The 57,671-nt window shown below is 44.1% G+C and carries 57 protein-coding genes, 1 pseudogene and 1 riboswitch (1 of these 59 only partly in view); of the genes and pseudogenes, 26 read left to right on the top strand and 32 right to left on the bottom strand.

What is annotated here, in order from left to right; translation table 11 throughout:
* Together MED222_RS07180 and cysC are read left to right on the top strand one after the other, a co-directional pair.
* Positions 1–1,350, top strand: partial view of an SLC13 family permease gene (locus tag MED222_RS07180; RefSeq protein ID WP_009847766.1) — the 3' portion only. The gene continues 375 nt to the left of window position 1, outside the view; only the last 1,350 of its 1,725 coding nucleotides appear in the window; its start codon lies beyond the left edge, outside the window; its stop codon occupies positions 1,348–1,350.
* Between the two features lie 24 nt (positions 1,351–1,374).
* On the top strand, positions 1,375–1,995 hold the full coding sequence (cysC, locus tag MED222_RS07185) for an adenylyl-sulfate kinase (protein WP_009847765.1): 621 nt from the start codon (positions 1,375–1,377) through the stop codon (positions 1,993–1,995).
* A 167-nt stretch (positions 1,996–2,162) separates the two neighbouring features.
* Here cysC and MED222_RS07190 read toward each other — a convergent pair whose 3' ends face one another.
* From MED222_RS07190 to MED222_RS07215, 7 genes are all read right to left on the bottom strand, one after another.
* Entirely contained in the window at positions 2,163–3,071 is a 909-nt protein-coding gene (locus tag MED222_RS07190) for a TIGR03899 family protein (protein WP_009847764.1), read from the bottom strand.
* 514 nt (positions 3,072–3,585) lie between these two features.
* Positions 3,586–4,101, bottom strand: coding sequence for a DUF3299 domain-containing protein (locus MED222_RS07195; RefSeq protein ID WP_009847763.1), 516 nt, complete (start codon positions 4,099–4,101; stop codon positions 3,586–3,588).
* Positions 4,102–4,115: 14 nt separating this feature from the next.
* A complete protein-coding gene (locus MED222_RS07200; protein WP_009847762.1) occupies positions 4,116–5,375 on the bottom strand; it encodes an ABC transporter permease in 1,260 nt (419 codons plus the stop codon).
* Positions 5,372–6,088 (bottom strand): ABC transporter ATP-binding protein, encoded by a 717-nt coding sequence (locus MED222_RS07205; protein WP_009847761.1) that lies wholly within the window; start codon positions 6,086–6,088, stop codon positions 5,372–5,374. Before MED222_RS07205 ends, MED222_RS07200 begins: the two co-directional genes overlap by 4 nt.
* Before the next feature lie 139 nt (positions 6,089–6,227).
* Positions 6,228–6,935 (bottom strand): zinc uptake protein ZrgA, encoded by a 708-nt coding sequence (gene zrgA / locus MED222_RS07210; protein ID WP_009847760.1) that lies wholly within the window; start codon positions 6,933–6,935, stop codon positions 6,228–6,230.
* Between the two features lie 41 nt (positions 6,936–6,976).
* Positions 6,977–7,267, bottom strand: coding sequence for a DUF2607 domain-containing protein (locus MED222_RS22065; RefSeq protein WP_083784112.1), 291 nt, complete (start codon positions 7,265–7,267; stop codon positions 6,977–6,979).
* Positions 7,268–7,357: 90 nt separating this feature from the next.
* Positions 7,358–7,909 carry a YtfJ family protein gene (locus MED222_RS07215; protein ID WP_009847759.1) on the bottom strand — a complete coding sequence of 184 codons (552 nt, stop codon included), beginning with the start codon at positions 7,907–7,909 and terminating at the stop codon, positions 7,358–7,360.
* Positions 7,910–8,161: 252 nt separating this feature from the next.
* On the opposite strand from MED222_RS07215, the gene MED222_RS07220 reads away from it, so the two are divergent.
* Positions 8,162–8,362 (top strand): DUF1107 family protein, encoded by a 201-nt coding sequence (locus tag MED222_RS07220; protein WP_004735283.1) that lies wholly within the window; start codon positions 8,162–8,164, stop codon positions 8,360–8,362.
* Between the two features lie 271 nt (positions 8,363–8,633).
* Here MED222_RS07220 and msrA read toward each other — a convergent pair whose 3' ends face one another.
* Positions 8,634–9,263, bottom strand: a complete 630-nt coding sequence (msrA, locus tag MED222_RS07225; RefSeq protein ID WP_009847758.1) for a peptide-methionine (S)-S-oxide reductase MsrA — start codon at positions 9,261–9,263, stop codon at positions 8,634–8,636.
* A gap of 212 nt (positions 9,264–9,475) precedes the next feature.
* Between msrA and tamA the strand changes: the two genes are divergently transcribed.
* The 3 genes from tamA to MED222_RS07240 are packed head-to-tail and all read left to right on the top strand — an operon-like array spanning position 9,476 to position 15,345.
* Positions 9,476–11,188 (top strand): autotransporter assembly complex protein TamA, encoded by a 1,713-nt coding sequence (gene tamA, locus MED222_RS07230; protein ID WP_009847757.1) that lies wholly within the window; start codon positions 9,476–9,478, stop codon positions 11,186–11,188.
* Positions 11,185–14,943, top strand: coding sequence for an autotransporter assembly complex protein TamB (gene tamB / locus MED222_RS07235; protein ID WP_009847756.1), 3,759 nt, complete (start codon positions 11,185–11,187; stop codon positions 14,941–14,943). The genes tamA and tamB overlap by 4 nt, the downstream gene beginning before the upstream one ends.
* Positions 14,944–14,991: 48 nt before the next feature.
* Positions 14,992–15,345: a gamma-glutamylcyclotransferase family protein gene (locus MED222_RS07240; RefSeq protein ID WP_009847755.1), complete on the top strand. Its 354-nt coding sequence runs from the start codon at positions 14,992–14,994 to the stop codon at positions 15,343–15,345.
* 106 nt (positions 15,346–15,451) lie between these two features.
* Here the strand turns inward: MED222_RS07240 and fbp are convergent, their stop codons facing one another.
* Entirely contained in the window at positions 15,452–16,462 is a 1,011-nt protein-coding gene (fbp, locus tag MED222_RS07245) for a class 1 fructose-bisphosphatase (protein ID WP_009847754.1), read from the bottom strand.
* Positions 16,463–16,730: 268 nt separating this feature from the next.
* Between fbp and mpl the strand changes: the two genes are divergently transcribed.
* The 5 genes from mpl to thiQ all read left to right on the top strand — a co-directional run bounded on the left by mpl (position 16,731) and on the right by thiQ (position 22,390).
* Entirely contained in the window at positions 16,731–18,089 is a 1,359-nt protein-coding gene (gene mpl, locus MED222_RS07250) for a UDP-N-acetylmuramate:L-alanyl-gamma-D-glutamyl-meso-diaminopimelate ligase (protein WP_009847753.1), read from the top strand.
* Between the two features lie 37 nt (positions 18,090–18,126).
* Positions 18,127–18,750: a flavin prenyltransferase UbiX gene (locus tag MED222_RS07255; RefSeq protein WP_009847752.1), complete on the top strand. Its 624-nt coding sequence runs from the start codon at positions 18,127–18,129 to the stop codon at positions 18,748–18,750.
* A 43-nt stretch (positions 18,751–18,793) separates the two neighbouring features.
* Positions 18,794–18,913, top strand: a riboswitch (TPP riboswitch).
* Positions 18,914–18,966: 53 nt separating this feature from the next.
* Positions 18,967–19,959, top strand: coding sequence for a thiamine ABC transporter substrate binding subunit (gene thiB, locus MED222_RS07265; protein ID WP_009847751.1), 993 nt, complete (start codon positions 18,967–18,969; stop codon positions 19,957–19,959).
* A 113-nt stretch (positions 19,960–20,072) separates the two neighbouring features.
* Entirely contained in the window at positions 20,073–21,686 is a 1,614-nt protein-coding gene (gene thiP / locus MED222_RS07270; RefSeq protein WP_009847750.1) for a thiamine/thiamine pyrophosphate ABC transporter permease ThiP, read from the top strand.
* A complete protein-coding gene (gene thiQ / locus MED222_RS07275; RefSeq protein WP_009847749.1) occupies positions 21,686–22,390 on the top strand; it encodes a thiamine ABC transporter ATP-binding protein in 705 nt (234 codons plus the stop codon). The genes thiP and thiQ overlap by 1 nt, the downstream gene beginning before the upstream one ends.
* Positions 22,391–22,532: 142 nt before the next feature.
* Here the strand turns inward: thiQ and yjgA are convergent, their stop codons facing one another.
* The gene (gene yjgA / locus MED222_RS07280) at positions 22,533–23,057 is read right to left on the bottom strand and encodes a ribosome biogenesis factor YjgA (RefSeq protein ID WP_009847748.1); all 525 of its coding nucleotides are present in this window, start codon (positions 23,055–23,057) and stop codon (positions 22,533–22,535) included.
* 118 nt (positions 23,058–23,175) lie between these two features.
* Here yjgA and pmbA point away from each other — a divergent pair, with 118 nt between their 5' ends.
* A complete protein-coding gene (gene pmbA / locus MED222_RS07285) occupies positions 23,176–24,519 on the top strand; it encodes a metalloprotease PmbA (RefSeq protein ID WP_009847747.1) in 1,344 nt (447 codons plus the stop codon).
* A gap of 97 nt (positions 24,520–24,616) precedes the next feature.
* On the opposite strand, the gene mgtE is transcribed toward pmbA, so the two are convergent.
* From mgtE to MED222_RS07345, 12 genes are all read right to left on the bottom strand, one after another.
* Entirely contained in the window at positions 24,617–25,972 is a 1,356-nt protein-coding gene (mgtE, locus tag MED222_RS07290; RefSeq protein ID WP_009847746.1) for a magnesium transporter, read from the bottom strand.
* Between the two features lie 148 nt (positions 25,973–26,120).
* A complete protein-coding gene (locus MED222_RS07295; protein ID WP_009847745.1) occupies positions 26,121–26,396 on the bottom strand; it encodes an HPr family phosphocarrier protein in 276 nt (91 codons plus the stop codon).
* Positions 26,397–26,398: 2 nt separating this feature from the next.
* Positions 26,399–27,268: an RNase adapter RapZ gene (rapZ, locus tag MED222_RS07300; RefSeq protein ID WP_009847744.1), complete on the bottom strand. Its 870-nt coding sequence runs from the start codon at positions 27,266–27,268 to the stop codon at positions 26,399–26,401.
* A 4-nt stretch (positions 27,269–27,272) separates the two neighbouring features.
* Positions 27,273–27,731 carry a PTS IIA-like nitrogen regulatory protein PtsN gene (gene ptsN, locus MED222_RS07305; RefSeq protein WP_009847743.1) on the bottom strand — a complete coding sequence of 153 codons (459 nt, stop codon included), beginning with the start codon at positions 27,729–27,731 and terminating at the stop codon, positions 27,273–27,275.
* A gap of 1 nt (position 27,732) precedes the next feature.
* Positions 27,733–28,020, bottom strand: a complete 288-nt coding sequence (gene hpf, locus MED222_RS07310; RefSeq protein WP_009847742.1) for a ribosome hibernation promoting factor — start codon at positions 28,018–28,020, stop codon at positions 27,733–27,735.
* A 90-nt stretch (positions 28,021–28,110) separates the two neighbouring features.
* Positions 28,111–29,571 carry an RNA polymerase factor sigma-54 gene (locus MED222_RS07315; RefSeq protein ID WP_009847741.1) on the bottom strand — a complete coding sequence of 487 codons (1,461 nt, stop codon included), beginning with the start codon at positions 29,569–29,571 and terminating at the stop codon, positions 28,111–28,113.
* Positions 29,572–29,625: 54 nt separating this feature from the next.
* Positions 29,626–30,351, bottom strand: a complete 726-nt coding sequence (lptB, locus tag MED222_RS07320; protein WP_009847740.1) for an LPS export ABC transporter ATP-binding protein — start codon at positions 30,349–30,351, stop codon at positions 29,626–29,628.
* Positions 30,352–30,353: 2 nt separating this feature from the next.
* Complete coding sequence (lptA, locus tag MED222_RS07325) at positions 30,354–30,848, bottom strand: lipopolysaccharide transport periplasmic protein LptA (protein WP_009847739.1); 495 nt, start codon at positions 30,846–30,848, stop codon at positions 30,354–30,356.
* Complete coding sequence (gene lptC, locus MED222_RS07330; protein WP_009847738.1) at positions 30,829–31,392, bottom strand: LPS export ABC transporter periplasmic protein LptC; 564 nt, start codon at positions 31,390–31,392, stop codon at positions 30,829–30,831. The genes lptA and lptC overlap by 20 nt, the downstream gene beginning before the upstream one ends.
* Entirely contained in the window at positions 31,389–31,946 is a 558-nt protein-coding gene (gene kdsC / locus MED222_RS07335) for a 3-deoxy-manno-octulosonate-8-phosphatase KdsC (RefSeq protein ID WP_009847737.1), read from the bottom strand. The genes lptC and kdsC overlap by 4 nt, the downstream gene beginning before the upstream one ends.
* Positions 31,946–32,917: an arabinose-5-phosphate isomerase KdsD gene (kdsD, locus tag MED222_RS07340; RefSeq protein WP_009847736.1), complete on the bottom strand. Its 972-nt coding sequence runs from the start codon at positions 32,915–32,917 to the stop codon at positions 31,946–31,948. Before kdsD ends, kdsC begins: the two co-directional genes overlap by 1 nt.
* A 34-nt stretch (positions 32,918–32,951) precedes the next feature.
* Entirely contained in the window at positions 32,952–33,917 is a 966-nt protein-coding gene (locus MED222_RS07345; RefSeq protein WP_009847735.1) for a calcium/sodium antiporter, read from the bottom strand.
* 263 nt (positions 33,918–34,180) lie between these two features.
* Here MED222_RS07345 and mlaF point away from each other — a divergent pair, with 263 nt between their 5' ends.
* The 8 genes from mlaF (at position 34,181) to MED222_RS07385 (ending at position 39,658) form a co-directional block, all read left to right on the top strand.
* Entirely contained in the window at positions 34,181–34,987 is an 807-nt protein-coding gene (mlaF, locus tag MED222_RS07350; protein WP_009847734.1) for a phospholipid ABC transporter ATP-binding protein MlaF, read from the top strand.
* Positions 34,977–35,756 (top strand): lipid asymmetry maintenance ABC transporter permease subunit MlaE, encoded by a 780-nt coding sequence (mlaE, locus tag MED222_RS07355; RefSeq protein WP_009847733.1) that lies wholly within the window; start codon positions 34,977–34,979, stop codon positions 35,754–35,756. Before mlaF ends, mlaE begins: the two co-directional genes overlap by 11 nt.
* A 2-nt stretch (positions 35,757–35,758) precedes the next feature.
* Entirely contained in the window at positions 35,759–36,250 is a 492-nt protein-coding gene (mlaD, locus tag MED222_RS07360; protein ID WP_009847732.1) for an outer membrane lipid asymmetry maintenance protein MlaD, read from the top strand.
* 4 nt (positions 36,251–36,254) lie between these two features.
* A complete protein-coding gene (locus MED222_RS07365) occupies positions 36,255–36,932 on the top strand; it encodes an MlaC/ttg2D family ABC transporter substrate-binding protein (RefSeq protein ID WP_009847731.1) in 678 nt (225 codons plus the stop codon).
* Complete coding sequence (locus MED222_RS07370) at positions 36,932–37,240, top strand: STAS domain-containing protein (protein ID WP_004735315.1); 309 nt, start codon at positions 36,932–36,934, stop codon at positions 37,238–37,240. Before MED222_RS07365 ends, MED222_RS07370 begins: the two co-directional genes overlap by 1 nt.
* 13 nt (positions 37,241–37,253) lie before the next feature.
* Positions 37,254–37,508, top strand: a complete 255-nt coding sequence (gene ibaG, locus MED222_RS07375) for a BolA family iron metabolism protein IbaG (RefSeq protein ID WP_004738686.1) — start codon at positions 37,254–37,256, stop codon at positions 37,506–37,508.
* 8 nt (positions 37,509–37,516) lie between these two features.
* Positions 37,517–38,782, top strand: coding sequence for a UDP-N-acetylglucosamine 1-carboxyvinyltransferase (gene murA, locus MED222_RS07380; protein WP_009847730.1), 1,266 nt, complete (start codon positions 37,517–37,519; stop codon positions 38,780–38,782).
* Between the two features lie 150 nt (positions 38,783–38,932).
* Positions 38,933–39,658: a 1-acylglycerol-3-phosphate O-acyltransferase gene (locus MED222_RS07385; RefSeq protein ID WP_004735318.1), complete on the top strand. Its 726-nt coding sequence runs from the start codon at positions 38,933–38,935 to the stop codon at positions 39,656–39,658.
* A 125-nt stretch (positions 39,659–39,783) separates the two neighbouring features.
* Here MED222_RS07385 and MED222_RS07390 read toward each other — a convergent pair whose 3' ends face one another.
* The 5 genes from MED222_RS07390 to arcA form a co-directional block, all read right to left on the bottom strand.
* Positions 39,784–40,173 carry a RidA family protein gene (locus MED222_RS07390; RefSeq protein ID WP_009847729.1) on the bottom strand — a complete coding sequence of 130 codons (390 nt, stop codon included), beginning with the start codon at positions 40,171–40,173 and terminating at the stop codon, positions 39,784–39,786.
* A 135-nt stretch (positions 40,174–40,308) separates the two neighbouring features.
* Complete coding sequence (gene pyrI, locus MED222_RS07395; RefSeq protein ID WP_004735320.1) at positions 40,309–40,770, bottom strand: aspartate carbamoyltransferase regulatory subunit; 462 nt, start codon at positions 40,768–40,770, stop codon at positions 40,309–40,311.
* Between the two features lie 12 nt (positions 40,771–40,782).
* A complete protein-coding gene (gene pyrB, locus MED222_RS07400; RefSeq protein ID WP_009847728.1) occupies positions 40,783–41,712 on the bottom strand; it encodes an aspartate carbamoyltransferase in 930 nt (309 codons plus the stop codon).
* Positions 41,713–41,998: 286 nt separating this feature from the next.
* Positions 41,999–43,003, bottom strand: a complete 1,005-nt coding sequence (locus tag MED222_RS07405) for an ornithine carbamoyltransferase (protein WP_009847727.1) — start codon at positions 43,001–43,003, stop codon at positions 41,999–42,001.
* 155 nt (positions 43,004–43,158) lie between these two features.
* Positions 43,159–44,379: an arginine deiminase gene (arcA, locus tag MED222_RS07410; RefSeq protein ID WP_009847726.1), complete on the bottom strand. Its 1,221-nt coding sequence runs from the start codon at positions 44,377–44,379 to the stop codon at positions 43,159–43,161.
* Between the two features lie 577 nt (positions 44,380–44,956).
* Here arcA and rraB point away from each other — a divergent pair.
* Both rraB and MED222_RS07420 read left to right on the top strand, forming a co-directional pair.
* Positions 44,957–45,373, top strand: coding sequence for a ribonuclease E inhibitor RraB (rraB, locus tag MED222_RS07415; protein WP_004735324.1), 417 nt, complete (start codon positions 44,957–44,959; stop codon positions 45,371–45,373).
* A gap of 124 nt (positions 45,374–45,497) precedes the next feature.
* On the top strand, positions 45,498–46,295 hold the full coding sequence (locus MED222_RS07420; RefSeq protein ID WP_009847725.1) for a glycosyl hydrolase 2 galactose-binding domain-containing protein: 798 nt from the start codon (positions 45,498–45,500) through the stop codon (positions 46,293–46,295).
* A gap of 94 nt (positions 46,296–46,389) precedes the next feature.
* Here the strand turns inward: MED222_RS07420 and MED222_RS22060 are convergent, their stop codons facing one another.
* Both MED222_RS22060 and MED222_RS07425 read right to left on the bottom strand, forming a co-directional pair.
* Positions 46,390–47,295: a bifunctional helix-turn-helix transcriptional regulator/GNAT family N-acetyltransferase gene (locus MED222_RS22060; RefSeq protein WP_009847724.1), complete on the bottom strand. Its 906-nt coding sequence runs from the start codon at positions 47,293–47,295 to the stop codon at positions 46,390–46,392.
* A gap of 79 nt (positions 47,296–47,374) precedes the next feature.
* Positions 47,375–47,779, bottom strand: a complete 405-nt coding sequence (locus tag MED222_RS07425) for a DUF2061 domain-containing protein (protein ID WP_009847723.1) — start codon at positions 47,777–47,779, stop codon at positions 47,375–47,377.
* A gap of 331 nt (positions 47,780–48,110) precedes the next feature.
* On the opposite strand from MED222_RS07425, the gene MED222_RS07430 reads away from it, so the two are divergent.
* Together MED222_RS07430 and MED222_RS07435 are read left to right on the top strand one after the other, a co-directional pair.
* Positions 48,111–49,283 (top strand): YjgN family protein, encoded by a 1,173-nt coding sequence (locus tag MED222_RS07430; RefSeq protein ID WP_009847722.1) that lies wholly within the window; start codon positions 48,111–48,113, stop codon positions 49,281–49,283.
* A complete protein-coding gene (locus tag MED222_RS07435) occupies positions 49,283–50,284 on the top strand; it encodes a M48 family metallopeptidase (protein ID WP_009847721.1) in 1,002 nt (333 codons plus the stop codon). Before MED222_RS07430 ends, MED222_RS07435 begins: the two co-directional genes overlap by 1 nt.
* 77 nt (positions 50,285–50,361) lie before the next feature.
* Here MED222_RS07435 and MED222_RS07440 read toward each other — a convergent pair whose 3' ends face one another.
* The 3 genes and pseudogenes from MED222_RS07440 to pepA all read right to left on the bottom strand — a co-directional run bounded on the left by MED222_RS07440 (position 50,362) and on the right by pepA (position 55,407).
* Positions 50,362–53,235, bottom strand: a complete 2,874-nt coding sequence (locus MED222_RS07440) for a valine--tRNA ligase (RefSeq protein WP_009847720.1) — start codon at positions 53,233–53,235, stop codon at positions 50,362–50,364.
* 103 nt (positions 53,236–53,338) lie between these two features.
* The gene (locus MED222_RS07445; protein WP_009847719.1) at positions 53,339–53,788 is read right to left on the bottom strand and encodes a DNA polymerase III subunit chi; all 450 of its coding nucleotides are present in this window, start codon (positions 53,786–53,788) and stop codon (positions 53,339–53,341) included.
* A gap of 99 nt (positions 53,789–53,887) precedes the next feature.
* Positions 53,888–55,407: pseudogene (pepA, locus tag MED222_RS21560) on the bottom strand (leucyl aminopeptidase).
* Between the two features lie 191 nt (positions 55,408–55,598).
* Between pepA and lptF the strand changes: the two are divergent.
* The gene (gene lptF / locus MED222_RS07450) at positions 55,599–56,699 is read left to right on the top strand and encodes an LPS export ABC transporter permease LptF (protein WP_009847716.1); all 1,101 of its coding nucleotides are present in this window, start codon (positions 55,599–55,601) and stop codon (positions 56,697–56,699) included.
* A gap of 3 nt (positions 56,700–56,702) precedes the next feature.
* Positions 56,703–57,671: LPS export ABC transporter permease LptG (gene lptG, locus MED222_RS07455; RefSeq protein ID WP_009847715.1), on the top strand; the 969-nt coding region annotated here is incomplete at its 3' end.

Below are 57,671 nucleotides of genomic sequence, written 5' to 3'. Positions count from 1 at the left end.
CCATCTAAGTTACTTATCCCTTTGTCATACGCTGCCATTTTAGGCGGAACCCTGACATTGATCGGCACTTCAACCAATTTGATCATCAATAGTTTTGTTGAAGATGCGGGATTGCCAAGCTTAAACTTTTTCACACCAACCTTGATCGGTTTAGCGGTCTTGGTGGGTGGTGTTTTGATTCTTATCCCTCTGAGTTACTTCTTACCCAGCTACGATGATGGTTCCCAAGATGATTTGCCTTACTTCTTAGAAGCAAGAGTGGAGCCGGGCTCACCACTAGTTGGCCGTAGTGTCAGTGAGAATAACCTTCGAGCACTGAGAAAACTGTTCTTAGCGGAAGTGATTCGAGACGGAAAAACAACCGCGTCTATTGACCCTGATTTTATTCTTCAAGCTCGTGACCGGTTGCTGTTTTGTGGCGACGTTGAAAGCGTAGCGACACTACAAGAAATTCAAGGGTTGACCCTGTTTGGCCAGCATCACCTTAACGGCCAGAGCTTTGTTGAAGTGGTGGTGAGTTCGTCGGCAAGCTTCTGTAATAAAACCCTCAAAACAAGCCAGTTTAGAGACCGTTTCGATGCAGTTGTAGTTGCTATTCGTCGTGGCCATGAGCGCCTTGAAGGTGGGCTAGGGAATATCACATTGACCGCTGGTGATACCTTGATTTTGGTTCCCGGTAAACGCTTTGAAGAACAGCGCCAGCAACACAACAAAGAGTTTGTGTTGATGAATGACTTGGACTCGAGTGCCAAGCTTGATGCCGATAAATCGACGTTTGTATTGCTCGGTTTTGCCAGTGTGATTGGTCTAGCCCTTGCTGAAGTCGTGCCGATTATCAAAGGGCTGGCTGGTTTCTTACTGTTGCTGGTGGCCTTTGGTGTGGTGCAACTGGGTGAACTCCGTCGCCGTTTTCCGGTTGATATTGTGGTGATCGTTGGCTCCGCTCTGTCTATTGCTCAACTGATGATTTCATCTGGGCTGTCTGAGCGTATGGGGCTGATGTTTATGGAAGCCTTTAATGGCTGGGGCGTGTTTGGTGCGTTAGTCGCGACCTATTTTATGACCTTGGTTCTAACAGAACTGGTTACCAATAATGCGGCCGCAGCACTCTCTTTCCCAATCGGCTATAGCATGGCTATCGGCTATGGCGTTGACCCTATGCCATTCATTATGGCGGTTCTATTTGGTGCCAGTGCCAGTTTTATTTCGCCATACGGCTACCAAACTAATTTACTTGTTTATAGCGTAGGTAATTACCATCTCACGGATTATCTACGTATCGGCATCCCAATCTCGATTGTCTATTCGGGCTTGGTGCTGACCCTGATTCCTTACTTTTTCCCATTTTAATGCTGTTTATTTAAAGGACTAATTATGACCGCAGTACTCAAACCAAAAGATGAGAATGTTGTGTGGCATCAACATTCGATTGATAAAACATTTCGTGCGGATCTGAAATCACAGAAACCAGCTGTGCTCTGGTTCACTGGATTATCTGGTTCTGGGAAATCAACAGTTGCTGGAGCATTAGAAAACCGCTTAGCCCAACTTGGTTACCATACTTACTTATTGGATGGCGACAATGTCCGTCATGGGTTATGTAGCGACCTTGGCTTCTCAGAGCAAGACCGTCGAGAGAATATTCGTCGTATTGGTGAGCTCGCTAAATTGATGGCGGATGCGGGTTTGATCGTGTTGTCAGCGTTTATCTCTCCACATCAAGCGGAGAGACAGTTGGTACGTGATTTATTACCGGAAGGGGAGTTTCTTGAGGTGTTTGTGAACACACCACTTGAGGTGTGTGAGCAGCGTGACCCGAAAGGCCTGTATAAGAAAGCACGAGCGGGAGAAATCCCGAACTTCACGGGTATTAGCTCAGTGTACGAAGCGCCTCAGAGCCCTGAGATAGATCTACCCGCGGGCGAAAAGACACTCGATGAACTGGTCGAATTGTGTATTGAGGCTTTAGAGATGCGTAATATTTTATCCAATTGAGATCGATGGTATGACTAAGGCTACTCTCCTGTTTATCTGCTTAATTCACTGCGGATAAATAGTGCAGCCTTGGTTTTCCGAGACAAGAACCTTATCCTCTAGATTCTCTTCACTCTTATCAATACTCTTCACAGCGTACACCGTCTATTTTTTACAGTATCGATTGTCTAGACGGTGTAGTTCACACTGCTTTTAACTTCTGTTTGAACCGTAAATTTTTGGCTCAATAGCGCAATCAGCTGGTCGTAATACTGCGTGTTAGGCTTGTTGCCAAGTAAGTTGCAAAGCTCATTGCCTGTTGGACTGAATCGGTAGTAAATCAGCTTTACCCCTTTTGATAATGGTGCCAGTGACATGCCCTTACCTTGATAAGTTAAGTGCAGAGCAGGATCGAAATCAATCTCTCCAGATTCTAGTTCTGTGCCCAGAATAATCCCGAGTTCAATCAAGTGGAGCAAGCTAGAGTAGGGAAGGTTGTGTCCACCAAGATTGATGGTGTTGGTGGTGTCCCTTTTACCAAAGCTGAAGATTCCAGCATGGGATTTAAAGCCGAGTAACAGTTTTCTGCTGTTATCACTACCAAAGCTACAACCAAGTGACGCTGCTCTTTGCAGGGTGAGCGCTTCTTTTGGTGTCATGTCTTTTAAGATCTGCAGCGCTTTCATCGAAGTCGAGCCTGGGTTGGTGACTTCTCGTTTCAGTACTTGAGCCCATAGCCTCTGCATCGATGTATTGTGGATCTCTTGTGCCATATCGAAGAAACGGTATAGCCAGTCCTGATCAGGATCTCCAGCCGCTTCATCCTTACATGAAGAGTGTGCCAACTTTAGAATCTGTTCTAGGTTCTTTTGGCGAAGTTCTCTACGTTTTTTCTCTCGTAATAGTGCCCGTTCGATAAGCGTACTCTCAGCTTTATCGTTTGGCTTTGCACTATGACTAATTAAGGAATCGAGGCCGAAGCTTTGTGCGATGTGCCGCATTCTGCTTGCACTATCGGCAATATGAGGCTTTTTCTCATGCTTGTGCTGTGTATCGCTAGCATGCTCAATGATCACTGGCTGTTTGGTTTCTGACATAAGAGTACCGTTAGGAGACGACTCAATACCAATCGTAGTAAATAATTGCTCGCTCTAGCTTGTTAAAACGCTCGATAACAGCGTTAGAATTTTTGATTGTAGAATAACTACTTATCAAAAAGCTCCGCCTTGTTCTCAAGCCTTTTTCCTACGCTATTTCTGAACACTTACTTATTGTGATTGGTATAACTGTCTAAAATGTAACTCTTTATCTTATTGGTGGCTAGATTTTGCGTGCAGAGTTGAAGGTTTCAACAAAATTTTACTTTTGCTAATGATAATAAAATGTTAAATTTGTTGTAATTCTCAAGGAGGAGTTATGAATCAAGTCAATGATAACAAGCTGAAGAAACAGCTTAGTATAGGGTTATTACTCGCTACTTACGTCGCTGTTCTAGCGTACTTATCTAATTATATCGCGTAATTTAGAATAAAATTATCGTTATTAAACTGTTATTGAATGATCTCACTCGTTCAGTGACGGCAGCTCATCCGTGAGCCACCCTTCTAATGACTACATGTCGTCATATTCTTCAATCGCAGTACCTTCAATAAGATAACCGGTTTGAGCTAAGTCGTGGCTTATTGACTCGGTTTTTAGTGTACCTACTAAATAAATCACATCCCATAGCTGCTGGATTGGAGCGCCTTGTGGGAACTTCACGTAGATGATTTGGTTCGGCGGCGGTGGCGGTACGTGGATACATGCGCCAAAGTACGGTACTAACAGAAACTCAGTGATCATGTTCTCATCGCCTTCCAATGGAATCACAAAGCCAGGAATCTTGACTGTGCTGCCATTCAGCTCTGGGCGAACAGCGCCAAGTGTCGATTGTTGAGGTTTGTCCATACTGTCGTGGTTAACCATAGGCATACCAAATGAGTCGAGTTGTGCTCGCTCTGACTCTGGAATCAAGTCAATCCAATCGAGTGTTAATACCGATTCGTCAGTCTGAGTGGTTTCAGCGTGAGCTGTGCTGATAAATGGGAACATAAGTAACCCAAGTATCAGTAGGAATTTGCGTTGCATCGTAGGTTCCTATTTTAGATTCGGATAGTCATGCCATCAGACAATGACTGACGGTAAGCTCTGAAAGCGGGAATAAAGCCAATAATGATTCCGGCAACTTGCACCAACATAAGCAGTTTCCACTCATGGGGTGTGATTGCGGATACCGATATGTTGATACCATAACTTTGTTGCACAATAGGAGCAACTACTGCGATTAGCGCAAACAACACGGCAACACCCAATGTGATACCGAGGAAGGTTAGGGCACTTGCTTCACTGATCAGTAAACCGAACACATGACGAGGCCTTGCTCCCATCGCGCGCAGAATGGCCATCTCTCGACGTCTTTCTTGCAAGCTAGTGAGTAGACTACTCAGCATCCCTAACAGTCCCGCGATTACCACAAACCCTGAAACAATCAGTAGTGCTTGCTCTGCTACGGCCATCATTCCCCACAATTCGTGAAGCGCAATACCTGGCATAATGGCGCTCAAAGGTTCTTGGCGGTAGTTATTGATTTCTCGTTGCAGTGCAAAGGTTTGGATCTTCGATTTAAGGCCAACCATCATCGCGGTAATCTGCTTTGGTTGGAAGTCACGTTGCTTTAGCGCTTCAGCATTCGGTGTGTGGCCTAGGTTAGCCCCCGATTCCCAACCAACGTGAATCGCTTCAATGGCCTCTAACGAAACATGCACCGTTTTATCTACTGGTGTGCCGGTTGGCGCGAGTATTCCGACAATGGTGAAGGGCAGGTTGTCGTGGCGACTGAAGGCGACATCACTGATACCGTGCGCCAGAATGATGTGATCGCCAATCTTGTAATCTAACTTCTTCGCGACATCGGCACCAATCACGACATCAAATAGCTGATTGAACTCTTTGCCTTGTTGAAAAGTAAGTGGTTGCTTACTTCCATAGCGATAATTATCAAAGTAACTATGGTTCGTGCCCATTACACGAAAGCCTTTATGTGAATCTCCCAATGAGATGGGTATCGCCCACTTTACAGCATTATGTTGGCTAAATTCTTGATAGCTTTTCCAGTCGATGTTGTTGGTTGCATTACCAATCCTAAATACTGAATAAAGCAGTAGGTTTACCTGACCAGAGCGGCCACCAACAATAAGGTCGGTACCTGAAATCGTATTAGCAAAACTGCTCTTTGCTTCGGTTCTTACACGTTCAACACCGAGTAATAGAATCACTGATACTGCCACGGTGAGAATCGTCAGAATAGCGGTGGCTTTACGGTTGAGTACGCTTTTTAGGGCTAAGTGAGTAATTACTTTCATACGACAACCTTAGCTTGGTTAACGGTTTTTAAATCTATGGTTCGAGTGAACAGCTTTTCTAATGTTGGATCGTGACTGACAAATATCAGAGTAGACCCGGCTTGATTTGCTTGCTCTAGTAACAATTCGATGAAGGCTTCTCGGTTGTCATGATCCAAAGCCGAGGTTGGCTCGTCGGCAATAATGATTTTCGGTCGGCCGATCAAAGCGCGAGCGGCAGCAACACGTTGTTGTTGACCAATGCTCAACTCGGTAACAGGCTTGTCCATTAGAGCTTGAGGTAGCTTTAATCTGAGCAACAACTCTTGAGCGGTTGCTTGCAGGCTGTTCTGACTTTCAGTGACTTGCTGCTTACGAATCTTAGAAAACTGGCAAGGAAGCGTCACATTGTCGAACACTGACAAGTAAGGAAGCAGATTAAATTGTTGGAATATATAGCCAATATGATCGGCTCTGAACTTGTCCCTCTGACGAGGTGTTAGCTGTGTGAGGTCTTGGCCAAGGATTGAAACTTCACCTTGTTCAGCTTGGTTGATTCCGGTCAGTAACCCTAGCAATGTTGACTTTCCACAACCACTAGGCCCTTTGATGAAAAGGTGCTCTTGGGCTTGGATATGCAGTGAGGGGATCTCTAGCGTTGGGGGTAATTCAGGCTTCCAACGAAAGCTGATATTTTCGAGTTTGACCACAAGTGATGAACTGTCAAAAGACATATTAGCTCCAATGATTAAAGCGGTGTATTTACTGGACAGCTACTAGAAAAATAAATTCCCAGAACACACCGATTTGCACAACCAAGTAAGTGACTACTTACTTGGCTGCGTATCTACGTTTAATTCAATCTAATACTGATTAGAATCGAAAACTAATACGATCTGCGTTAAGCACTTCTTGAATTTGAGCGCTGTCAGTTAGAAGGTTTACCGTCATTGATTTTGTGTTGCTGAACTTAGAGAACCATTGAGTGCTCACGGTATCTAGCTTCGCAATATCTGAACATTGGTAATGGTACTCGACAGTGAATTCGCCGTGCCCACCTTCTGAATGGTCATGGCCTTCATGGTCATCATGATCGTGTTCAGCATGGTCATGGCCTTTGTGGTCATCATGGTCGTGTTCTGCGTGATCATGACCGTTGTGGTCGTCATGGTCGTGTTCAGCATGGTCATGGCCTTTGTGGTCATCATGGTCGTGTTCAGCGTGTTCAGCGTGGTCATGGCCTTCATGGTCATCATGATCGCCTTCCAAGGTGTTCGTCACCGACTTGAACTTCAGAGTACAGCTTGCATTTTTGAAACCAAATAGCTCATCTGGCTTGTTTAATTGCGCAATCGCTTGTTCAAATACTTTCTTTTGCTCAGCAGTTTCTGGAGCATGTTCAAAGCCAACCACATCAGCGCCGGGAGCTGTTACTTCAACAAGTAGTTCTTGCCCATCTTGAGCGATGTTCACCTCAACTTTACCGTGCACGTGTGCTTCGTGAGAGCGGAATTCTTCGTTAGCTAGAACATTAGTAGAGACAGTCATACCGATAACAACGGCTAGAATAGTAGGTTTCATGTTTTTTTCCTGAATAAAGGTTAATTAAAAAGTAGTGGTAATTAAGAAATCTTTACAGGAGGTGAACGTGCTAAATAAGCGAAATACAGGCGCTGTAACGAAATGACTGACTCTGTGATAGCGACAGTAAATTCCGAATGGAACTCTGGGATCTGTGGAAGTGAATGCGCCGTTATGAACTGATTTATCGAAAACAGCTCACAGTGATGTGAAGAGTGATGATGTGGGTCGATATCTACAATATGTGTCGCTGCTAACACGCTCAACATGAGCATCAGCCCAAGCAAGAAGCCTGTTTTACGTTTCACATTATTAGGTGTGTTTTTCCACATCAGGATGATTAACCACAGAATTAAAAAAGGATACTGTTATAATATAACAATATCCTTTGGTCAGGTCTCGAAAAAGACGCGAATATCTTATTAAAGGCTCGCTTTAATCAACTCAATAACTTGAGTGACTTCTGAGTCGTTTAATGCCCCTTCTTTAACAAACAATATTTTACCTTGCTTGTCTTGAACGATAATCGCTGAGCTCTCTTCTTTTAAAGCCCATGATGACGCTACGGTTCCGTCTTCATCTAGCACCATAGAAGACCATGGAAATTCTTCTTTGCTACTTTCTGCTGACGATTTAACAAAAGACCCAGTTCCCCAAATCGCATCATCTTGGTTGATGATGGTAGTGGTTTGGTAGCTGTCTTCTGCGAATTTCGATGCTGTAATTGCTGCCATCAGTTGTGCGTTGAGCTCTTTCGAGCTGCTACGGCCAGCAATAGCTTGAACGACGCGAACTTTACCTAGAAGATCATTGGTTGCCCAAGCTTGATATCCAGTATTTCCGTCGTTTAGTACGATTTCACCATAGTTGCTAACATCGACAGCAGGCAGAGTTGCACCGACTGATAGATTATGAGCATTGGCGAAAAGTGGAGAGGCTGCGGCTAAAAAAGCCAGTAGAGTTTTGTTTTTCATTATATTTTTGTTCCGCTTATTGGTTTGCTCTGGAAGTATAATATGAAATTTGAAAAATGCCTCTTTAACTTTTTTATCGTACGGTGTAGAAATAAGTTGCAGGCTTGTTACCAAAAGGTATAATGCATCAATATCGAGATGAACAATAGATTATCTTGCTGTTTGCTAAAGGAATTAGCGATTTAATGTGCTTTGAATACGTTGGTGTTCAGGTACGTGGCTGTAGTACTCAAATGGAATTGAGGTTGTATTATGTTAAGAAAATTTTCTACTTACCGTCCACATCAGGTGGCGCGTTTCGTTAAAGTCCTGTTCAAAGGCCAGTTTGCTATAGAGGGTATCGGAGAGTTTCGCTTCGACCAAGGCAAGGTGCTTCTTCCTGAAGTTTCAGACAAACAAAAGCTAACGATTTTTAAAGAAGTTAACGGCACCATTGCTGCGCTGCCGGTGTAACTGACTGTTATAGATTTGCATTTCGTCAAATAGATTTCCAATGAAAAAGGGCTTCCTAGCGGAAGCCCTTTTTTAATGGATGTTGTTCTAGTTTGTATGCCTAATACCAATCGTAGTAAATAACTGTTCATCTTAGCTGGTTAAAACACTCGATAACATCGTTAGAAATTTTGATTGTAGAATAACTACTTATCGAAAATTTCTGCCTTGTTCTCAAGCATTTTTCCTGCGCTATTTATGATCACTTACTTACTGTGATTGGTATAACACATTATTGCGGAGGGAAGCACACACCTGTTCCACCCAATCCACAATAACCATTCGGATTTTTAGCTAAGTATTGCTGGTGGTAGGTTTCTGCGAAAAAATATTTTCCAGCAGGCAGAACTTCCGTTGTGATTTCGTTGCCCAATGATTCAGTCATTGCTCGTTGGTATTCACGTTTAGAGTGCTCAGCGATAGTCTGTTGTTCTTCGCTGAAGGTGTATATCGCAGAACGGTATTGAGTCCCTAAATCGTTGCCTTGGCGCATCCCTTGAGTTGGGTCATGACGCTCCCAAAAGGTTTCAAGTACTTGAGCGAGAGATGTTTGTTCGCTATCAAAAATGACACGAACGACTTCGGTATGGCCAGTTTGTCCGCTACATACCTGCTCATAAGTGGGGTTAATCGTGTATCCACCAGCGTAGCCAACAGATGTTGAAATAACGCCGTTCAACTGCCAGAACAAACGCTCAGCTCCCCAGAAGCATCCCATACCAAGTAGGACTTCTTGTTGAGAACCCGTAGGTGTATTGAGCAAGTCAGTTTGATTGACGAAATGGCGCTCAGTGATTCGGATTGGGTCAGCATTTCCCGGTAATGCGGTTGCTGCGGAAACCAGTTGTTGTTTGTTTAGCATATTATATTCCTTTTCGCATACGTTTACCGCGTTAGTTAACATTAGATCTAGGTTTATATTAACTGGAGGCTCATATTAACGGCTGGTTAATATTGATTAAGTCTTTACATTAGACCGTGTTATTACCAGATTTGTTACAGACTCAATGCCTTTTTAGCGGTATGATTTCTTTTCACTTATTAACGTATTGATAACTTCTTCACCAATTAAACATGATAAGAAAAACTTTACCAGTTCTGATTGGCACTCTACTGTCATCGACATTCGCTTTCGCTGACGTTTCCCTTGATATTAAAGGGTTGGATGGCGCGCTTGCAGATAATGTGGATGCTTATCTGAGTGCGATTCCTGAAGAAGAGTATTCGGTCTCATTAAGATTTCAATCTCGCTTGGAGTCGATGATCAACGAAGCGTTGAATGCATTAGGCTACTACCAACCTAATATCACATTTACTCATTCTGAAGATGATACCGAATTGACTGTTACGGTTGAGCCGGGAGAGCCGGTTGTTATTTATGCTTCAGATATTGTTCTGACTGGTGAAGCCAAAGATGATCCTGATTTTTTGGCCTTAATAGCTAAGAGCAAGTTGTCTAAAGGTTCGATTTTGAATCATGGTAATTATGACTCTTTAAAATCATCGATCCGCAATCTTGGATTAGCGAAAGGTTACTTCGATGGGGCGTATGATCTTAGCAAACTAGAAGTCGCTCCTGAATTAAACCGCGCTTATGTCCGCCTTCATTATAACAGTGGTATTCGTTATCACTTTGGCTCTACTCAGGTTACTGGTAGCCAAATAGAAGAAGAGAAGGTGCAGTCACTTAAACCATTTGAAGATGGCGAACCTTACTCGATAACCAAAGTTGGTGAATACAACCAAAACCTTTCCAATACGGATTGGTTCTCTTCAGTCTTTGTTGAGCCTGATTTAAGTCAATTGGGTGAAGGTCGAGAAATTCCGATGAAGGTAAGCCTTGCTCCGCAAGCGCGGAACCAAATTGAAACGGGTATCGGTGTATCAACAGACTTGGGTGTAAAAGGTACCCTTAAATGGAAGAAACCTTGGGTTAATGAGAAAGGTCATAGTTTTAATAGTAGTTTATCGATCTCCAAGCCTGAGCAGACGATTACGGCGGCTTATAAAATCCCATTGGATGACGTGCTTAATGACTACTATCAAATTAAGTATGGAATGAAGAATCTGGATAACCGTGATACCAAGAGTTTGGAGTCAAACTTAGCCTTAGAAAGGTACTGGCGTCTAGATAATGGTTGGCAACGCACGGTATTCATTCGATACCTAGTCGAAAACTATAAACAAGGTTTACAAGACGATTTGGCGCAGTTTGTGTTGCCAGGTGTCTCTTTCTCACGCACTCGAACCCGAGGCGGTTCAATGCCGATGTGGGGCGATAAACAAACCATCATGGTTGAAGCGGCTGATGATACCTTGTTATCTGAAACCCAAGTCGTACGTTTTCAAGGGCAAACCGCATGGATTCGAAGCATTGGTAATAACCACCGAGGTTTAACCCGCCTTCAATTCGGCGGAAACTTTGCGGACGAATTTGATAAGTTATCTCCTTCTTTAAGATTTTTTGCGGGTGGTGATAATAGCATCCGTGGTTATGGCTATGAGTCTATCTCTCCTCGAGATGAAAGTGGCGCACTAACGGGGGCGAAATTCATTGCAACCAGTTCGTTTGAATACCAATATCGCTTAGTTGGGAATTGGTGGGGAGCGGCTTTCTACGATATTGGTGATGCATTCAATGACACGCCAGAGTGGAAACATGGTACTGGTGTCGGGATTCGTTGGGCGTCCCCCGTCGGTCCTGTGAGTTTAGATTTTGCTTGGGGTCTAGATGCGAAAAAAGGTGATGAGTTCCAACTGCACTTTAGTTTAGGGCCAGAATTATGATCAAAGTGGTGGGTAAGTGTATCAAGTGGGCGTCGATTTCATTGACGTCGATTTTGCTATTGTTAATCGCCCTACTAGGTTTTGTTTTGTTCACCAATTCGGGGTTGAATACTGTGTTGTGGGGCGCCGAAAAAGCATTGCCACAACTGAAAGTGGAAAGTACTAAAGGCGCTCTTTTCCCAAGCTTTACGCTTAACAATGTTCAGTTTAAAGATGATAGCCTACATATCGATACCAAGGTTGAAAATTTGGCATTGGCTATCAATCCGCGCTGTCTGCTCGACCCTCAAGTGTGTGTTGACCGCTTAGCGATTCAAGGGCTGGATTTCGCACTTACTGAATTGCCACTAGCTTCTACAGAAGAGGCAGAACCTACTCCGCCCGTAACATCGGTAAAAACACCACTACCAATCGTCATTAATCGAATCGCTTTATCTGATATCAAACTGAATATCTTAGGTCATGAAATTGAATGGGGTTTGTTCTCTACTGCCCTGAGTATGCAGGGGGAAAAGCTGACAGTATCGCCAACTTTATTCAATGATCTTAAGGTTAAACTTGCAGAGTCTACTGAAGATCCACAATCAGAAATAGTCGAGCCAGATACTGCAACTAAGACAGCTATCGAGTTGCCTGAAGTTTGGATTCCTTTGCAGGTTGTACTTGAGCGTTTTGATCTCAACCGTTTCACTCTAGAACAAGAAGCACCAATTGTTGTGAATCACCTCGGGTTAGAAGCTCGCGCGGGTAAACACACGGTTGACGTTTCCAGTCTCGAACTCGATATGCCACAAGCAAGCGCGAACCTAACGACGAAGGTTGAGCTCAAGGGCGGCTATCCGCTAGAGCTTTCTTTGGGTGCGTTGGTGAAAGAAACCGATCTTGCTGGTCAGAAACTGTCTCTGAAAGCACAAGGCAGCGTGGCTAAGTTAAGCCTAGAGTCTCAGTTCTCCGAATTGATTGAGGCAAAGTTGTCTGGGGATATTCAACCCTTAGAACCGACTCTGCCATTTGACCTTCTTTTAGAGGGAGGTAAAGCGCAATGGCCTTTGACAGGTAAAAGTGACTACCAAGCTGCAATTGAGAAATTCAAAGCCGATGGTTCATTAGATGGTTTTAATGTGCAGCTTAAAGCTGAAGCCGATGGTAAGGAGATACCTGCCTTAACAATAGATCTACAAGGTAAAGGCACCACGGAACAGATTGAACTTGAACGCTTGAAACTGAATACCTTGGGTGGCGAACTAAATGGTGTAGTTAAAGCTAACTGGAAGAAGCTCGTTAATTGGCAAGCCGATGTGACGCTCAAAGACATACAACCGGGTCTGCAGTGGCCAGAAGCCGAGGGTAACATTAGCGGAAGCATCGTAACTTCGGGTGAACTGACACAAGCGGGTGGTTGGGCGATTGAACTACCTAAGCTCGATATCGAGGGGATCCTACGAGAATACCCTCTGGATATCAAAGGGCAGTTGTCAGCGTCAGATCGCAGCGCGAGCGGTGAACCTAAACTGAAAACCAGTGGTTTGAGCTTGGCTCACGGTGTTAATTCGATTAAGGCTCAAGGGCAACTGGATAAGCAATGGGGTATGGGCGTTGCGATTAATTTTCCACAGTTAGATAAGAGTGTTCCAGAGCTGACGGGTAAAGTGATGGGTAATATCCAGCTTAGTGGCCCAACGAAAGAGCCAAAGGTCGATCTCGCACTTAATGTTGATAAGGTCGATTGGAATAACGAAGCAACACTAGAATCCTTATCGCTTAATGGCTCAGTGGTTCCTCTGCCATTGCCTGAAGCTCAAGCCGATCTTGTATTGAAAGCTAAGAACTTAACCTATCAAGAACAAAATGTGGAAAGCATTGATTTAACCGTGAATGGCGGTGAGAAGCAGCATACCGTAACACTTGATGTGATATCCGATATAGTGTCGACCAGTTTGGCTATCTCTGGAGAATTGATTCAGAAGCCTTCTCTTATTTGGGATGGGTCGTTAGACAGAGTCAGAATTACCACTCAACAGGGGCCTTGGGTATTAGACCAACCCGTTGCGATTAAGGCGGATGTCGATAAGCAGTATGCCGACGTTCAAGCGCACTGTTGGAAGCAATCGGGTTCGAGCGTGTGTCTGGATGAGGATATCCGCGCTGGAAAGTCAGGTGAGGCCAAACTGGGCGTTAACCAATTCGACTTTGAGCAGATCCAAGCCCTCATGCCTAAAGAAACGCAATTACAGGGCTTAGTCAATGCGACCGCTTATGCCAAATGGTCGGAACAAGGTGAACCTGAGGTGACGGTAAGCGTCGATATGCCGAAAGGTCAGGCTGTTCAACAAGTTGGTGAGCCAATCACACTCGGTTGGGAAAGCGTTGCATTGAATGCCCAACTAAAAGACAACCAACTGAACGCCGACTTTAAGTTGGATGTGTCTGATAATGGTGACCTGTCTGGCACGGTGTCGTTACCAGACATTCTCGCAGAAGACAAAATGGTCGATGCGGCAATTAAGCTGACAACTTTCCATTTGGACTTCTTACAGCCAATCCTCGGCGAATACAGCCTGTTGAAGGCCGATCTTGAGAGTGACCTACAGGTAAAAGGCTCTTTGATGCATCCTCAAGTCTTTGGTCAATTCTCTGTTGATGGTATTCAAGTCAAAGGCGATGTCACACCAGTCGATATTAAAGATGGTCGTATTGACCTCGATTTTGACGGCTACAGCGCGAAGTTAGAGGCCAATGTTGAAACACCCGATGGTCACCTTGATATCGAAGGCTCCGGGGACTGGCAGGATCTTAAAGCATGGCACTCTAACGTTAGAGTGTTTGCTGATGAGTTGATGGTTGATATTCCACCTATGGTTAAGGTGAAGGTCGTGCCTGATATGACCATTGATGTCACGCCAGAGCTTGCAAAAATTACGGGTGATATCGCATTACCGTGGGGACGTATCGTTGTCGAAGACTTACCACCGTCAGCGGTCGGCGTCTCTTCTGATCAAGTTATCTTGAATAAAGATCTTGAGCCAGAGAGCGAAGACACGATTCCATTCAATGTGATGACCAATATTAATATCTCCATTGGCGATGACTTTAAACTGTCTGCTTTTGGTCTTGAAGGTGATTTGGTCGGCAAGCTCAACGTGGCTCAAAAAGACCAAGGTCCTTTTATCACAGGTGAGGTAAATATCGTCGATGGTACTTACCAATCCTTTGGACAAGATCTCTTGATCAAAGAAGGTAAGATTCTAATGAATGGGCCTCCGGATCAGCCATATGTAGCGATCAATGCGATACGTAACCCTGATAATACTCAGGATGATGTGACTGCTGGTATTCGAGTGACAGGCCCGGCGACAGAGCCGACCATCGAAATTTATTCTGATCCTGCGATGCCGCAAGCCAACGCGTTGTCTTATATTTTGCGTGGTCAAGATATTGATGGTGAGTCGAATGGTTCAATGACAACGACCTTAATTGGCTTAAGCTTGGCGAAGAGCGGCAAGGTTGTCGGCGAAATTGGTGAGGCTTTTGGCGTACAGGACTTGCAATTGGATACTGCAGGCTCTGGAGATGACTCCCAGGTTACGGTCAGCGGCTACATTCTCCCTGGTTTACAGGTGAAGTATGGCGTAGGTATCTTTAACTCGTTAGGTGAGTTTACTGTTCGTTATCGATTGATGCAGGATCTCTATGTTGAAGCCGTATCGGGGCTAGACAGTGCCGTGGATCTTCTCTATCAATTTGAATTCGAGTAACACTTGAGTCGTGAATGATTAGCGGATTACGAATGCTGAGGAGGGGTTATGCAGCAACTTGTTTTTGTTTATGGAACCTTGAGGCAAGGTCAGTCCAACCACCACTATTTGCAGCAGTGTGAGTGCTTAGGAAGATTTGACACCCCTGAGGAATACGCTCTTTTTGATTTAGGTGCCTATCCAGCGATGATTTCTGGAAAGAAAAATGTCGTTGGCGAGGTCTATACCATTAACGACGAAGTTTTGGCTTCGCTCGATCGGCTAGAAGATGTTCCTGTTGAGTATCGTCGCGAACAAATAGAAACTATATTTGGATTAGCATGGGTATATTTGTATCAGCTTGATCTAACGGCTAATAAAGAAATACTTTCGGGTGACTGGTGTAAGCGGGACAATCCGTAATAGTTATCTATCCGTAACATCTATGTATTCTGAGTTGTCGAACAAAAAGCCAGCATGTAAATGCTGGCTTTTTTAATGGCGTTAACTTGAAAAATAAGCGAGACGGTTAGTCTCGGTTAAGTTCAAGGAACTCTTCTACTTTTTTCACCATGTTCTTAGAACCGACAAAGAAAGGCACACGTTGGTGCAGTTCTGTTGGTTTTATATCCATGATGCGTTGGGCGCCATCGGAGGCAATACCGCCAGCTTGCTCCATGATGAAGGCTATTGGGTTGCACTCGTACAGCAGACGTAGTTTACCCTGAGGGTGGCTTTGCGTACTCGGGTATAAGTAGATACCGCCTTTCAGAAGATTACGGTGGAAATCTGATACTAGAGAACCGATGTAACGTGATGTGTAAGGGCGGTTGTCGCTTGGCTCATTTTCTTGGCAGTACTTGATGTACTTTTTAACACCCGTAGGGAAGCGAATGTAGTTACCTTCGTTGATGGAATAAATCTTACCTTCATCAGGGATCATCATGTTTTCATGAGACAGACAGAAGGTGCCCAGAGATGGGTCGTAGGTGAAGCCATTTACACCTGCACCAGTTGTGTAAACAAGCATAGTTGAAGAGCCGTAAATTACGTACCCCGCGGCTACTTGCTTGTGTCCTGGCTGTAGGAAGTCTTCTTGTGTTGGTGGGGTACCAACAGGTGATACTCGACGGTAGATAGAGAAGATTGTCCCAACAGATACATTGACATCGATGTTTGAAGAACCATCAAGTGGGTCCATCAGAACGACGTATTTTGCGTTTTTGTTGAGCTCTTTATTGAAGGCGACAGCTTCGTCTTCTTCTTCACTTGCAACACCACAAACTTGATCACGAGCTTCTAGAGCCGCTTTAAACTTGTCGTTCGCGTAAAGGTCTAGCTTTTGCTGTTCTTCACCTTGAACGTTGTCTGTACCAACAGCGCCAGTGATGTCGACTAGACCAGCCTTGTTGATCTCACGGTTAACAATTTTTGCAGCAAGTCGAATAGACGACAAAAGGGATGATAGATCACCGCTTGCATGGGGGAAGTCACTCTGTTTCTCAACAATGAACTCACCAAGGGTGCGCATCTCAGACATGTTATTTCCTTAAACTTCTCTCAATATTAGGGGGATTTGAGCACTATAGAATTTGCCTCTTACTCGGACATTATTCACCTAGACGCCTACTTAAATTCTAAAGGTTAGATCTTTTTAATGGTAATGAACTAAGCGACGCAGATCTCACTTACTATGTCGACTAAATTTGTTTTGCATTGCTACTCGCTTTTAATCGCCATTTAATGATAATGAGTGCAGTAGTTTGATTTAGACATGGTTCATTTAGCCAAGCGTTTGGAAGCAATTTATGCATATTCATATCTTAGGAATTTGTGGCACCTTCATGGGAGGTGCTGCGGTATTGGCTCGTCAATTAGGTCACAAGGTTACCGGTAGTGACGCGAATGTTTACCCACCAATGAGCACTTTGTTGGAGTCTCAAGGGATTGAAATTATTGAAGGGTTTAACCCAAGCCAGTTAGAACCAAGGCCTGATCTCGTGGTGATTGGTAATGCGATGAGTCGTGGCAACCCGTGTGTTGAGTATGTATTGGATAACAACCTTAGATACACCTCAGGCCCGCAATGGTTGCAAGAGTTCTTGTTGCATGATCGTTGGGTATTAGCGGTATCGGGAACGCATGGCAAGACAACAACATCGAGCATGCTGGCTTGGATTTTAGAAGACTGTGGCTATGCGCCTGGCTTCTTAGTGGGCGGCGTGTTAGGTAACTTTGGTATCTCTGCTCGCCTTGGTGAAAGCATGTTCTTCGTGGTCGAAGCTGACGAATACGACAGTGCTTTTTTTGATAAACGATCTAAGTTCGTTCACTACCACCCAAGAACCTTGGTAATGAATAACCTCGAGTTCGATCATGCTGACATCTTCGATGATCTTGAGGCGATTAAGCGTCAGTTCCACCACTTAGTGCGCACTGTGCCAGGTAATGGCCGAATTTTCTCTCCTAAAGAAGATACGGCGATTCAAGATGTTTTATCTCGCGGATGCTGGAGTGAGACAGAATCGAGTGGTGAACAAGGTGATTGGGATGCCAAGAAGCTGGTTAAAGACGGGTCTCAATTTGGAGTGTACTTCCAAGGCGAATGCGTAGGAACTGTCGACTGGAATTTGGTTGGCGACCATAACGTCAATAATGCTTTGATGGCGATTGCAGCTGCGCGACATGTAGGGGTGACACCTGATTTAGCGTGTGAATCGTTGGCGAAGTTCATCAACACCAAACGTCGTCTAGAGTTTAAAGGCGAAGTGGCAGGCGTTTCTGTCTATGACGATTTTGCTCATCACCCAACGGCAATTGAACTTACGCTGAGCGGTTTACGTAATAAGGTCGACACGAAAAAAATAATTGCCGTTTTAGAGCCTCGTTCTGCCACAATGAAACGTGGAGTGCACAAAGAAACGCTGGCTGATTCGTTGAAGCAAGCGGATTCTACTTACTTATTCCAACCCGATAACATTGATTGGTCAGTACAAGACGTCGCCGATGCGTGTCACCAACCCGCGCACGTGAGTGATAACATGGATGCATTCGTTGCTAAAATTGTCTCTGAGGCACAAGCGGGTGACCAAATCTTGGTAATGAGTAATGGTGGCTTTGGTGGTATTCACCAGAAACTGTTGGATGGATTGGCACTCAAAGGCTAACGCATCCTCGACCTTATAATTTGAAGTAATTGAGAACATGACAAAACACGATAAAGCGATAACTCTGGCTTTCACTGGCGCATCCGGTGCGCCTTATGGCCTGCGTTTACTTGAATGCCTTTTGGCCGCCGATTATCAGGTCTACTTGCTGATATCATCGGCAGCGCGAGTAGTGTTGGCGACCGAGCATGAACTTAAGTTACCTGCTGGGCCAGATGCTGCGAAACAAGCTTTGGTTAAGCATTTAGATTGCGACCCAGAAAAGCTGGTGGTGTGTGGCAAAGATGATTGGTTCTCACCGGTTGCCTCTGGTTCAGCAGCACCGAAGCAGATGGTGGTGTGTCCATGCTCTGCGGGAAGCTTGGCATCGATTGCTCATGGCCTATCAGATAACTTGATCGAGCGTGCAGCAGACGTGGTTATGAAAGAACGAGGACAGTTGTTGTTGGTGGTTCGTGAGACGCCATTTTCTACGTTGCATTTAGAGAATATGCACAAACTCTCGACCATGGGCGTGACGATTATGCCTGCAGCTCCGGGTTTTTATCATCAACCTAAGTCGATTGAAGACCTGGTCGACTTTATGGTGGCACGTATTCTTGATCACCTTGGTATCGAGCAAGGTTTAGTGCCACGTTGGGGTTACGATCAACGTAATTGATCCAAACTTGATGGCTTATTGTTAAAAATCAAATTACAATCCTGAACACTCATCGGGGAGCGAACCATTCAAATAATGAATGCGAGCTGAGATCAAGCAAGTGCTTGGGACCCGTAAACCTGAACCAGATAATGCTGGCGTAGGAATTGAGTTAGGAACAACCTCTACCGTTCTCCTCCCTCAAACCTGTGCCGCTCAGACCATGGAGAGCGTCCAGTGAAATTAACATTAACAACTCTTGCTGTTACTACAGCCATCTCTTTTTCTGCCTTCGCAGCAGACAACACCTTAACGGTTTACACTTACGACTCTTTTGCTGCGGATTGGGGCCCTCGTCCTGCCGTTGAAAAAGCATTCGAAGAAAAGTGTGGTTGTGATGTGAATTTTGTCGCGTTAGAAGATGGAGTGTCTATTCTAAACCGCTTACGTCTTGAAGGTGGCAACAGCAAAGCTGACATCATTTTAGGCCTAGATAATAATCTCATGGCTGAAGCGAAATCTACAGGCTTATTGGCTGAGCACAGTGTTGATACATCATCTGTGACGCTTCCTAACGGTTGGAACGACAGTACCTTTGTTCCTTATGATTTTGGTTACTTTGCGTTTATCTATAACAAAGAGAAGCTAGCAAACCCGCCAAAGAGCCTGAAAGAACTGGTTGAGCAACGTGACGATCTTAAGGTTATCTATCAAGATCCACGTACATCAACACCAGGCCAAGGCATGATGCTATGGATGAAGTCGGTTTACGGTGATGAAGCAACTGCAGCATGGAAGAAGCTTGCTCAGAAAACTGTGACTGTGACTAAAGGTTGGTCTGAAGCTTACTCTATGTTCCTAGAGGGCGAGTCTGATTTAGTGTTGTCTTACACAACTTCCCCGGCTTATCACATCATTGCAGAAAGTGATTCTAAGTACGCAGCTGCAAGCTTTGAAGAAGGTCATTACACTCAAGTGGAAGTGGCAGCGAAGGTTAAAGGTAGCAAGAACGAAAAGCTTGCCGATGAGTTTATGGCATTTATCTTAAGTGATGAGTTCCAATCGGCGATGCCTACTGGCAACTGGATGTACCCAGTGACCGATGTTGAGCTACCAAAAGGGTTCGAGCAACTTACGGTTCCTCAGAAAGCGCTAAGCTTCACACCAGAAGAGATCGCCGAGAAGCGTAAGCCTTGGATTCGTGAATGGCAGAGTGCACTTACTTTTTAACTTATTATTTAAGAAAATGAGTTTTCTAACGTACTTTTAAAAAACTAGCTTTCTGTATTTAAAGGTTCATTCGTTATGTTTGGAGTGAACCATTTACGGTAAAAAATCGATTTATGATAAAGAAAACACCTAAGGTCGGGGTTTGGGTTGCGATACTCATTACCGCCTTCGTGGTTTCAGCAGTTGGGGCATTGCTTAGCAATGCCCCTTCTCTTGATATCAGCCAAGTATGGTCCGATCCTTACTATTGGCATGTAACGAAATTCAGTTTCTATCAAGCGACACTCTCAACGATGCTGAGTGTTGGCTTTGCTATACCTATTGCTCATGCTCTATGTCGCAGACAATTTTTTGGACGGGCCTTGTTGTTAAGGCTGTTTGCTTCGACCTTGGTTTTACCCGTATTAGTTGGCGTATTTGGTTTGCTAGCTATTTATGGTAACAGTGGTTGGTTAGCTAAATTTCTGGCGAACTTCGATATTGAATTGCCATTCTCGATCTATGGGTTGAATGGTATTTTGCTCGCACATGTCTTCTTTAACCTGCCTTATGCTAGCCGTTTACTTTTACAAGCTTTAGATACCGTACCTGCCGAGCAGCATAAGCTTTGTGCTCATTTGGGTATGAGCCATTGGAATAAATTCAGATGGGTTGAATGGCCTCGTTTAAGACAGCAACTGCCACATGTGTGTGGTTTGGTCTTCATGCTGTGTTTTACCAGCTTTGCTACCGTGATGGCACTAGGCGGAGGACCTAAATCAACCACTATCGAACTCGCTATTTATCAGGCGATTAAATTCGACTTTGACCTGCAGGCTGGTGCCTTGCTCGCGATATGGCAAATGCTGCTGTGTGGTGTGCTAGCTGTGAGCATTCAACGCCTATCGAAACCTATTTCAGTGACAGCCAGTCAATTGTCGGAAGAGAAATATTTGGTTAAGGATAGCTGGTGGTCAAAAGCTTGGGATAGCTTTTGGATCATCACCGTCTCAATGCTGGTATTGCCGCCATTAGCTATGGTTATCGTCAGTGGCATTAACTCGCAGGCATTAATCGTACTGAGCAGCGAGCCGTTTTGGGCTGCGTTAATGACCTCGGTTAAAGTCGCGTCATTAGCAAGTGTTATCGCGGTTGGTATTGGTATCGCCATACTGCTGACTAGTCGAGCATGGCGCTTACAGAATAAGAATTTTCGAGCCGATAAAATCGAGCTGATTGGCACTATTATCTTAGTTACTCCCGGGCTTGTGATCAGTACGGGGCTCTTCTTATTACTGCGTTCATTCACCGATGTTTTCAGCTTAGCTTTCTTTATCGTGATTGCAGTAAACAGTTTAATGGCGCTTCCTTACGTAATTAAAACCTTGGCTCAACCTATGCTGCATTTGTCTCAGCAGTATCAGTATGTGTGCGCAAGTTTGGGAATGACTGGTTTCACGCGTTTTAGGCTAGTGGAGTGGCGTGCATTGCGAAAACCGATGGCACAAGCTTTCTCGATCAGCTTTATGTTAGCAATGGGTGACTTAAGTGCGATTGCTTTGTTTGGTAGCCAAGATTTTAGAACTCTGCCTTTGTACCTATTCCAATTATTAGGCAGCTATCAAATGGAAGCCGCAGCTGTGGTTTCCGTGAGCTTACTGTTACTGAGTGTTGGCAGCTTTAGCCTGATTGAATTTTTATTTACTCGAAGATCTAAGCTCGATGCTAAAGAGTTGAGGAACCGATGATGTTAGTGATGAAAGATGTGGACTACCACTATCACAGAGAGTTGTTTTGCTTTGATTTTCAAGCTGAGCAGGGCGATATTGTTGCGCTGATGGGGCCAAGTGGCGCAGGTAAATCAACGCTGTTGGCATTGGTTGCTGGGTTTATTGAGCCCACTTCGGGTGAGATCTCTGTAGCGGGACAATCACTGATTGGCAAAGAAGCACATCAGCGTCCATTAGCGATGTTGTTTCAAGAGCACAATTTGTTTGCCCATCTCACCGTACGTGAAAATATTGGCTTAGGCTTGCATCCAGGGTTAAAGCTTACGGCAACTCAAAAGCACGAAGTCGAACAGGCCGCTGCACAAGTGGGTGTCGCGGAGTATTTAGATAGATTGCCTGAGCACTTATCGGGCGGTCAACGTCAGCGTGTCGCGTTAGCTAGATGCTTTGTTCAGCCTCATGATATTTGGCTGCTTGATGAACCTTTCTCTGCGCTTGACCCTTTGCTTCGTGAGGAAATGCTTAACCTTGTTAGGCGATTAGCCGCCGAGCGAAACATTACGGTATTGATGGTTACTCACCACTTAGGTGATGCACGCAGTATCGCAAATAAGTTCGTTTTTGTAGCGCTAGGTAAGGTGTTGGTTGCAGACTCGATAGAGACACTGACGGCTGAACATCCACAGCAAGAGCTAAGCTCGTTTGTTAAAGCGGGTGAATGATAATTTTTCACTCCTGTGAGTACTTCTTAATATTGAGTACTTATTGATATTGAGAGCTTCTTGATATCGAGTGCGTCAAAAACAAAAAGACCTAGCATGCGCTAGGTCTTTTATTATCTTTCTGATTAAAGGGCGGCGAAGATTAGTCGCCTAGCTTTAGCTCTTTTAAGATTTGGAATATTTCACGAGAAGACTTAGCCGGTTTGTTTGCCGCTTTCTCTTTGTTAGCTTGACGAGCGAGCTGACGAAGACGTTGACGGTCTGCTTCAGGGTACATTTCCATAACGTCTGAAATGGCCGCATCGCCTTCTGCAACAACACGATCACGCAGTTGTTCTAGTTTGTGCAGTTCAACTGTTGCTTGAGAGTGTTTGTTGCGAATCTTATCTAAAGCCGCTTGAATTGGCTCTGGATCGACACTGCGCATTACTTTACCAATGTATTGAAGTTGACGGCGTTTCGCTTCATTTTTAAAGCGTTGTGCATCTTTAATCGCTTGTGCCAAATCTTCAGACAGCGGAAATTTGTCTAATACAGAAGGCTTTAGGTCAACAAGCTCTTCTCCCAGCTTTTGCAGGGCGTCCATGTCCGTTTTCATTTCTGTCTTACTTACCCAGATGATTTCTTCTTCTGGTTCCCATGGGGCTTTTTGGTTTTTGCGAGCCATCTTTTCTGCCTATGTCACTATCTCAAACGAATATATTGCCTATTTTAGCAAGAATCTTGGGGAGAAAGCGAAATTCTTGTTATCCTACGTAATATTGACCTAAAAAATTAGAATAGATATGGATGTAAAACAGCAAGTCGCCCAACAACGAGTTGAGCTAGAAGCCGCAGTAGCTAAAGCGTTGGATATGGCATCAGTGAGTGCAGACGCCGCTGAGGTTGCTATTACTAAGTCAACGGGTTTAAGTGTTTCAACACGTATGTGTGAAGTGGAAAACGTTGAATTTAATAGTGATGGTGCTCTAGGTATTACTGTTTACCGCGGTCAGAAAAAAGGCAGCGCATCTACATCTGATCTGAGTGAGAAGGCAATTGCTCAAACAGTCGCGGCTGCGCTTGATATCGCTCAGTACACTTCTGAAGACCCGTTTGCTGGTCCTGCCGCAAAAGAATACATGGTAAAAGAAATTCCAGATTTGGATCTTTTCCACCCTGATGAACCAAACCCTGACTATGCCGCTGAGATTGCAATTGCTGCTGAGAAGCAAGCGCTAGCTTATAGCGACAAGATCAAACAGAGTGATGGCGCAAGCTACGACAGCCATTATGGCGTTAAGGTTTATGGTAACAGCCATGGCTTACTAGCCAGCTACGCTTCAAGTCGCCATAGCACGAGCTGCTGTGTGATTGGACAAGGCGCTAACGGTGAGATGGAGCGAGACTACAGCTACACCGTTGCACGTCACCGTGATGAGCTATGGACGCCTGAGCGCGTAGGTCAAGAAGCAGCTGAAAAGACAATTAGCCGTTTGGATGCGAAAAAGCTACCAACAGGCCAATACCCAATCATGTTTGCTAACGATGTCGCGACTGGCTTGATTGGCCACCTTGTGATGGCGATCAGTGGTGGTAACCTATACCGTAAGTCATCGTTCTTATTGGATCACCTAGGTCAGAAAATTCTACCTGATTGGTTTAACATTTCTGAGCGTCCTCATATCTTACGTGGTTTGGCTTCAAGCCCATTCGATAGCGAAGGTGTGTTCACTCAAGATCGTGAAATCATCACTGATGGTGTGTTAGCAACTTACCTGCTAACTAGTTATGCCGCACGTAAAATGGATATGACACCAACAGGCCATGCTGGTGGTATTCATAACTGGTTCGTTAAATCAACGGGTCAAAACTTTGAGCAGATGCTAAAAGAACTAGGCACCGGCTTCCTTGTGACTGAAGTAATGGGTCAAGGCGTTAATACCGTGACCGGTGATTATTCACGTGGCGCAGCAGGTTTCTGGGTTGAGAATGGAGAAATCCAATACCCAGTATCTGAAGTGACGATCGCGGGTAACCTAAAAGACATGTTCACTCAGATTGTTGCGGTTGGTAACGATGTTGAAACGCGTTCACAAATTCAAACGGGTTCTATCTTGCTTGAGTCGATGAAAGTCGCGGGTGACTAATGAAGTTAGCGCCAATATGATGAATTAAAAAAGGGAGCCGATGGCTCCCTTTTGGTTTTCTGTATTTCGCCAAAAATAGGCTAGCTGCTTATGATAACTAGATCAGTATGGTTGCTAAGCCTAAGAACACCGATAGGCCAATAACATCGGTTACTGTGGTCAGTGCCATACCGCCTGCCAATGCCGGGTCGATATTCATCTTTTTCAGCATTACCGGGATGGTTACACCGGCGATACCAGCGACAATCAAGTTGGTCATCATCGCTGCTGAGATGATGCCTCCCAGTATCCAGTTACCTTTCCAAGCAACCACAATACCACCAATGATAACAGCCCATAACACGCCGTTTAGGAAGCCGATGGCCGCCTCTTTGAGTAGTAGTTCGCGTTTGTTACTGTCACCGATATGACCGAGTGCTAAACCACGAATCACAAGCGCAACGGTTTGGTTACCAGCAACCCCGCCCATTGAAGGTACGATAGTCATTAGAACCGCAATCGCTGCCATTTGGTCGAGTGTTGCTTCAAACATATTGGATACAGATGCAGCAGCAAGTGCAGCGAGTACGTTGGCACCCAACCAGACACTACGACGACGAGCAGATTTTACGACTGGAGCGAAGGTATCTTCGTCATCGTCCATACCCGCCATGCTCATCATTGAGTGCTCGGCGTCTTCACGGATAACATCAACCACGTCATCGATAGTGATACGACCAACAAGATGCTGGTTACTATCAACAACGGGTGCAGAAACCCAATTACGACGTTCGAACAGACTGGCGATATCGGAAGCACTGGTTTCAACCGCAATCGCTTCGTCAGCATCTTCCATCACTTCGGAAACCTGAATATCGGGCTGAGTCGTTACTAGTGTGGTAAGCGATAGGTTACCGATCAGACGTTCTTCTTCATCAATAACATACAGAGCATCGGTTGCGTCGGGCAATTCGCCACGCATACGCATATAGCGCAATACAACGTCGACATCGACGTCGCCACGAATCGTGATTACGTCGGTATTCATGATCGCACCCGCTGAATCTTCTGGGTACGAAAGGGCGGTTTCTACTAATGCACGATCGACGGAGTCCATTTGAGAAAGGACTTCGCGAGAAACATCGTCGGGTAGGCTTCGAAGTACGTACGCGACGTCATCGGTTTCCATACCTTCTGTTGCTTCTGCCAAGGTTTCTGGTGCCATTTTCGACACAAGCGCATCTTTGACGTCTTCGTTTAGTTCATCAAGAATTTCACCGTAGTCTTCTGGATCGGTGAGTTGCCAGAGTACGTCACGACTTTTGCGAGGGGAGGCTTCTAAAAGGTGTGCAATATCTTCAGGTTCCATGTCCTGAAGTTGTCGACGTACGTGAACAAATCGGCCGTTTTCTAGGGCTTCGCTGACTTCTTGGAGGGTTTGGTGAGCTTGGTCGAATTCTAATTGCTCTGCCATATTTTCCTCCTATTTCATTATTCTAACAATGCTTGGGATAGTAACTTAATTCTGGGGCTTATTTAAATCATAAACTTAGCTAGAACTAATATTTAATACTGGTTGGTTCGAAGTTTGAGTCTTCAGTGTTGTCAGTGACTCGTTTTCGCTACTCACCCTCATCAAACTTGTCTTCAATGAGGTGGCAAACAGCATCAAGTGCTTGTTGTGAATCGGTGCCTGTAGCTTGGATCGTGATGTGTTGCCCTTGCGCTGATTCCAGCATAAGCAAACCCATCACACTGTCTGCAGTTGCGATTTTATCTTCTTCGCTATGGATAGTGATAGTTGCATCAAAACTTTGGGCAAGCTCAACCAATTTTACGGCTGCTCTAGCGTGAAGACCCAAGCGATTTTGGATCAGTACAGTTCGAGTTAATTCCATGGTTAGCCCTGTTGGTGCTTCTCTAGGGAGGCATGTCTGATTTGAACTTGATGACCGAGTTGTTCGAAGTATTCACCAATTTTCTGAGTTAGATAAACTGAGCGGTGTTTGCCGCCAGTGCAACCAATCGCGACCGTTAGGTAACTGCGATTATTCTTCTCTAACATGGGTAACCACTGCTCAACAAAGCCTTGAATTTGTTGCTTGAGTTCAAGAACTTCAGCGTGTTTCTCTAGGAAAGAGTGAATTGGTGCATCAAGTCCTGTCAATGGTCGTAGTGCCGGTTCCCAGTGAGGGTTTGGCAGAAATCGAACATCAAACACATAATCGGCATCACTTGGTAGGCCGAACTTAAAGCCGAAAGACTGAAAAACGATAATGAGTTCTTGTTTTTCTTTGCCCTCAACTTTGAAACGAACCTGTTCACTCAATTCGTAGAGGTTACAGTCACTGCTATCAATCACAATGCTGGCTTGCTCTACAAGAGGAGCCAGAAGTGTTTTTTCTAAATCAATAGCTTGTTCAAGAGAGAGTTTTTCTTGGCCGATCGATAAAGGATGAATTCTGCGTGTTTCGCTGTAGCGCTTGAGTAGCGTCTGTTTACTCGCATCTAGAAATAAGACGTTTAGGTCTATATCTGTGGCGGCTTCTAGCTGGTCTAGCGTTTCTGTAACTAACTGAGGCTCTTTTGGTAGGTTACGAATATCAATGCTAACAGCGACGTTTTGATTGATCTCGCGTACCGATTCGACGAAGTCGTTGAGCAGGTTTACTGGTAGGTTATCAACACAGTAATACCCCAAGTCTTCAAGAACTCGTAGCGCAACACTTTTCCCGGCTCCTGACTGGCCACTGACAACGATTAATCGCATGTTATTACTCGCAAGTTGGCACTTGAATCATGATGTCGTAAAGCTCTTGATCGCTTTGAGCATTACGCAACTGTTTAAGAGTCTGCTTGTCGTTAAGTCGCTCTGCCATACAAGAAAGGGTTTTCAGATGCTCTTTACATTGTTCACTAGGAACAAGTAGAGCAAACAGTAGATCAACTGGGCGGTTATCGATAGCATCAAATTCGATTGGGTCTTGGCATTGTATTAATACAGCAATCGCTTTATCACTGACATTCATGCGTGCATGGGGAATCGCAATACCGTTACCGATACCTGTACTGCCCATTTTTTCACGGCTCAGCATGCACTCAAACAGTTCTGTTGAATCTTGACCGCAGCTTTCTGCTGCGATTTGACTGATCAGCTCAAGGGCTCTTTTTTTGCTTGTGCATTGGACTGCACTTTTAGTGCAGTCCAATGAAAGTACTTCGCTTAATTGCATGTTAGTGACTACTTAGTTTTTCTTTGTGCTTGTTGAGTTGGCGAACAAGTTTATCAACCAATGAATCAATCGCGGCATACATGCTTTCATCTGTTGCTGTCGCATGAATTTCCCCTTGATTTATATGCAGGGTAGCTTCTGCGATTTGATTGATTTTCTCAACTTTTAAAACAACTTGAACACTATTGATATGATCAAAGAAGCGCTCAAGTTTGTCGAATTTGGTGTGAACATAGTCTTGCATTGAATCGGTAAGATCAACGTGATGGCCTTGAATATTGATTTGCATAGACTTTCCTTTTCAGTTGGTTGCCAGGTTACAACTAAATTAATAGTTAACTAATCAATCGTTAATGAATAAAGAGCTAACTACTTTAGTTTATAGCAGGCGTTTACGCTGACTCGATGGGGCAATGCCCAGAGATTCACGGTATTTCGCTATGGTACGTCTAGCTACCTGAATTCCTTGGTCAGCCAGTAAAGCAGCAATCTTACTATCACTTAGAGGCTTTGCGGTATTTTCCGCTGCGACAAGCTTCTTAATGAGTGCGCGAATTGCTGTAGATGAACATTCACCGCCATTGTCAGTGCTGACATGGCTTGAGAAAAAGTACTTGAGTTCGAAGATGCCACGCGGTGTGTGCATGAATTTTTGAGTCGTCACACGAGAGATCGTGGATTCGTGCATATCAACAGCTAAAGCCACATCATTCAGTACCATCGGCTTCATGGCTTCTGCGCCATGTTCGAAGAAACCGCGTTGATGTTCAACAATACACCGAGCGACTTTTAGTAGTGTTTCATTTCGGCTCTCTAGACTTTTAATTAGCCATTTTGCTTCTTGCAAATTTGAGCGGATAAATTGGTTGTCAGCACTACTGCCTTTGCTACTAAGGGCCGCGTATTGTTGATTCACTTTTAGTTTTGGCACGCTATCTGGATTGATGGTGACCAACCATTTCCCAAGCTCTTTGAAGACGGATACGTCAGGAACCACATACTCGGTTTCGTCTGGCGTGATCTTACTGCCAGGGCGAGGGTCCAGCTGTTGGATTAATTGCAAAACTTCGCGTAGTTCCGCTTCTTTCAACTTGGTCTCTTTGATAACCAGTTTGTAATCGCGATTGCCGAGTTGGTCGATATGGCTAGTAAGTACTAACTTAGCTTCGTTAAGCCAAGGGGTATCTTGTGGGAAGGTCGCCAATTGCAGTAACAAGCAATCTTGCAGATTCACAGAACCGACACCTAGCGGATCAAACTGCTGAATTCGTTTACGAACGGCTTCAATTTCATCAAGCTCGATCTCTTCGTTGTCGAAGTTCTCAAGGATGTCTTCACAAGATACGGTAAGGTAACCGCGGTCATCGATAGCATCAATTAGCGCAAAAGCTATGCTGCGGTCAGTTTCAGTAAATGGTGTTAAATCGAGTTGCCAGAGCAGGTAATCGTATAGACTTTGTGTGGTTTCGCCTTGATAAACGGGCATATCGTCATCAATCGCAATGCCAGTGTTACCTGTGTTTGCGCTGTAAACGTCTTCCCAAGTTGTATCGATTTCTAGTTCGTTGCCGATCTCTGATTTTTCGATCAAATCGGAGCTGTCAGGTAAGTCTTGTTCAACTGTTTCAACTGTTTCTTTCTCGTCACTGCTAGGTTTTTCTTCCGATGTTGGCGTATCTTCATTGCCGTCTTCGACATCGAGTAGTGGGTTCGATTCAAGTGCTTCTTGAATCTCTTGTTGCAAATCCAAAGTAGACAATTGCAACAAACGAATCGCTTGTTGCAATTGAGGAGTCATTGCTAACTGTTGGCCTAGCTTAAGTTGTAATGAGGGTTTCATTCAGTGTTACTTACCTAGTTATTATTCTAAGAACTCTCGATACTCTCTATCTAATCATAGACGGAATTGTTCGCCTAGATAAACTTGTTTAACTTGTTCGTTATTGAGAACATCTTCAGGAGTTCCCTCAGCTATTAGATGCCCTTGACTTACGATGTAAGCTTTTTCACACACGTCTAATGTTTCACGAACGTTGTGGTCGGTAATCAAAACGCCTAAGCCGCGATCGCGTAAGTGAACGATGATTTTTTTGATATCGATAACCGATATAGGGTCAACACCGGCAAAAGGTTCGTCCAGGAGAATGAATTGAGGGTTTGCTGCTAGTGCACGAGCAATCTCAACACGTCGACGCTCACCACCCGACAAAGCCATACCATTACTCGCTCGAATATGTTGGATGTGAAACTCTTCGAGAAGATCTTCCAGCTTATCTTGACGTTGTGCGTTAGTCATCTCATCGCGCGTTTGCAAAACAGCCATGATGTTGTCTTCAACTGACAATTTACGAAAAATGGATGCTTCTTGAGGAAGGTAACCGATACCAAGACGAGAGCGACTGTGCATTGGTAAGATACTGATGTCTCGGTCGTCAATGCTGATAGTACCTTCATCACGCGCAACCAGACCCACTATCATATAGAAAGAGGTGGTTTTACCTGCACCGTTTGGGCCAAGTAGCCCGACGATCTGACCTGACTCTACTTGCAAGCTTACGTCTGTTACAACTTTACGTTTTCCGTAGGTCTTCGCTAGGTTCTTTGCTGTAAGGACTGCCATGATTACTTATTCACTTCCGCTGGTTGTAAAACCGTTGATACACGCTCACTGCTATCACTATCGGCAACCAACTTTTGAGAGGTGATCTGATAGGTAATCTTAGAGCCACGAATGATACTGCCATCTTGAGATAGCATCGCGTTCTTAGTCATGATCAATCTATCGGCAATCAGCTGGTAATGTAAATCGTCAGCTTCACCATAGAGTGTTTTCCCATCGTCAGTAAGTTGAGAAAAGGTTGCGGGCTTTCCGAAACCTTGTATTTCTTCAATTTCACCGTTGACGGCATTACGTGTAACAATGACCTTATCGGCATTGATATTGATGCTACCTTGTTTAAGGTTCACATCGCCAAGAAAGGTAACTTGATTGCTTTTCATATCTAATTGCTGACTGTCTGAATCAATATAGACAGGCTGCTCGCTATCCGAAGATAGAGCATAGACATTAGACGCCGCAAGGGTCAAAGCCAATAAACTAAGGTGTGAGAGTTTCATATCTACCCTGAACAGAATTAAAGAGAGTCGCATTGTTGGTACCGAAGTTCCCTTTCATTGCTTGCCCCTCATTTTCAAAAAATGTACCGATCATATGGACCGGAGTGTCTGAATAAAAATCTCGGCTAGTCAGTTCAACAACCATTTTATCAGTGGTCATTGTATCGAAACTAGCATCTGGCAACAGGTTCTTCGCCACAACGTTGTCATAAAAAGTGATGACTTGATTTTCATCCATAATTGCGCGATCAGCGGTCACTCGCCATTCTATCGTATGCCCTTCACGGAATACTGAAAGAATAGGGGCTTGAAAGTGTGTATCGCCAACGACGGAGTAGTGCTCTAGATTGGTCGATTCAACTTGATAGCTACGAATACCGCTTTCGTCATAGCTAATATTATCAAGATTCTTGCCACTAAACGCGGGCAGTTCTAAATTTGGATCTACTTGTATCGTCGAAGTTTGCTCTTTGTCGTACAAGTAATAGGCTGACCAAGAGGTAATAAAGATGAGTATTAAGTAGATAATACGATTAAAACTCATATGCTTAAACCTTTGTGCACGTCGAGTTCGTTTCTTGCTTGTAAAATAAGGTCGCAGACTTCACGTACTGCACCGTAACCGCCGTTAATGGTTGTTACGTAGTTGGCTCTTTGTGCAAGTAATGGGTGACCGTCTGCCACACATACCTTTAAGCCGACCTTTGCCATTACAGGCCAGTCGATTAAATCGTCTCCGATATAACCTGTGTTTTCAGGATTAACTGAAAGCTTATCGCAAATATCTTGGTAGGCTTTAACTTTATCATCCTGACCTTGATAAATTAGCTTAATACCGAGAGCGGTCATTCGATTCTCAACAATTTGAGATTTACGGCCAGTGATGATTGCGATTTCAACGCCGGCGTTCATCAACGATTTAATGCCGTAACCGTCGCGCGTATGGAAAGTTTTTAGCTCTTCACCGTTGTTACCCATGTAGATGCGGCCATCAGAGAATACGCCATCTACATCACAAATCAGCAGTTTGATCTCTTTTGCAATCGCAAATACACGTGAATCCACTGTGCCGTAAAGGGTTTCAATTGCCTGTGACATTACATTACTCCTGCTTTCAGTAAGTCATGCATATTTAAAGCGCCTACTAATTTGCCATTATCACACAACATCAGGCCATTGATGCTCTTAGCTTGCATCAAATTTAAGCCCTCAACTGCGAGCATATTTGGTTCTGCTACCGTTGGGTTCAGTGTCATCACATCGCCGATCTGCGTGTTATGAATATCAATACGTTTATCTAAGATACGGCGTAAATCACCATCGGTAAAAATGCCCTTCATTTGGCCATCTTCACCGACGATTGCCGTCATGCCCAAGCCTTTTTGAGATATCTCTAACAGGGCATCTCGAACTAGTGCATCCGGAGCAACAGTTGGGAGTGCATCGCCGGTGTGCATGATGTCGTCTAGTTTCAACAGCAGTTGACGGCCTAAAGCACCACCAGGATGAGACAGTGCAAAATCTTGAGCGGTAAAACCTCTTGCCTGTAAAAGTGCAACGGCTAATGCATCACCCATAACCAAGGTAGCGGTAGTACTGGTTGTTGGTGCTAAACCAAGGGGACACGCTTCTTCGGGTACTGAAATCTGTAAATGAATATCAGATAAAGTCGCCATGTTTGATGCTGGCTTGCCAGTCATGCTGATAATCTTAATGTTTAAACGCTTTAATACTGGGAATAGGCTGAGGATTTCTCCTGATTCACCTGAGTTGGATATTGCTATCACAATATCGCCAGGTTCGATCATGCCTAAATCACCATGCGCCGCTTCACCTGGGTGTACAAAGAAAGCCGATGTACCAGTACTTGCCAGTGTAGCTGCTATTTTGTTACCAATGTGGCCTGATTTGCCCATGCCCATTACTACGACTTTGCCTTTGTTGTTCAGGATTAGGTCGCAAGCTTTGCTAAAATCATCATTAAAATATTGGTCTAATTGCGTGAGACCTGCAACTTCAGTTTCCAAAACTTGTTTTGCAACGCTGCAATAATCAAATGGCTGAGACATCAAATACTCCAAGTACGGGAAGTTAAATCAACAATTAAGCTGACATGTTCATTAGTAGGTAACTTTGATATGCCACAAACGTCACGATTAACACGCCGCCTTCGATACGATTCACGCTACGAGATTTTCCTAGTGCCATGATAACAAGAAGTAGTGATACGCCTAGCATTACCCAGAAGTCACGACCCATTGCAAACTCGCTCAAGATTGAAGGGTTTAGGATGCCTGGGATACCCATCACGGCAAGGATGTTGAATACGTTTGAGCCAATGATATTACCCACAGCCATATCATCTTCACCTTTCATAACACCAGCTAGTGATGCTGCAAGTTCAGGTAAACTTGTGCCAACGGCAATAATGGTTAAACCAATCACAAGGTCGCTCATACCAAAGAACTTCGCGATTACAACCGCGTTATCAACCAACATGTTGGCCGCTAGAGGTAGAATAATCAGGCCAACCACCACCCACATTGCGGCTTTGGGGTTGCTCACGCCTTCAGGAACTTCAGATTCTTGTTCGTCAAGAAAGGCATCACCGTTCTTTTTCTCACTACGGCTGATTTGCAGCATCGCAAATAAGAAAGCGGCAAAAAGAACAAACAACAACACACCTTCATAGAAACCTAAGTGATTATCCCAAAGCAGTGCGCCCGCTAATAGAGTGACACCTATCATTAAAGGTAGTTCACGACGAATCACACCAGAGCTAATCGATAATGGCTTGATAAGGGCTGTAATACCTAAAATCAGCGCGATGTTAGCGATGTTTGAGCCTAATACGTTACCTACCGCCGTATCTGTTTTACCATCAAGGGCTGCTGTCGCAGAAACCATCATTTCAGGGGCTGAAGATCCCATTGCTAAGATTGTCATACCGATAACTAGTGGTGAAATACCGAAGTTGCGAGCAAGAGCTGCGGCACCGTATACCAGCTTATCTGCACTCCACACCAAAAAACCTAGACCGATAATAAGAAACGCAATCGCTTCAAGCATGATGATTCCTAAAAATTAATAAAAAACGGAGAATTAACCGCTAATTTTGACTTGTTGCTAGATAAAAGGGAAGTCACTCGACAAATTAATTGCTAGTTAGTGGTAAAGAAATGTTGTTGAGGAATGAATTTCTCAATGCTTTCAAATCCCTGCCTTTGTTTTCTGTTTTTAATAATTAATTGAACAGCGCTTTTAATTCTAAAGTAGACTCATTATTATTGCAGTCATAATTGGCGTTTTTAAAGCAAGGAAACAACAAAAGTATGTTGAACACTGAGCTTGTGAAAGTTAAGAATCTCAGCTTCTCACGCGGTGAACGAATTATCTTTGATGACATCAGTTTAGAAGTTCCTCAAGGAAAAATAACCGCGATCATGGGGCCGTCAGGGATCGGCAAAACAACCTTATTACGTCTGATTGGTGGACAATTACCACCAGATGAAGGTGAAATTTGGTTTGATGGCGACAACATCCCTGCATTGCCACGTCGAAAGCTATATCAAGCACGTAAGAAAATGAGCATGCTTTTCCAATCGGGGGCACTTTTCACGGATCTAAATGTCTTTGATAATGTGGCGTTTCCTTTGCGAGAGCACACTGAACTTAACGAAAAATTCATTCGTACCATTGTATTGCTTAAGCTTGAGGCGGTAGGGTTGCGAGGCGCGGCGCAATTAATGCCGAGTGAGTTGTCTGGTGGTATGGCGAGACGAGCGGCGTTGGCCCGTGCGATCGCATTGGACCCAGAACTTATTATGTATGATGAGCCTTTTGTTGGCCAAGATCCAATCACCATGGGTGTTTTGGTTGAGTTGATTCGTAACCTCAATCAAGCCTTGGGTTTAACCTCTATTGTCGTTTCTCATGATGTCCCTGAGGTGATGAGCATTGCTGATTGGGTTTATTTGATGGCTGATGGGAAAATTATTGCTGCAGGTTCTCCTGATGAGTTGTACAACAACAGCGACCCAAGAGTGCAGCAATTTTTGCAAGGTGAATCGGATGGCCCTGTGCCATTTAGGTTTCCTGCAAATAGCTTAGAAAAGGATTTGTTTGAATATGATTGCTAAAACTATTGCGGGTGTCGGTAAGCGCGCACTTGCGATCTGTGAGTCATTTGGTCGAGCAAGCCTAATGCTATTTGGGGCTTTGTTTGGCATCCCGAAACTAAAAAATTTCCCTCTATTAGTTAAACAATTTTATAGCGTTGGCGTTCAGTCATTGGCTATCATTTTAGTTTCAGGCTTGTTTATTGGCATGGTACTCAGTCTGCAGGGCTATGTCGTATTAATCGACTATGGCGCAGAGGGTAACCTTGGGCAAATGGTCGCGCTCTCGTTGTTACGGGAATTGGGCCCTGTGGTGACAGCACTTCTGTTTGCTGGTCGTGCGGGTTCAGCATTAACGGCTGAAATCGGCTTAATGAAAGCTACTGAACAGATCTCTAGCCTTGAGATGATGGCGGTTGATCCTCTTAAACGCATTATTGCGCCACGTCTCTGGGCCGGCCTTATTTCTATGCCACTGCTCGCTATGATTTTTATGGCGGTCGGGATTTGGGGTGCTCAGTTAGTCGGTGTGGATTGGAAAGGTATTGACCACGGCAGTTTCTGGTCTGCGATGCAGTCTTCCGTTGAGCTTGGCCGTGATATTGGTAACAGTATGATCAAATGCATGGTCTTCGCTATCACCGTAACTTGGATCGCACTTTTTAATGGTTATGATGCAGTACCGACATCCGAAGGTATTAGTCAGGCAACCACACGCACAGTAGTACACTCTTCTCTAGCGGTATTAGGGCTAGATTTTGTTCTTACCGCATTGATGTTTGGGAATTAATCATGCAACAAACTCGAAAATTAGAATTATGGGTCGGCACCTTTGTTATTGCCGGAATTTGCGCAATCTTAATCATGATCTTTCAAGTCGCTGACGTAAAAGGTATAGGTTCAAACCATACTTATAACCTAAAAGCGACCTTTGACAATATTGGCAGCCTAAAGGTTCGCTCACCAGTAAAGGTGGGGGGCGTCGTTGTTGGTCGAGTTCAAAGTATTGAACTTGATACTGAGAGCTACCTTCCTGTGGTTGAACTGTCTATTGATGCGAAGTACTCACAATTTCCTGATACCTCTAGTGCTCAAATCTTAACGTCGGGCTTGATCGGTGAGCAGTACATCAGCTTAGTTCCAGGCTTCATCTTTGAAGATGAAGAGATGTTGGTTGATGGTGATTCTATCGAAGACACCAAGTCGGCATTAGTATTAGAAGATTTGATTGGTCAAGTGCTGTATAGCGTCGGTGGCTCTGATAATAGCGAAGCTAAGGAGTAGGCTCATGTTAAAGACGAATAATTTATTGAAGACTAATTACTTATTGAAAAGACTGCTTCTGACAGCTGTCGCTTTGCTGATGTCGACTCCAGCTTTTTCGGCAAAACCGATTGATCGAACTCAGCCTTATCAGATGATGACTCAAGTTGCAGAAGAGGCTTTCGCCCGTTTGAAGAACGAGCAAGAGAATATCCAACAAGATCCAGAGTTACTGAAGGTCATCGTGGAAGAAGAGTTGATGCCTTATGTGAATGCTCAATATGCGGCGCTGAAGTTGCTAGGGCCGAACTTGAAAGGTGCTGATAGAGGAGACGTGCGCGTATTTATTGATGCATTTCGTAAATATCTCGTTTCTTCTTATGCTCAAGTGTTAACTCAATATACAGATCAGACGATTAAATTTGGTCCAGAACCAACAATTAAAACAGATAGCCGTATTACCAGTATTAAGGTTGATATCATTGATACGCCTCGACCAAACATTAACCTTGAGTTTAAACTGCGCAAAGATAAGAAGTCAGGTGAGTGGAAGGCATTTGATATGGTTGCCGAAGGTATAAGCCTGCTATCAAGCAAGAAGTCTGAGTGGAACACTAAGATTCGTCAAGAAGGCATCTTACAAGTAGCTGACGAACTCGAGAAACTGGCTTCTCAACCGATTCGTTTTGAGAGTAATAAATAATGAGCCATTCTCAATGGCAAGCGCTAAGCTCTAAAGAATATCAACTTCTTGGTGATATAGATCGAGATAGTGTACCTGCAATCTGGCGTATATTGGAAAAGTGGCAAACGACGGAATCGAGCGTTGAAATTGACCTTAGCCATATAAATCGAGTCGATTCAGCAGGAATGGTGATGCTAATTCACTTATTAGAGCATGCAAAAAATCAAAACTGTCATATAATGCTCAGTTTCGTGCCAGAACAATTACGAACGTTGTTCCAATTGAGCAATATCCAGCCAATGATGGCAGAACACATAAAAAATTAGGCAGGAGCTATTTGTGGACAGCACAAAAGTACAAGAATTATTAGCAGAGGCTCTGAACCTTCAGGAAATTATCGTGAAGGGTGAAGGCAGTCATTACGAAGTTGTTGCGGTTGATCCATGTTTTGACGGCATGAATCGAGTTAAGAAGCAGCAACTAATCTACGGCCCACTAATGGAATACATTCAACGCAATGATATCCATGCTCTTTCTATTAAGGCTTTCACGCCGGAAGAGTGGGAACGTGATAAGAAACTGATGTCACTTTAAGGTTTATGATGGAAAAGTTTCGAGTTATTGGATCGGATAAGCCGCTAAGCGGTGAAGTGACGATCTCAGGCGCAAAAAATGCAGCCCTACCAATCCTATTTGCTTCAATTCTAGCTGAAGAGCCGGTTGAAGTGAGTAATGTTCCTCACCTACGTGACATCGATACTACGATGGAATTGCTTAAGCGTTTAGGCGCAAAAGTATCACGCAATGGTAGTGTTCATGTTGATGGCAGCGAAATTAATGAATTTTGTGCACCTTACGATTTAGTAAAAACAATGCGCGCTTCTATTTGGGCTTTAGGTCCTTTAGTCGCTCGTTTTGGTGAAGGCCAAGTGTCACTTCCGGGCGGTTGTGCTATTGGTGCTCGACCTGTTGATTTACATATCCATGGCCTAGAGCAACTAGGTGCGACCATTGTATTGGAAGATGGTTATGTAAAAGCAAGTGTTGACGGCCGTTTGAAAGGCGCGCACATCGTGATGGATAAAGTAAGTGTGGGTGCCACCATTACTATCATGTGTGCAGCAACGCTAGCGGAAGGTACAACTGTGTTAGATAATTCAGCGCGTGAGCCTGAGATTGTTGATACGGCTGATTTCCTAAACAAACTAGGAGCTAAAATTTCTGGTGCAGGTACAGATACGATTACTATCGAAGGCGTTGAGCGTCTTGGTGGTGGCCAACACTCTGTGGTTGCAGACCGTATTGAAACGGGTACCTTCCTGGTTGCTGCTGCGGTTTCTGGCGGTAAAGTGGTTTGTCGCAACACCAATGCTCATCTTCTTGAAGCTGCCTTAGCGAAGCTTGAAGAAGCGGGAGCGAAGGTTGAAACGGGCGAAGGTTGGATCAGCCTTGATATGACTGTTCGTGAGTTGAAAGCGGTGAAAATCGTAACGGCACCTCACCCAGGCTTCCCAACCGACATGCAAGCACAGTTTACCCTGCTTAACATGATGGCGAAGGGCAGTGGTGTAATCACTGAGACTATCTTTGAAAACCGCTTTATGCACATTCCTGAACTACAGCGAATGGGAGCAAAAGCGGAAATAGAAGGCAACACTGCTATTTGTGGTGAAACCAAAAAATTGAGCGGCGCTCAAGTAATGGCAACGGACCTTCGCGCATCTGCGAGCCTTGTTATTGCTGGTTGTATCGCTCAAGGTGAAACCATCGTTGACCGTATTTATCACATCGATCGTGGCTACGATAAGATTGAAGATAAATTGTCAGCCTTAGGCGCAAACATTACACGGTTTAGCGAGTCGAACTAACTTAGGTTAGTGAGTTCATGAATCAGTAAGATGAAAACAGAAAAGTCGGAACCTTGGTTTCGGCTTTTTTATAGTTGTATTTACCGCCAGTGAATCTATTGCCTATTTTGTGCAAATAGATGAATCAACTTGGTGGTTGTGAGGAACAAAATGATAGCAATATTACGTATTTTCGCAGTGGCGATATTTGCGATTCTTATGTTTGTATTTGGGTGTGGTTACTGTTTACTAAGCCCACGTAACCCGAAACACGTATTTACCTTTGGTCGTTATTTCGGTCGCATGTCGAAAATCTTTGGTATGAAGTTAGAGCTTCGTATCCCGGAAGATGCTTACTCTCGTGGCCAACATGTTTACGTTGCAAACCACCAAAATAGCTGGGATCTATTCACGATTTCATCTGCGGTAACACCTAAGGTTGTGACTGTTGGTAAGAAGAGCCTAGCGTGGATGCCTCTTTTTGGTCAGCTGTACTGGTTGACGGGTAATATCCTAATCGACCGGGCTAACCGCAGCAAAGCGGTAGGTACGATCGATCAAGTGGTTACTAGCCTTAAAGAGAGTGATGTTTCAGTATGGATGTTCCCTGAGGGGACTCGTTCTCGTGGTCGTGGTTTGTTGCCATTCAAAACGGGTGCTTTCCATGCTGCGATTGGCGCTGGCTTACCTATTATCCCTATCGTGTGTAGCTCAACAGGTGGCGTGAAGCTGAACCGTTGGAACAATGGTCATGTGATTGTTGAAATGCTGCCACCAATCAGCACTGAAGATTACGATAAGTCTAATGTTCGTCAACTGGCTAACCTAGCTCGTGAGCAGATGGCTGCGAAGCTTGAAGAGTTAGACAAAGAAGTGGTTGAGCTTAATAAGAAGTAATCATCTAAGCGAAACGATGAACAATAAAAAAGGTTGCCAAGTGGGCAACCTTTTTTTGTATCTGATAAACGCTCAGCTTTATGCCAATTTGTTTACTAGAAACCGTTTATTCTAGATATTAAAACCTATTTGCGAACCGCAATAGCTTCGATCTCGATACCTACATCTTTTGGCAGACGCGCTACTTCAACACATGAACGTGCAGGGTAGTTTGCAACACCGTGCTCATCAAAGAATTTACCGTAAACTTCATTTACTGTACCGAAGTCGTTTAGGTCTTTAACGAATACCGTTAGTTTTACGATGTCTTTTACAGTCAGGCCAGAAGCTTCAACAACCGCTTGAACGTTGTCTAGAGATTGGCGAGCTTGCACTGCGATATCAGCAGATACTTCACCAGTTGCTGGGTTTACTGGGATTTGACCAGAAGTCAGAACCATATTGCCAAGGTCAACACCTTGTACGTATGGGCCGATTGCAGCTGGAGCAGATTCTGTGTGAAGTACTTTAGTCATTGGTTATTCCATCAGTTATTGGATAAAAAGCGATTTTTAGTGTGCCTTCAAACTTAGGATAGGTAAAGAGCAAAATACCCCGCACAGGCGAGGTATTGAATAGTTTTTGCGTTCGATCGGCGTTGCCGTATGACGTTATCTTTCTGTTACGATCTCACGAGAGAAGACTTTTTCGCAGTATTTACACTTCAATCGAATATCTTCTTTCTTTTCAAAGATCTTAAAGCTGCTTTCAACGGGTTCATTGTGAGTAATACAGTTGGTGTTTGGACACTCGAACACATCGTTGATTTGCTCAGGAAGTTCTAGTGGTAGCTTCTTAACTACTTCGTAATCTTCGATTTGGTTTACGGTCGCGTGAGGCGCGTAAAGTGCTAACTTGCTCGCCTGTTCTTCAGTGATAAACACATTCTCTATCTTGAGCAGGTCTTTACCGCCTAGAGCAGAGGATGGCAGGTTTAGGCCAATCGTTACTCGCTGATTAGAGTTATGCATGTCGAACAGTTTGAGTACCTTGATCCCGATGTTGGCTGGGATATGGTCGATAACCGTTCCGTTCTTGATTGCTTCAACTTTTAATTGAGTCTCTTTAGACATGATATCTCTCCTCTACAGCGTTTCGTTAAGAACAAGGGCTAACAATGCTTCACGTGCGTAAACACCGTTCTCAGCTTGCTGGAAGTAGTAAGCGTAAGGCGTTTTATCGACATCAATCGTAATTTCATCAACACGAGGAAGAGGGTGAAGAACCTTTAGGTTATCACGTGCATTTTCCAACATCGGAGCCGTCAGGATGTACGCTGATTTGATGTGCGCGTATTCCGATTCATCAAAACGTTCTTTTTGAACTCGAGTCATGTACAGAACATCCAACTCTGGAATCACATCTTCCATGTCTGTCAGCAGTTGGTACTTAATACCCGCTTCATCAAGCTCTTCACAAATGTAGTCAGGCATCGCCAGTGCTTCTGGAGCAACGAAGTAGAAACAGATGTTGTCGAACTTCGCTAGTGCTTGAGTTAGTGAGTGAACCGTACGGCCGTACTTAAGATCACCAACGAATGCAACGTTAAGGTTGTCGAGGCGGCCTTGAGTTTCGGCGATAGAGAACAGGTCTAATAGCGTTTGTGTTGGGTGTTGGTTTGCGCCGTCGCCCGCGTTAATCACAGGTACACCGTTAGAGAACTCAGAAGCCAGACGCGCTGCGCCTTCTTGGGGGTGGCGCATTACGTAAGCATCAACGTATGAAGAGATAACCTGTACTGAGTCTGCCAGCGTTTCGCCTTTCTTCGCCAGTGACGTGTTACCACCGCTATCGAAACCAATCACATCACCACCGATGCGCTGAATAGCCGTTTCAAAAGAGAGACGAGTTCGCGTTGAAGGTTCGAAGAAGCAGCTTGCAACAACTTTGTTCTTGATGAGTTCTGGGTTTGGTTCAGCTTTAAGTTGACCTGCCGTTTGAACAATTAATTCTAGCTCTTCACGAGAAAGCTCTGGAATTGAGATGATGTGCTTTTGATAGAGCGAATTCGCCATGATCTTCTTCCCCACAATAATGTATTGGCCATAAAAAAGCCCCCCATAATGGGAGGCTTTAAAAAAGTGCTGAAAAGCAGAATAGACGGCCTGGCAAGCATGCTAGCTTGCGAGCAATATTTGGTGTCTTCACAATTTTATTATGTGTTTTCACAATATCATTATGTTTTATCACAACATTGCTTGGCGTCATTTTCACTACTCTCAGACAAATTGCCGAGAATTATACGCTTTCAATTTGTGAGCGCAAGCGATTACATCAAGCTTTGTTTACTTTCATTATTCTCTATTGGCCAAGTGTCGCGACCATTACTGCTTTGATGGTGTGCATGCGATTCTCTGCTTCATCAAACACAATTGAGTAGTCGGACTCAAATACTTCGTCTGTTACTTCCAAACCGTTCATTCCATATTTGTCTGCGACTTGCTGGCCGATCACGGTTTCATTGTTGTGGAAAGCTGGCAGGCAATGCATGAACTTCACTTGAGGGTTACCTGTGAGCTTTATGACATCCATATTCACTTGGTAAGGTGTCATCACAGCCACGCGTTCGTCCCAAGCTTCAGGTGCTTCACCCATAGAAACCCAAACATCGGTGTAAAGGAAATCACAACCTTTTACGCCTTCGGCAACGTCTTCAGTCAGCGTTATTTGTGCACCTGTATTTTGCGCAATTGCTTGGCATTCTTCGACAAGCTGTTCTTCTGGCCAGAAAGCTTTAGGTGCAATAAGGCGAATATCCATACCCATCTTCGCGGCACCGACTAACAGAGAATTACCCATGTTGTTGCGTGCATCGCCTAGGTAAGCAAAACTGATTTGATGCAGATGTTTACCGCGACCATGCTCAAGCATAGTGAGGAAATCAGCCAAGATCTGAGTTGGATGGAACTCATCAGTAAGGCCATTCCACACTGGAACGCCAGCATAAGCGCCAAGATCTTCGACAATACTCTGGCCAAAACCACGATATTCAATACCATCGTACATACGACCTAATACACGCGCGGTATCTTTCATTGATTCTTTTTGACCAATCTGAGAACCAGAAGGGCCTAAATAAGAGACTTGAGCTCCTTGATCAAAAGCAGCTACCTCAAAGGCACATCGAGTTCGAGTTGATGCTTTTTCAAAGATCAAAGCGATGTTTTTACCGTTAAGCTTTTTTTGCTCTGTACCTGCATACTTAGCCTTTTTAAGGTAAGCAGACAGGTCGAGTAAAAACTGAATCTCTTTAGGAGTAAAGTCGAGAAGTTTTAGAAAGTTACGATTGCGAAGATTAAATGCCATCTCTCGCTCCTTGGGTATATAGAATCAATGAAGAACTTAGTTAAACATAAAAATGCTATATTTGTGAATAGTTATTTTATTAATTTGATAAAAAAGGCCAGTACAATGGTACTGGCCTAGATAAGTTATGTGTTCGCTTTACTGAACTACTTGAGTTAAATACCGTCTCTTTCTATAGGACAGCTCATGCAACGAGCGCCACCACGACCGCGACCCAGTTCATTGCCTGGAATTGTCAGAACTTCGATGCCTGCTTTGTCGTATTTCTCATTGGTGTAAACATTACGCTCATAACCGATAACCGTACCCGGTTTCACTGTCAGTACGTTGTTAGCGTCATTCCACTGTTCACGTTCAGCTTCGTAGTTATCACCACCAGTTGTGATGATCTTCAGTTGATCGAGGTCCAGTGCGCCTTCAATCGCTGTTAGGTAGTTTTCAGCTTTCTCTACTCGCATTTCGCCATTTTCTTTTGGCGTTAAGCGCCAGGTGTCTAAGTCTTTGCGAACGATCTCTGGATAGACAGAGAATGTGTCGATATCCATGTGCGTCATGACCGTATCAAGGTGCATACAAGAGCGGTGCTTCGGTAAATCAATCGCAATCACTTCTTTAGCTTGACCGGACTTGAATAAACTCGCAGCTAGGTTTTCGACACCTTGTGGCTTGGTACGCTCTGAAATACCGATAAGAACAGCGCCTTTACCGATTACCAGTACATCACCACCTTCAATATTGGCGTTGTCGTAATGAAGATCTTCATCACCGAAGTACTTAATGAAATCTTGTCCTGCGAATACAGGGTGCCAGCGATATATTGCTCGCAAGTGATTCGTTTCTCGTTGACGAGCAGGCATCATCATAGGGTTAAGAGAGACACCGCCATAAACCCAGCAAGAAGTATCGCGGGTAAATAGATGGTTAGGTAGCGGCTCAATAACGAAATCAAGTGGGCGGTGCATCTTCGGTAGCATTGACGAAGATTTAATAGGAAGCTCAGAGTAGGCTAAACCACCAAGTAGGATCGTCGCCAAGTGCTCATTGTCCATTTGAGCAAGGTACTCTCTTAAATCACGTGCGAATGTAGGGCCGTAACGGAAATCAGAGATTTGAGTATTAAGCAGCCACTCACGAGCTTGTGCTACAGCGAGTGTCTCAACCAGTAGATCATGCAGTAATAACACTTCAACGTCTTGGTTACGAAGTGTTGTCGCAAAGGCATCGTGTTCTTCACCTGCTGCTTCTACTGCAAGTACATCATCAAAGAGTAGCTCATGACAGTTAGAAGGGGTGAGGTGGGTGAGTGCCCTTTCAGGCCTATTTAGGAGAACTCGTCTTAATTGACCGACTTCGGAGCCAACGTACAGCTTACTCATTTTGCATCCTTACTATTAATCCAGCGTCTATTTATGACAAGCTTGTTCGTAATATGCAAGTTTTGAAACTTGTGTAAAGGTTATGTTATTTTGATATTTTTGGTTTTAAATGCTGAGTTGTTTGTGATTGTCAATATTAAAATCCAACTGAAAGGCTGAGTTCTGGAACAAACTTTTTGCGGATCTATGCTCTAATTTCAGTGATTTGATAATCCACTTTGCTTGGTGAACGTGATTTTTCATTCAAAATTTATGCAGTTACTTACTTATAAGTGAGGTTTTATGCATCGATGAAGTGTTCGGCAGTATGCATCTGATATGACTAACCACTCAATTTTGAAGGAGTAAGGCTAAAAGTAACAATAAAAATGAAATGCTAAAACACACGGTAGTTAATAATATGTTGAAAATTTGTTTCTGTGATTTTGATTTCACTTTTTAATTGATATCCCTTCTGTTATCTAGCGATAAACTTGCTCTTCTACACCTGATCTAGGTGGCTTTTCTAGGCGATCCGTGCCATATTTCGTGGCAATCAAATTTGATCTTTTCATAGTCAACACTCTGGAGCAGACACATGTCTCACGAAGATGAATATCTATCAGTAGCGGAATTAATTGAATTTCAAAAAGGAGAGACTCGCGACATCATTGAAGCACTAATCGAAGATGGTAGCGATCCTGAAGCTCTATACGATATCGAGCATCACCTATTCGCTGAAGATTTCGCAGTACTTGAGAAAGCCGTTGTTGAAGCATTCAAAATGGGCTTTGAAGTGCTTGAAGCTGAAGAGACAGAAGACGAAGATGGCAACAAGCTACTTTGTTGTGATGCAACGATGCAGTGTACTCTGAACGCAGAAGCGATTGATGAGCAAGTTGAGAAGCTTGTAAATCTTGCAGAGAAGTTTGACATTATCTACGACGGTTGGGGCACTTACTACGAAGGTGAAGATGCTATCTACCCTGACGAAGATGATGAAGACGAAGAGTAATCTCTCCCAGTTTTAAAGAATGCCAGCCTTGAGCTGGCATTTTTTTGTCCTCAGAAAAATAAATGTCTTTATATGCATTCATTCATTATAATGCGGTCAAAATTGATCTAGCTCAAGGAATGACATGCGGCTACCTCTCGATGGTCTTTGGCAAATTTCGCCACTGACGGATCTCTCTATCCCACAAGATGACATTACCTTTCCTGCTCCATTAAGCTCAAAGCTCCCTAATAGCTTGAGTGAAGAGGAAATCGCAGAGCAAGAATGGCACCTGATGCATGACATCGAAGTGGATGATGCCATGTTGGCGTGCCCATTTGTTGAGCTAATCGTCGCAGGCGTTGACTACTTTGCAGAAGTGCGACTCAATGGCGTTGCCGTGTTTGACTGTGATGGCAGCGAAGCTGAATATCGTAAAGACATCCGCCCTTATATGCAGCCTGGTCGAAATCGTTTTGAGATCCTTTTCCTTGAAGAAGAGGAGAGCCTGTTGCTTGAAGAGGATATGGATGACTCTATCCCTTCACAGGTCGTCGCTAAATCAGATTCTCGGATTGGAATCTGGCAAGCTCCATATTTGCAGTTCGTTCGTAACGTCAAGCTTGAGCAAGTCGTCACCGAGCAAATCTGGCATCACGGTGGTGGCTGTGAGTTTAAAGTAGATGTTATCTATCAAACGCTAAAGCCAGGGTTAATATCGGCATCAATCAAGTTTAATGGTATGACTCTCGTGATGCCGATTGATGTGCGAGCAGAACATACGGGTGTTGTGTTTCAGGTTGAGGCTCCAATGGTATTTAACCTTGAGAAGCCCAACCCTAAGCATTTATATCAGTTAGAAGTGGAACTCGATGGGCAAAAAGAGAGTTCTTTCGTAGCCTTGAATCCAGCCTCTTGCGTGAGTAATTTTTTGCGTAGTTAGCGGTTATTTAATTAGCCCGTTACGTAAGGAATCAATTCGCTCACTTGCTTATCATCTGATGAACTGCCGACGCTAACCCTATTTCAAAAACACATTATAGCGTTTTGGCCATGACAACCTCACAAGCGTCATGGCCTGTTTCTCCCCAAGCTGAATCAAGGTGTTCAAAGCCCAATTTTTCGTAAAGTTTTACGGCGGCATTAAGGCATTCGGTCGTTTCTAGATACATATGTTGATAACCCAGTTCCTTAGCTTTCTCCATCGACATATTAACCAACCTCTTCGCTAAGCCTCTGCCTCTTGTTTCTGGCAAGAAGTACATCTTTTGCAGTTCACAGACTTCTGGCATACCTGCTAATGGTGCAAATCCACCACCACCGACAACCTTTCCATCAAGTTCAATTACCCAATACTGAGATCTTTCATTGTTATAAACGCTAAACATGTCTTCTAAGGTGGGATCTGCTACACCATAACCTTTATCTTCGGTTAGCCCGTTCTCATAAGAGACTTGGCGAATTACATTGGCCACTACGGTGTTGTCTTGCTGTTGTAGGGGACGAACCACCACACCGCTTGAAGCGTGGCTTTGTTGCAGTGCTTTAAGGTAGTGCTTAATTCCCCCCGAAACTTGTTGAGTTTCCGCTTCCGTTAAACGCTCAAGTACCGAGTCATAAAACTGATTCTGTTGACTGTGAAGTTGGGTAAGAGTGTTTATCCCTTGTTCTGTAACTGAAGCAACAACACTGCGCTTATCGTTGGGGTGTGGCGAGGTTTGAATTAACGAGTTCTTCGCTAGATTGTTGACTGCTCTACTGGCGTTGGACTTATCAATATTGAGCTTATCCGCTAATTGATTCACGGTTAATGGCTGCTGCTCTAGTTCGATAAGCGTATGCGCTTGAATCGGAGGTAGGGCAATATCACCACAATCTTTGTCGAGCATTCCAAGCTGTCGAACGAGCTGACGTGATAATTCTCTAAGTTGTGCTGAAGTCATGTTGCCTCTCAATATGGTTGCGATGTACAACTACAATTTAATTGCGCGCCGCAACTATGTCAACAATGAACTCTCTAGGTTAAGCGTGTTGGTGCAAACAAAACTGTGGCTGTGTTGTTTGGCTTTCTGCCTTTCGTAGCCAAACTTTCTCATGGAAGTAGTAAGCCACGGTATTCAAAGCGGGTTCTAACGTTGCCATCACACCACCAACAAAGGCATCGCCAGTCAATAAGTAGACAACGGTAAAGGCAACACTAAAGTGGATAGTAGCGAAGCTTGCTGTTTTTAATTTAGTCATCCACTGACGAGCTTTAAGCGCTGGAACTTGAGCCCAAGCCTTTTCATGAAAATAGAAGGCGACGGTATTCACAGAAGGCTCAATCATAGCGATTAAGCTACCAATTAATATATCGCCTGTTAGTACATAAGCGACACTAAATGCGATAGTAAAATGTAATGCGGCAAAGGTTAGTGTCTTTTTCATGATAATTACTCAGTCGTTGTGTTGTTTCGATAGAACTATTATTGAGAATTATTATCATTAAATCTAATGGGAAGTTAAGATTGTTTTGATAGGCAAAAGCTATTAAAGAATTCTAGAGATAACATTACCCCTAGTTAAGTGCAATTGTATGGTGACAAATACCTTAGTAAGAGTTATTCAACCCTTTGTTAGTATTTGTAAAGTTTATGATAACTCCCTTTGATTTATCCACTCAAATTATTGATTAACATGGCGTGTTTCTATAGCGTGCATTCTCTCAATGAGCACTAAGATGCACATGGTTTAATGATAAACGTCAGATGGAGTTAAAATGGAAAACAAAGAGTTGGAAACTAAGGTTCTCTTTAGTGGAAAAGGGAAAGAGTACTTTGGAATATGGATTGTTAACATTCTACTATCAGTGATCACGTTCGGTATTTATTCGGCGTGGGCAAAAGTACGTAATAAGCGGTATTTCTACGGCCATACGTCGATCGCAGGTGATAGCTTTGAATATCATGGGCAACCAATGCAGATCCTAAAAGGGCGTATTATTGCGGTCGTTTGTGTAGTGATTTGGTTTGTTTCTGAACAAGTTTCACCTTTGTTGTCTTTAGGGCTAATAGTCGCATTTGTACTACTGTTACCTTTATTGTCTCGTAGCAATGCTCGCTTTGATTCAGCGATGACCAGCTTTCGTAATGTACATTTTGCATTTAATGGAACAATTGCAGGCGCGTATTGGGCGATTCTAGGGCGCGGTACTTTAGCGACTCTAGGATTTGTTGCAGCAATTGGTGTGGTTGTGTTTGCAATGAAGCTGAACATAGTGGCAGGCGTGCTAGCAACGTTGGTGTTATTACCTGCTTATGTATGCCTACAAGCGTGGTCGTTGGTTGGCATTGCAAACTATTTCTCTAATGGTTATCGCTATGGCGAACGCCAGTTCAAAGCGGATTACAAAAATGCGTTTTACTTTAAAACCTATATTATCGCGACACTGATTTGGTTGGCGCTGATGGCTCTAGTTTTGGTGAGCTTTGTTGCTATTGTTGGCGTAAACCTAGTTAGTAACCTTGAATCATTTACTGAGATCATGAGTCATAGCGATATTGCTACCTTTATGATCGGGTACTACTTGGTCTTTATTGCTATCGGTCTTGCGATTGGTGCGTACCTTAAAGTAAAAGTGCGCAACTACACATTCTCTCGATTGGTTCTAGAAGGAAAAGACTCAGAGGCTGCGTCTGAATTTAGCTTTGCATCGACGTTGACCGTTAAAGGTTATGTGAGCGTAGTGGTAACTAATTTCTTACTTCAAGTTGTGACTATTGGTCTTGCTCGACCTTGGGTTATGGTAAGAACGACGAACTATCTTGCTAATAATACCTTTGTTTACGGTGACATAGAGTTATTAGTTGCTAGCGATCAAGACTCTAATGTGAAGTCAGCTGTTGCTGATGAAGTGGCGCAAGCTTTTGATGTCGATCTCGGTATTGGCTAATGTTATTGGGATTAGCTCACCCGCCTCGCAGCTCTGAACGCTGCGAGGCAAAGCTTGATACTTCATTGGATGGTATGTTGGTACTTTATGTCGGAGAGCAACGTATATCTGCGAGGCTTGAGAGGGTCGAGGTCAGTGTTGGTGTTGGTTCAACGCCAAGTAAAATTACTTTTCCTGATGGTTGGCTTTTTGTCGCTCAACCTTGTGATGAACTAACGACATTTTTAAAGCAGCATAACCAGTATGGTTGGGTCGGAAAGTTAGAAAAGAACGCACTAGTGCTCGTAATCTGCAGCGTAGTCATACTTTCCTTGACGGTTGGAACATTTACTCATGGTATTCCGTGGATTACTGAGCGTGTCGTCGCTTATCTTCCTGAACCGGTCTCAAAAATGGTAGAAGAGCGAGTTTTAGTTTCTCTGGACAAGCAATTATTTGAGCCGTCTGAATTAGATCTGTCTCGTCAGGGCAAAATTCGGCAGCGATTTGAAGGACATTTAAGAGAGCTTGGTATTGATGGAAAGGTTCGTTTACTATTTCGCTCTTCCGATTTAGGAGTAAATGCTTTTGCGTTAAGCCATAACACTATTATTGTGCTCGATGACTTGGTAAAGCTCATGGAAACCCAGCAGCAATTGGATGGTATTTTGTTTCATGAATTGGGGCATTTAGAGCATCAGCATGTCATGAAAAGCATTGTGCGTTCGAGCTTGCTCTCGATCTCTGTCGCATTGTTGACCGGAGAGAGTTCCGGAGTGATTGATAACTTAGCGGGAATTGGTGTATTTGTTGCTAACAATGGTCAGTCACAGCAAGCGGAACGCGAAGCTGATAGGTATGCTGAGGACTCGATGTGGCTGATACATGGTACCAACAAGCCAATGAGTGAGATGTTTGAATTGTTGCAAGGAAGTTCTGACCATCTGACTGAGTTACCAGCTTGGTTAAGGACTCATCCTGAGTTAACAGAGCGTATTGATTTACTGAAAAGAGTTCAATAGTAATAACTAACAAGATCAAAAAAGGGCAGAATAATCTGCCCTTTTTATATGCTTGAATTGGTAGGTTAATTTACCAATTACAATGCAGCGATTGTCGCTTTTTGCTCTTCTAGCTTAACAAGAGTTTCTTGGTAGCCTTCAAGCTTTTCACGCTCTTTCGCGATAACCGCTTCTGGTGCTTTAGCAACAAAACCTTCGTTACCTAGCTTACCTTCGATACGCTTAATCTCACCGTGAGTCTTCGCTACTTCTTTATTTAGACGAGCAAGCTCAGCATCTTTGTCGATAAGACCCGCCATTGGGATCATCAGCTCAGATTTGCCAACAAGTTTAGTTGCACAAGCTGGGGTCGCTTCGCCGTCTGCTAGAACTTTAATATCGTCTAGCTTAGCTAGAGAAGTAAGAACGATCTTATTTGCTTCGATACGAGCTGCATCTTTCTCATCAGCGACTTTGATCATTACTTCTAAGCCTTGGCTTGGTGCAATGTCGTATTCCGCACGTAGGTTACGGATAGCTGTGATGAAAGTTTTAACCCATTCGATGTCGTCAACGATCTCAGCATTGAAGTTAGCTTCATTAAACTGAGGAAGCGCTTGAGTCATGATGGTCTCGCCTTCAACGCCGCCTACTAGCGGCTTAACGCTTTGCCAGATAGATTCAGTGATGTAAGGAAGAACAGGGTGAGCAAGACGCAGAGTCTTCTCTAGAACCGTGATAAGCGTGTAACGAGTCGCTTGTTGTTGAGCTTCAGTACCCTTCCAAAGAACAGGTTTAGTTAGCTCTAGGTACCAGTCACAGAATTGGTTCCAGATGAATTCGTAAAGCGTGTTTGCTGCCATGTCTAGACGGTAGTTGTCTAGATGAGCGTTAAATTCTTTCGCTGCAACTTCAAACTGAGATTCAATCCACTTGTCTGCTAGAGAGAATTCCATGTTTGCACGGTCTTCAACAGACAGTGACATGCCACAATCGTGCTCTTCTGTGTTCATCAGTACGTAACGGCTTGCGTTCCATAGCTTGTTACAGAAGTTACGGTAACCTTCAAGACGCTTCATGTCCCAGTTGATGTCACGGCCAGTTGAAGCCATAGCAGCAAGAGTGAAACGCAGTGCATCAGTACCGTATGGTTCGATACCATCTTCGAAAGTCTTACGTGTTGCTTTTTCGATCTTAGCAGCCAGTTTAGGTTGCATCATGTTGCCACAACGCTTTTCTACTAGCTCTTCAAGGCCGATGCCGTCAATCATATCGATAGGGTCAAGTACGTTACCTTTCGATTTAGACATCTTGTCGCCGTTTTCATCACGGATAAGGCCCGTCATGTAAACTGTTTTGAAAGGTACTTGAGCCTTGCCGTCTTCGTCTTTCACGAAGTGCATGGTCATCATGATCATACGAGCAACCCAGAAGAAGATAATATCAAAACCAGATACTAGTACTTCTGATGGGTGGAATGTTTTCATTGCTTCAGTATCTTCAGGCCAGCCTTGTGTGCCGAACGTCCAAAGTGCAGAAGAGAACCATGTATCAAGAACGTCGTTGTCTTGCTTAAGAACAATTACCGGTGAAAGGTTGTTCTTTTCACGAACTTCTTCTTCAGTGCGACCTACGTAAACTTTACCATCGTTGTCGTACCATGCTGGGATACGGTGGCCCCACCAAAGTTGACGAGAGATACACCAGTCTTGCACGTCACGCATCCACGCGAAGTACATGTTTTCGTACTGCTTAGGTACGAATTGGATCTCACCATCTTCAACGGCTTTAACAGCAGGAGCAGCAAGAGGCGCTGTACGCACGTACCATTGGTCCGTCAGCATTGGTTCGATAACCACACCACCACGGTCACCGTAAGGAACGGTTAGATCGTGATCTTTGATTTCTTCAAGTAGGCCTAGCTCTTCAAATTCAGCAACCGTTGCACGACGAGCTGCAAAGCGCTCCATACCTTGGTATTTTTCTGGAAGCTCTGTTGAGTACACATCGCTTTCTTCACCGTTCGTTGTGAAGATTTCAGCCGCATCACGGATATCACCGTTGAACGTTAGGATGTTGATCATTGGTAGGCTATGGCGCTTGCCCACTTCGTAATCGTTAAAGTCATGAGCTGGCGTGATTTTCACACAACCCGTGCCTTTATCCATGTCAGCGTGCTCATCACCTACGATAGGGATAAGACGATTTACGATAGGAAGCAGGATTTCTTTGCCGATAAGATCTTTGTAGCGAGGATCTTCAGGGTTAACTGCAACGCCTGTATCACCAAGCATGGTTTCAGGACGTGTAGTTGCAACGACAATGTAGTCTTTGCCATCAGCGGTTTTAACACCATTCGCTAGTGGGTAGCGGAAGTGCCACATGAAACCTTTTTTGTCTTTGTTTTCAACTTCAAGATCAGAAATTGCAGTGTGCAGTTTAGGATCCCAGTTTACTAGACGCTTACCACGATAGATTAGGTCTTCTTCGTATAGGCGAACAAATACTTCTTGAGTCGCAGCTGATAGGCCGTCATCCATAGTGAATCGCTCACGATCCCAGTCTACAGATGCACCAAGACGACGAAGTTGTTGAGTGATCGTGCCACCAGATTCGCCTTTCCATTCCCAGATCTTGTCGATGAAAGCTTCACGGCCGTAGTCGTGTTTTGTTTTGCCTTCTTCAGCAGCGATCTTACGCTCAACAACCATTTGAGTTGCGATACCAGCGTGGTCAGTACCCACTTGCCAAAGCGTGTTTTTGCCTTTCATACGTTGAGCACGGATAAGCGTATCCATGATCGTATCTTGGAACGCGTGACCCATGTGTAGGCTACCAGTGACGTTCGGTGGCGGGATCATGATGCTGTAAGCTTCTTTTGATGTGTCACCGTGTGGCTTAAAGTAGCCTTTCTCTTCCCAAGTCTTATACAGAGCTTGTTCGATTGATGTTGGGTTGTATGTCTTTTCCATAGTGCTCTTATAACGGATACTGTGAATGGTTAATCGTGGTCAAACTTCATAAGTGAAGCTTCTTGAATCTAAATCCAAAGATAGCTTTAACTATGAGGTTTGACTATGGATGTTGAATCTCGATAGTTTGTAGCTGATATCCAGCCTGACGGTAAATTTTATACCTTTCTCGAGCGAGTTGCTTAGCTTTTTCTTCGCAAGGAACGAAGTCTATCACCTGAGCAAAGGCGTTCGCAAAGGTTGTATGATTATCGGCCAGATTTATTACCAATTGGCGGTTCCAATTAGGTTTGACTCCTTGATGGCCTATCTCAATATTCGTTGAATATTTTGGACCTTCGCCAACCAAGTTGTGCGCGATAAATTCAGTAGGCTCTACCTGCCAAAAAACTTCAGCGATACGCTCAGCATGAACTTTATCGTTACAGTTGAGATAAAGTTTAGCGCCTTGTTTTGCAAAATGCTGAGCAAGAAACAACACGTAGTGAGCAAAACCCTCTTCGCCGGCTTGTGGGCTGTCTGAAGACACAATGTAAAATGTGGCAGTCTGCATACTGAATACTCGAACTTGGAATCGTGGAAACCAATCATACTTGGTCAACAGGAGCTAGCAAATAACGCTTATTAAAAAAGGGCCCGTAGGCCCTTTCTATTATTTTGAAGATTGCTCTTCAGTCTCATGGCCGCTGCGGTTCAATAAGAATTGGACAAGCATTGAGACAGGACGACCTGTCGAGCCTTTCGCTGCGCCTGACTTCCAAGCTGTGCCGGCACTGTCAATGTGTGCCCAGTGGTACTTTTTAGCAAATTTAGATAAGAAACATGCTGCTGTGATTGTACCAGCAGGTCGGCCACCGATATTTGCCATATCTGCAAATGGACTCGTTAGTTGCTCATGGTATTCATCGGCCATTGGCATGCGCCATGCTCTGTCACTTGCTTGCTCAGAAGCATTCACTAACTCGTGAGATAGTGGGTTGTGATTAGACAGTACAGCACTGATGTGGTGACCTAACGCCATCACACACGCGCCAGTGAGTGTTGCTACATCGACAACACAGTCTGGTTCAAAGCGTTCAACGTAAGTAAGCGCATCACATAGAACCAAGCGACCTTCAGCATCCGTGTTTAACACTTCAACTGTTTGGCCTGACATGGTCGTTAGGATATCACCTGGGCGGTAAGCATTGCTGCCTGGCATGTTTTCACAACTGCTAGGATACCAACTACATTAATTGGTAGGTTCAGTTTAGCTAGTGCCTTCATTGTACCGAATACAGAAGCCGCACCACACATGTCGTACTTCATCTCATCCATACCTTCACCAGGCTTAAGCGAAATACCGCCTGAATCGAAAGTAAGACCTTTACCGACTAGAACAATCGGTTTTGCATCTGGGTCAGCAGCACCTTTATATTCCATGATAGACATCATAGATTCGTTCTTAGAACCACGGCCTACCGCTAAGTATGAAGTCATACCCAGCTTTTCCATCTCTTCTTCGCCAATGATCTTAGTTTTCACTGTCTCGTAATCATCGGCCAAGCGACGAGCTTGAGAAGCAAGGTAAGCAGGATTTGCGATGTTAGGTGGCATGTTGCCTAGATCTTTAGACGCTTTCACACCTGAAGCAATCGCAAGACCGTGAGAGATTGCTTTCTCACCAAGGCTCAATTCACGACGAGTTGGTACGTTGAATACCAGTTTACGTAGTGGACGACGAGTCTCTGGTTTATTACTCTTGAATTGATCAAAAGTGTAAAGGCCATCTTTAGTCGCTTCTACTGCTTGGCGAACTTTCCAGTAAGTATCACGACCTTTAACGTGCAGTTCAGTCAGGAAACATACTGCTTCCATAGAACCTGTTTCGTTTAGTGTGCTGATGGTTTTTTGGATAATTTCTTTATATTGACGCTCGCCTAGCTCACGTTCTTTACCGCAGCCTACAAGCAGAACACGTTCTGAAAGTACACCAGGTACTTGATGCAGTAGTAGCATCTGGCCAGGTTTACCCTCTAGATCACCGCGACGAAGCAGTGAACTAATATAGCCATCGCTAATCTTATCTAACTGCTCGGCTACTGGAGAAAGGCGGCGCGGTTCGAATACACCGACAACGATACATGCGCTGCGCTGTTTCTCTGGGCTGCCACTTTTTACACTGAACTCCATGCGTACTCCTACATCCTGAAGACAAATCGAACTAAATGTTGGATAATGGGTTCTTACTTGTTGGATCCTATAATGGAACTGACCTTAAAGAAGAACGTTAACACTTAGCTAAAAATTTAAAAAATAAAAGGTTCAACGGGAAATTATAGTGATTCAATCAAAAAAACAAGTTTTGTATAGGTAATTTGAGCGTGATTATTGTTAGATATTTGATCCGAGAGACAATCAAGAGCCAATTTGCGATATTTTTTGTTCTCTTTCTCGTGTTTCTCAGCCAAAAGTTCATCAGTGTTTTAGCCGACGCCTCTGATGGTGATATTCCAGCAAGCCTTGTATTATCGATCGTGGGTCTAAATATGCCAGCGATGGGGCTCTTGATGCTTCCACTTAGTATCTATATTGGCATTTTGCTGACTTTTGGCCGCCTTTATGCCGAAAGTGAGATTGTGGTGATGAATGCTACGGGTATTGGCAATAAATTCCTCATCCAATCAGCACTTTATCTGGCGTTGATTACCGCAACTGTCGCTGCTTTTAACTCCTTTTGGCTGTCTCCGTGGTCACAAGATAAAGTAGAACAAATGTATGAGGAAGTGGCTGCAGAGAACAGCGTCGATTTACTACCCAAAGGCAAATTTGCAAGGACTCCCGATGGTTCTTCAGTTGTGTTTATAGAGGGTATCGATGGTAATCAATTAGACAATGTGTTCGTTTCTCAAATGCGACCTCGTGACTCAGTGCTTCCTAGTGTGATGTTCTCTAAGTCGGGAGACGTAAAAGAATTGAGCGATGGCCGCCAAGTTATTGTGATGTACGATGGTACTCGTCATGAAGGAGTGCCTTCTCGCCTTGATTATAGAGTGACGCACTTTGAAGAGTATGAAGGCTTAATTGGTCAGCGTGAAGTAGAGAAGAAAGGTCGAGAGTGGGAAGCGATTCCAACTATTGATCTTATTGGAAATCAAGATAATCGTGCCAAGGCTGAATTGCAGTGGCGCATGTCACTGGTGTTGTGTATCCCATTGTTGACTATGCTCGTTGTACCGCTGTCAGCAGTTAATCCACGACAAGGTCGTTTTGCAAAAATAGGTCCGGCAATCCTGATTTATTTGACTTACTTCTTGGCAATCAGTGCAACCAAATCTTCAATTGAAGAAGGGGACATTCCTGCTGCAATAGGCATGTGGCCAATCAATGCATTATTATTGTTTGTCGCGATTGGTGCCAACTTTATGGATAGTGTGCCTGTTAGGCGTTTGAAAGAAAAATTCAAGAATAAGAGGTTGGCTTAAGCCGTGTTTAAGATTCTCGATTTATATATAGGCAGAACCATCATCGCGACCACGTCACTGGTATTGGTGACGTTTGTCGGTCTCTCTGGAATTATCAAGTACGTTGAGCAATTGCGGAAGGTAGGTCGTGGTACATACGATCTATTACAAGCGTTGTATTTCGTTTTATTGAGTATTCCTCGTGATATCGAAATGTTCTTCCCAATGGCGGCATTGCTTGGTGCATTGATTGGGCTTGGTATGCTTGCTGCGAGTTCTGAACTTGTGGTTATGCAAGCCGCGGGTTTCTCTAAGTTAGATATTGGTTTATCGGTACTTAAGACTGCGATTCCGTTAATGGTGATAGTGACATTACTTGGGCAGTGGGGAGCTCCGCAAGCGCAGAAGATGGCTCGTGATTTAAGAACCATCTCGGTTGCTGGTGGTAGTATTATTTCTACTCAAAGCGGTGTTTGGGCTCGAGATGCCAACGACTTCATTTTCATTGTTAAAATAGACGATGATAAGCTCTATGGTTTAAACATGTGGCGCTATGATGAGAACAAGGCTCTGAAAACGGCCATATACTCAAAAGAAGTCGATTACGTTGGAGACAACGTTTGGACAATGCGCGATGTTGAGGTCACCTCTTTTGAGAATGAAATCCAGGTCACTAAAGAGAGTTTACCGACTTTCTCTTGGGAAACATCGTTAGCTCCAGACAAACTCGCGATAGTGACGGTGAAACCGGAAGAGCTTTCGTTAAGTGGCTTGTATGATTATGTTTCTTATCTCAAAGCATCAGAGCAAGATGCTGCACGTTATGAGCTAGCTTTGTGGCGGAAGATTACTCAACCTATTTCGATAGCGGTCATGATGTTGATGGCGTTGTCGTTTATCTTTGGTCCTCTACGTAGCGTGACCATGGGTGCAAGGATTCTCTCTGGTGTAATTGCTGGCTTTACTTTCTATATATCCAGCGAGTTCTTTGGG

Origin of the sequence: Vibrio sp. MED222, assembly GCF_000153005.1 — a bacterium.
GTDB lineage: Bacteria > Pseudomonadota > Gammaproteobacteria > Enterobacterales > Vibrionaceae > Vibrio > Vibrio tasmaniensis_A.
Note: the sequence above shows the minus strand (reverse complement) of the source record. Positions and strands in the feature narration are given on the sequence as shown.

Bases quoted from the DNA above. Each gene is read 5' to 3' on its own strand.
- cysC (WP_009847765.1), top strand. From the start codon at position 1,375: ATGACCGCAGTACTCAAACCAAAAGATGAGAATGTTGTGTGGCATCAA.
- MED222_RS07190 (WP_009847764.1), bottom strand. From the start codon at position 3,071: ATGTCAGAAACCAAACAGCCAGTGATCATTGAGCATGCTAGCGATACA.
- MED222_RS07195 (WP_009847763.1), bottom strand. From the start codon at position 4,101: ATGCAACGCAAATTCCTACTGATACTTGGGTTACTTATGTTCCCATTT.
- MED222_RS07200 (WP_009847762.1), bottom strand. From the start codon at position 5,375: ATGAAAGTAATTACTCACTTAGCCCTAAAAAGCGTACTCAACCGTAAA.
- MED222_RS07205 (WP_009847761.1), bottom strand. From the start codon at position 6,088: ATGTCTTTTGACAGTTCATCACTTGTGGTCAAACTCGAAAATATCAGC.
- zrgA (WP_009847760.1), bottom strand. From the start codon at position 6,935: ATGAAACCTACTATTCTAGCCGTTGTTATCGGTATGACTGTCTCTACT.
- MED222_RS22065 (WP_083784112.1), bottom strand. From the start codon at position 7,267: ATGTGGAAAAACACACCTAATAATGTGAAACGTAAAACAGGCTTCTTG.
- MED222_RS07215 (WP_009847759.1), bottom strand. From the start codon at position 7,909: ATGAAAAACAAAACTCTACTGGCTTTTTTAGCCGCAGCCTCTCCACTT.
- MED222_RS07220 (WP_004735283.1), top strand. From the start codon at position 8,162: ATGTTAAGAAAATTTTCTACTTACCGTCCACATCAGGTGGCGCGTTTC.
- msrA (WP_009847758.1), bottom strand. From the start codon at position 9,263: ATGCTAAACAAACAACAACTGGTTTCCGCAGCAACCGCATTACCGGGA.
- tamA (WP_009847757.1), top strand. From the start codon at position 9,476: ATGATAAGAAAAACTTTACCAGTTCTGATTGGCACTCTACTGTCATCG.
- tamB (WP_009847756.1), top strand. From the start codon at position 11,185: ATGATCAAAGTGGTGGGTAAGTGTATCAAGTGGGCGTCGATTTCATTG.
- MED222_RS07240 (WP_009847755.1), top strand. From the start codon at position 14,992: ATGCAGCAACTTGTTTTTGTTTATGGAACCTTGAGGCAAGGTCAGTCC.
- fbp (WP_009847754.1), bottom strand. From the start codon at position 16,462: ATGTCTGAGATGCGCACCCTTGGTGAGTTCATTGTTGAGAAACAGAGT.
- mpl (WP_009847753.1), top strand. From the start codon at position 16,731: ATGCATATTCATATCTTAGGAATTTGTGGCACCTTCATGGGAGGTGCT.
- MED222_RS07255 (WP_009847752.1), top strand. From the start codon at position 18,127: ATGACAAAACACGATAAAGCGATAACTCTGGCTTTCACTGGCGCATCC.
- thiP (WP_009847750.1), top strand. From the start codon at position 20,073: ATGATAAAGAAAACACCTAAGGTCGGGGTTTGGGTTGCGATACTCATT.
- thiQ (WP_009847749.1), top strand. From the start codon at position 21,686: ATGTTAGTGATGAAAGATGTGGACTACCACTATCACAGAGAGTTGTTT.
- yjgA (WP_009847748.1), bottom strand. From the start codon at position 23,057: ATGGCTCGCAAAAACCAAAAAGCCCCATGGGAACCAGAAGAAGAAATC.
- pmbA (WP_009847747.1), top strand. From the start codon at position 23,176: ATGGATGTAAAACAGCAAGTCGCCCAACAACGAGTTGAGCTAGAAGCC.
- mgtE (WP_009847746.1), bottom strand. From the start codon at position 25,972: ATGGCAGAGCAATTAGAATTCGACCAAGCTCACCAAACCCTCCAAGAA.
- MED222_RS07295 (WP_009847745.1), bottom strand. From the start codon at position 26,396: ATGGAATTAACTCGAACTGTACTGATCCAAAATCGCTTGGGTCTTCAC.
- rapZ (WP_009847744.1), bottom strand. From the start codon at position 27,268: ATGCGATTAATCGTTGTCAGTGGCCAGTCAGGAGCCGGGAAAAGTGTT.
- ptsN (WP_009847743.1), bottom strand. From the start codon at position 27,731: ATGCAATTAAGCGAAGTACTTTCATTGGACTGCACTAAAAGTGCAGTC.
- hpf (WP_009847742.1), bottom strand. From the start codon at position 28,020: ATGCAAATCAATATTCAAGGCCATCACGTTGATCTTACCGATTCAATG.
- MED222_RS07315 (WP_009847741.1), bottom strand. From the start codon at position 29,571: ATGAAACCCTCATTACAACTTAAGCTAGGCCAACAGTTAGCAATGACT.
- lptB (WP_009847740.1), bottom strand. From the start codon at position 30,351: ATGGCAGTCCTTACAGCAAAGAACCTAGCGAAGACCTACGGAAAACGT.
- lptA (WP_009847739.1), bottom strand. From the start codon at position 30,848: ATGAAACTCTCACACCTTAGTTTATTGGCTTTGACCCTTGCGGCGTCT.
- lptC (WP_009847738.1), bottom strand. From the start codon at position 31,392: ATGAGTTTTAATCGTATTATCTACTTAATACTCATCTTTATTACCTCT.
- kdsC (WP_009847737.1), bottom strand. From the start codon at position 31,946: ATGTCACAGGCAATTGAAACCCTTTACGGCACAGTGGATTCACGTGTA.
- kdsD (WP_009847736.1), bottom strand. From the start codon at position 32,917: ATGTCTCAGCCATTTGATTATTGCAGCGTTGCAAAACAAGTTTTGGAA.
- MED222_RS07345 (WP_009847735.1), bottom strand. From the start codon at position 33,917: ATGCTTGAAGCGATTGCGTTTCTTATTATCGGTCTAGGTTTTTTGGTG.
- mlaF (WP_009847734.1), top strand. From the start codon at position 34,181: ATGTTGAACACTGAGCTTGTGAAAGTTAAGAATCTCAGCTTCTCACGC.
- mlaE (WP_009847733.1), top strand. From the start codon at position 34,977: ATGATTGCTAAAACTATTGCGGGTGTCGGTAAGCGCGCACTTGCGATC.
- mlaD (WP_009847732.1), top strand. From the start codon at position 35,759: ATGCAACAAACTCGAAAATTAGAATTATGGGTCGGCACCTTTGTTATT.
- MED222_RS07365 (WP_009847731.1), top strand. From the start codon at position 36,255: ATGTTAAAGACGAATAATTTATTGAAGACTAATTACTTATTGAAAAGA.
- MED222_RS07370 (WP_004735315.1), top strand. From the start codon at position 36,932: ATGAGCCATTCTCAATGGCAAGCGCTAAGCTCTAAAGAATATCAACTT.
- murA (WP_009847730.1), top strand. From the start codon at position 37,517: ATGGAAAAGTTTCGAGTTATTGGATCGGATAAGCCGCTAAGCGGTGAA.
- MED222_RS07385 (WP_004735318.1), top strand. From the start codon at position 38,933: ATGATAGCAATATTACGTATTTTCGCAGTGGCGATATTTGCGATTCTT.
- MED222_RS07390 (WP_009847729.1), bottom strand. From the start codon at position 40,173: ATGACTAAAGTACTTCACACAGAATCTGCTCCAGCTGCAATCGGCCCA.
- pyrI (WP_004735320.1), bottom strand. From the start codon at position 40,770: ATGTCTAAAGAGACTCAATTAAAAGTTGAAGCAATCAAGAACGGAACG.
- pyrB (WP_009847728.1), bottom strand. From the start codon at position 41,712: ATGGCGAATTCGCTCTATCAAAAGCACATCATCTCAATTCCAGAGCTT.
- MED222_RS07405 (WP_009847727.1), bottom strand. From the start codon at position 43,003: ATGGCATTTAATCTTCGCAATCGTAACTTTCTAAAACTTCTCGACTTT.
- arcA (WP_009847726.1), bottom strand. From the start codon at position 44,379: ATGAGTAAGCTGTACGTTGGCTCCGAAGTCGGTCAATTAAGACGAGTT.
- rraB (WP_004735324.1), top strand. From the start codon at position 44,957: ATGTCTCACGAAGATGAATATCTATCAGTAGCGGAATTAATTGAATTT.
- MED222_RS07420 (WP_009847725.1), top strand. From the start codon at position 45,498: ATGCGGCTACCTCTCGATGGTCTTTGGCAAATTTCGCCACTGACGGAT.
- MED222_RS22060 (WP_009847724.1), bottom strand. From the start codon at position 47,295: ATGACTTCAGCACAACTTAGAGAATTATCACGTCAGCTCGTTCGACAG.
- MED222_RS07425 (WP_009847723.1), bottom strand. From the start codon at position 47,779: ATGAAAAAGACACTAACCTTTGCCGCATTACATTTTACTATCGCATTT.
- MED222_RS07430 (WP_009847722.1), top strand. From the start codon at position 48,111: ATGGAAAACAAAGAGTTGGAAACTAAGGTTCTCTTTAGTGGAAAAGGG.
- MED222_RS07435 (WP_009847721.1), top strand. From the start codon at position 49,283: ATGTTATTGGGATTAGCTCACCCGCCTCGCAGCTCTGAACGCTGCGAG.
- MED222_RS07440 (WP_009847720.1), bottom strand. From the start codon at position 53,235: ATGGAAAAGACATACAACCCAACATCAATCGAACAAGCTCTGTATAAG.
- MED222_RS07445 (WP_009847719.1), bottom strand. From the start codon at position 53,788: ATGCAGACTGCCACATTTTACATTGTGTCTTCAGACAGCCCACAAGCC.